The sequence below is a fragment of the Cryobacterium sp. TMT2-17-1 genome, from assembly GCF_004402765.1.
In the GTDB taxonomy this organism is placed as follows: domain Bacteria; phylum Actinomycetota; class Actinomycetes; order Actinomycetales; family Microbacteriaceae; genus Cryobacterium; species Cryobacterium sandaracinum.
Map to the genome: position 1 here is coordinate 1 of NZ_SOGC01000043.1, position 45,396 is coordinate 45,396.

The 45,396-nt window shown below is 67.4% G+C and carries 52 protein-coding genes and 1 tRNA gene; 19 read left to right on the plus strand and 34 right to left on the minus strand.

The window, feature by feature from the left end; genetic code table 11:
- The 13 genes from E3O47_RS12600 to ubiE all read right to left on the minus strand — a co-directional run.
- On the minus strand, positions 1-385 hold a 385-nt coding region (locus tag E3O47_RS12600; protein WP_241986202.1), incomplete at its 3' end, for a transposase family protein.
- Between the two features lie 84 nt (positions 386-469).
- Entirely contained in the window at positions 470-1,339 is an 870-nt protein-coding gene (locus tag E3O47_RS12605) for a type II secretion system F family protein (RefSeq protein WP_241986201.1), read from the minus strand.
- A gap of 9 nt (positions 1,340-1,348) precedes the next feature.
- Complete coding sequence (locus E3O47_RS12610; RefSeq protein WP_241972955.1) at positions 1,349-2,305, minus strand: type II secretion system F family protein; 957 nt, start codon at positions 2,303-2,305, stop codon at positions 1,349-1,351.
- The gene (locus tag E3O47_RS12615; RefSeq protein WP_134420766.1) at positions 2,302-3,786 is read right to left on the minus strand and encodes a CpaF family protein; all 1,485 of its coding nucleotides are present in this window, start codon (positions 3,784-3,786) and stop codon (positions 2,302-2,304) included. Before E3O47_RS12615 ends, E3O47_RS12610 begins: the two co-directional genes overlap by 4 nt.
- Positions 3,783-4,790 (minus strand): AAA family ATPase, encoded by a 1,008-nt coding sequence (locus tag E3O47_RS12620; RefSeq protein ID WP_104100710.1) that lies wholly within the window; start codon positions 4,788-4,790, stop codon positions 3,783-3,785. The genes E3O47_RS12615 and E3O47_RS12620 overlap by 4 nt, the downstream gene beginning before the upstream one ends.
- Entirely contained in the window at positions 4,787-5,524 is a 738-nt protein-coding gene (cpaB, locus tag E3O47_RS12625; protein WP_166784696.1) for a Flp pilus assembly protein CpaB, read from the minus strand. The genes E3O47_RS12620 and cpaB overlap by 4 nt, the downstream gene beginning before the upstream one ends.
- 8 nt (positions 5,525-5,532) lie before the next feature.
- On the minus strand, positions 5,533-6,582 hold the full coding sequence (locus E3O47_RS12630) for a TadE/TadG family type IV pilus assembly protein (RefSeq protein WP_134415040.1): 1,050 nt from the start codon (positions 6,580-6,582) through the stop codon (positions 5,533-5,535).
- On the minus strand, positions 6,570-6,914 hold the full coding sequence (locus E3O47_RS12635) for a TadE/TadG family type IV pilus assembly protein (protein WP_241972954.1): 345 nt from the start codon (positions 6,912-6,914) through the stop codon (positions 6,570-6,572). Before E3O47_RS12635 ends, E3O47_RS12630 begins: the two co-directional genes overlap by 13 nt.
- A gap of 180 nt (positions 6,915-7,094) precedes the next feature.
- Positions 7,095-7,289: a Flp family type IVb pilin gene (locus tag E3O47_RS12640; RefSeq protein WP_104100708.1), complete on the minus strand. Its 195-nt coding sequence runs from the start codon at positions 7,287-7,289 to the stop codon at positions 7,095-7,097.
- A gap of 384 nt (positions 7,290-7,673) precedes the next feature.
- Positions 7,674-8,306 (minus strand): A24 family peptidase, encoded by a 633-nt coding sequence (locus E3O47_RS12645; protein WP_241972953.1) that lies wholly within the window; start codon positions 8,304-8,306, stop codon positions 7,674-7,676.
- Between the two features lie 6 nt (positions 8,307-8,312).
- Positions 8,313-9,698 (minus strand): FAD-dependent oxidoreductase, encoded by a 1,386-nt coding sequence (locus E3O47_RS12650; protein WP_134401005.1) that lies wholly within the window; start codon positions 9,696-9,698, stop codon positions 8,313-8,315.
- 23 nt (positions 9,699-9,721) lie between these two features.
- Positions 9,722-10,780, minus strand: a complete 1,059-nt coding sequence (locus E3O47_RS12655) for a polyprenyl synthetase family protein (protein ID WP_134401040.1) — start codon at positions 10,778-10,780, stop codon at positions 9,722-9,724.
- 44 nt (positions 10,781-10,824) lie between these two features.
- Positions 10,825-11,550: a bifunctional demethylmenaquinone methyltransferase/2-methoxy-6-polyprenyl-1,4-benzoquinol methylase UbiE gene (ubiE, locus tag E3O47_RS12660; RefSeq protein WP_104100704.1), complete on the minus strand. Its 726-nt coding sequence runs from the start codon at positions 11,548-11,550 to the stop codon at positions 10,825-10,827.
- A 65-nt stretch (positions 11,551-11,615) separates the two neighbouring features.
- Between ubiE and E3O47_RS12665 the strand changes: the two genes are divergently transcribed.
- Positions 11,616-12,848: an isochorismate synthase gene (locus tag E3O47_RS12665; protein WP_233191371.1), complete on the plus strand. Its 1,233-nt coding sequence runs from the start codon at positions 11,616-11,618 to the stop codon at positions 12,846-12,848.
- An 88-nt stretch (positions 12,849-12,936) separates the two neighbouring features.
- Here the strand turns inward: E3O47_RS12665 and E3O47_RS12670 are convergent, their stop codons facing one another.
- The 3 genes from E3O47_RS12670 to E3O47_RS12680 are packed head-to-tail and all read right to left on the minus strand — an operon-like array spanning position 12,937 to position 16,067.
- The gene (locus E3O47_RS12670) at positions 12,937-13,803 is read right to left on the minus strand and encodes a PPK2 family polyphosphate kinase (protein WP_104100702.1); all 867 of its coding nucleotides are present in this window, start codon (positions 13,801-13,803) and stop codon (positions 12,937-12,939) included.
- Between the two features lie 49 nt (positions 13,804-13,852).
- Complete coding sequence (gene menD / locus E3O47_RS12675; protein ID WP_104100701.1) at positions 13,853-15,589, minus strand: 2-succinyl-5-enolpyruvyl-6-hydroxy-3-cyclohexene-1-carboxylic-acid synthase; 1,737 nt, start codon at positions 15,587-15,589, stop codon at positions 13,853-13,855.
- A complete protein-coding gene (locus E3O47_RS12680; RefSeq protein WP_134420768.1) occupies positions 15,582-16,067 on the minus strand; it encodes a PLD nuclease N-terminal domain-containing protein in 486 nt (161 codons plus the stop codon). The genes menD and E3O47_RS12680 overlap by 8 nt, the downstream gene beginning before the upstream one ends.
- Positions 16,068-16,138: 71 nt before the next feature.
- On the opposite strand from E3O47_RS12680, the gene E3O47_RS12685 reads away from it, so the two are divergent.
- Positions 16,139-16,450, plus strand: coding sequence for a DUF4229 domain-containing protein (locus tag E3O47_RS12685; RefSeq protein ID WP_134420770.1), 312 nt, complete (start codon positions 16,139-16,141; stop codon positions 16,448-16,450).
- Here the strand turns inward: E3O47_RS12685 and E3O47_RS12690 are convergent.
- From E3O47_RS12690 to E3O47_RS12700, 3 genes are all read right to left on the minus strand, one after another.
- Entirely contained in the window at positions 16,424-17,308 is an 885-nt protein-coding gene (locus E3O47_RS12690) for a 1,4-dihydroxy-2-naphthoate polyprenyltransferase (protein WP_104100782.1), read from the minus strand. The genes E3O47_RS12685 and E3O47_RS12690 overlap by 27 nt on opposite strands.
- Before the next feature lie 186 nt (positions 17,309-17,494).
- Complete coding sequence (locus tag E3O47_RS12695; protein WP_206750123.1) at positions 17,495-18,673, minus strand: AMP-binding protein; 1,179 nt, start codon at positions 18,671-18,673, stop codon at positions 17,495-17,497.
- 6 nt (positions 18,674-18,679) lie between these two features.
- Positions 18,680-19,591, minus strand: a complete 912-nt coding sequence (locus E3O47_RS12700) for a 1,4-dihydroxy-2-naphthoyl-CoA synthase (RefSeq protein WP_134420772.1) — start codon at positions 19,589-19,591, stop codon at positions 18,680-18,682.
- A gap of 157 nt (positions 19,592-19,748) precedes the next feature.
- On the opposite strand from E3O47_RS12700, the gene E3O47_RS12705 reads away from it, so the two are divergent.
- From E3O47_RS12705 to E3O47_RS12725, 5 genes are all read left to right on the plus strand, one after another.
- Positions 19,749-20,021 carry a hypothetical protein gene (locus E3O47_RS12705; RefSeq protein WP_104100697.1) on the plus strand — a complete coding sequence of 91 codons (273 nt, stop codon included), beginning with the start codon at positions 19,749-19,751 and terminating at the stop codon, positions 20,019-20,021.
- 214 nt (positions 20,022-20,235) lie between these two features.
- Entirely contained in the window at positions 20,236-20,805 is a 570-nt protein-coding gene (locus E3O47_RS12710) for a sigma factor-like helix-turn-helix DNA-binding protein (RefSeq protein WP_134570025.1), read from the plus strand.
- An 85-nt stretch (positions 20,806-20,890) separates the two neighbouring features.
- Positions 20,891-21,187 (plus strand): ATP-dependent DNA ligase, encoded by a 297-nt coding sequence (locus E3O47_RS12715; RefSeq protein ID WP_104100695.1) that lies wholly within the window; start codon positions 20,891-20,893, stop codon positions 21,185-21,187.
- A 29-nt stretch (positions 21,188-21,216) separates the two neighbouring features.
- On the plus strand, positions 21,217-21,480 hold the full coding sequence (locus tag E3O47_RS12720; protein ID WP_104100694.1) for a hypothetical protein: 264 nt from the start codon (positions 21,217-21,219) through the stop codon (positions 21,478-21,480).
- A gap of 47 nt (positions 21,481-21,527) precedes the next feature.
- A complete protein-coding gene (locus tag E3O47_RS12725; RefSeq protein ID WP_104100693.1) occupies positions 21,528-22,508 on the plus strand; it encodes an o-succinylbenzoate synthase in 981 nt (326 codons plus the stop codon).
- 103 nt (positions 22,509-22,611) lie between these two features.
- On the opposite strand, the gene ccsB is transcribed toward E3O47_RS12725, so the two are convergent.
- From ccsB to E3O47_RS12750, 5 genes are read right to left on the minus strand one after another with little or no spacing between them, the layout of a single operon-like run.
- Positions 22,612-23,574: a c-type cytochrome biogenesis protein CcsB gene (gene ccsB / locus E3O47_RS12730; RefSeq protein WP_134420788.1), complete on the minus strand. Its 963-nt coding sequence runs from the start codon at positions 23,572-23,574 to the stop codon at positions 22,612-22,614.
- A gap of 51 nt (positions 23,575-23,625) precedes the next feature.
- On the minus strand, positions 23,626-25,290 hold the full coding sequence (locus tag E3O47_RS12735) for a cytochrome c biogenesis protein ResB (RefSeq protein ID WP_134415031.1): 1,665 nt from the start codon (positions 25,288-25,290) through the stop codon (positions 23,626-23,628).
- The gene (locus E3O47_RS12740; protein ID WP_134415030.1) at positions 25,274-26,035 is read right to left on the minus strand and encodes a cytochrome c biogenesis protein CcdA; all 762 of its coding nucleotides are present in this window, start codon (positions 26,033-26,035) and stop codon (positions 25,274-25,276) included. The genes E3O47_RS12735 and E3O47_RS12740 overlap by 17 nt, the downstream gene beginning before the upstream one ends.
- A 2-nt stretch (positions 26,036-26,037) precedes the next feature.
- Positions 26,038-26,634, minus strand: coding sequence for a TlpA disulfide reductase family protein (locus tag E3O47_RS12745; protein ID WP_104100690.1), 597 nt, complete (start codon positions 26,632-26,634; stop codon positions 26,038-26,040).
- A complete protein-coding gene (locus E3O47_RS12750; protein ID WP_104100689.1) occupies positions 26,631-27,275 on the minus strand; it encodes a histidine phosphatase family protein in 645 nt (214 codons plus the stop codon). Before E3O47_RS12750 ends, E3O47_RS12745 begins: the two co-directional genes overlap by 4 nt.
- Positions 27,276-27,338: 63 nt before the next feature.
- Between E3O47_RS12750 and aspS the strand changes: the two genes are divergently transcribed.
- Positions 27,339-28,667 (plus strand): aspartate--tRNA(Asn) ligase, encoded by a 1,329-nt coding sequence (aspS, locus tag E3O47_RS12755; RefSeq protein ID WP_166784693.1) that lies wholly within the window; start codon positions 27,339-27,341, stop codon positions 28,665-28,667.
- 23 nt (positions 28,668-28,690) lie between these two features.
- On the opposite strand, the gene E3O47_RS12760 is transcribed toward aspS, so the two are convergent.
- Both E3O47_RS12760 and E3O47_RS12765 read right to left on the minus strand, forming a co-directional pair.
- Positions 28,691-28,987 (minus strand): Dabb family protein, encoded by a 297-nt coding sequence (locus E3O47_RS12760; RefSeq protein ID WP_104100687.1) that lies wholly within the window; start codon positions 28,985-28,987, stop codon positions 28,691-28,693.
- Entirely contained in the window at positions 28,984-29,253 is a 270-nt protein-coding gene (locus tag E3O47_RS12765; RefSeq protein WP_104100686.1) for a glutaredoxin family protein, read from the minus strand. The genes E3O47_RS12760 and E3O47_RS12765 overlap by 4 nt, the downstream gene beginning before the upstream one ends.
- Before the next feature lie 56 nt (positions 29,254-29,309).
- On the opposite strand from E3O47_RS12765, the gene E3O47_RS12770 reads away from it, so the two are divergent.
- Positions 29,310-30,032: an HAD-IB family hydrolase gene (locus E3O47_RS12770; protein ID WP_166784692.1), complete on the plus strand. Its 723-nt coding sequence runs from the start codon at positions 29,310-29,312 to the stop codon at positions 30,030-30,032.
- A gap of 54 nt (positions 30,033-30,086) precedes the next feature.
- On the opposite strand, the gene E3O47_RS12775 is transcribed toward E3O47_RS12770, so the two are convergent.
- Entirely contained in the window at positions 30,087-30,185 is a 99-nt protein-coding gene (locus E3O47_RS12775) for an AURKAIP1/COX24 domain-containing protein (protein WP_003792170.1), read from the minus strand.
- Positions 30,186-30,308: 123 nt separating this feature from the next.
- Positions 30,309-30,755, minus strand: coding sequence for a metalloregulator ArsR/SmtB family transcription factor (locus tag E3O47_RS12780; RefSeq protein WP_104100684.1), 447 nt, complete (start codon positions 30,753-30,755; stop codon positions 30,309-30,311).
- A gap of 86 nt (positions 30,756-30,841) precedes the next feature.
- Between E3O47_RS12780 and E3O47_RS12785 the strand changes: the two genes are divergently transcribed.
- A complete protein-coding gene (locus E3O47_RS12785) occupies positions 30,842-32,272 on the plus strand; it encodes a potassium transporter TrkG (protein WP_134420778.1) in 1,431 nt (476 codons plus the stop codon).
- Positions 32,265-32,936 carry a TrkA family potassium uptake protein gene (locus E3O47_RS12790; protein WP_134375427.1) on the plus strand — a complete coding sequence of 224 codons (672 nt, stop codon included), beginning with the start codon at positions 32,265-32,267 and terminating at the stop codon, positions 32,934-32,936. Before E3O47_RS12785 ends, E3O47_RS12790 begins: the two co-directional genes overlap by 8 nt.
- Positions 32,937-32,964: 28 nt before the next feature.
- Here the strand turns inward: E3O47_RS12790 and proC are convergent, their stop codons facing one another.
- On the minus strand, positions 32,965-33,813 hold the full coding sequence (proC, locus tag E3O47_RS12795) for a pyrroline-5-carboxylate reductase (protein WP_104100681.1): 849 nt from the start codon (positions 33,811-33,813) through the stop codon (positions 32,965-32,967).
- Positions 33,814-33,875: 62 nt separating this feature from the next.
- On the opposite strand from proC, the gene E3O47_RS12800 reads away from it, so the two are divergent.
- Together E3O47_RS12800 and E3O47_RS12805 are read left to right on the plus strand one after the other, a co-directional pair.
- Complete coding sequence (locus E3O47_RS12800) at positions 33,876-34,838, plus strand: cation diffusion facilitator family transporter (RefSeq protein ID WP_134420780.1); 963 nt, start codon at positions 33,876-33,878, stop codon at positions 34,836-34,838.
- Positions 34,835-35,548, plus strand: coding sequence for a glutamine amidotransferase (locus E3O47_RS12805; RefSeq protein WP_104100679.1), 714 nt, complete (start codon positions 34,835-34,837; stop codon positions 35,546-35,548). The genes E3O47_RS12800 and E3O47_RS12805 overlap by 4 nt, the downstream gene beginning before the upstream one ends.
- Here the strand turns inward: E3O47_RS12805 and tadA are convergent.
- Complete coding sequence (tadA, locus tag E3O47_RS12810; RefSeq protein WP_104100678.1) at positions 35,505-35,984, minus strand: tRNA adenosine(34) deaminase TadA; 480 nt, start codon at positions 35,982-35,984, stop codon at positions 35,505-35,507. The two genes, E3O47_RS12805 and tadA, sit on opposite strands and share 44 nt — an antisense overlap.
- 34 nt (positions 35,985-36,018) lie before the next feature.
- Here tadA and upp point away from each other — a divergent pair, with 34 nt between their 5' ends.
- The 4 genes from upp (at position 36,019) to E3O47_RS12830 (ending at position 39,123) form a co-directional block, all read left to right on the plus strand.
- Entirely contained in the window at positions 36,019-36,651 is a 633-nt protein-coding gene (gene upp, locus E3O47_RS12815; RefSeq protein WP_104100677.1) for a uracil phosphoribosyltransferase, read from the plus strand.
- Between the two features lie 518 nt (positions 36,652-37,169).
- Positions 37,170-37,874 (plus strand): winged helix-turn-helix domain-containing protein, encoded by a 705-nt coding sequence (locus tag E3O47_RS12820; RefSeq protein ID WP_104100676.1) that lies wholly within the window; start codon positions 37,170-37,172, stop codon positions 37,872-37,874.
- 512 nt (positions 37,875-38,386) lie between these two features.
- The gene (locus E3O47_RS12825; RefSeq protein ID WP_241977358.1) at positions 38,387-38,821 is read left to right on the plus strand and encodes a MarR family transcriptional regulator; all 435 of its coding nucleotides are present in this window, start codon (positions 38,387-38,389) and stop codon (positions 38,819-38,821) included.
- Between the two features lie 110 nt (positions 38,822-38,931).
- Positions 38,932-39,123, plus strand: coding sequence for a DUF1918 domain-containing protein (locus tag E3O47_RS12830; RefSeq protein ID WP_134342553.1), 192 nt, complete (start codon positions 38,932-38,934; stop codon positions 39,121-39,123).
- A 321-nt stretch (positions 39,124-39,444) separates the two neighbouring features.
- Here the strand turns inward: E3O47_RS12830 and E3O47_RS12835 are convergent, their stop codons facing one another.
- From E3O47_RS12835 to E3O47_RS12850, 4 genes are all read right to left on the minus strand, one after another.
- Complete coding sequence (locus E3O47_RS12835; RefSeq protein ID WP_134400995.1) at positions 39,445-40,905, minus strand: NAD(P)/FAD-dependent oxidoreductase; 1,461 nt, start codon at positions 40,903-40,905, stop codon at positions 39,445-39,447.
- A complete protein-coding gene (locus tag E3O47_RS12840; RefSeq protein WP_134420782.1) occupies positions 40,902-41,744 on the minus strand; it encodes a UbiA family prenyltransferase in 843 nt (280 codons plus the stop codon). The genes E3O47_RS12835 and E3O47_RS12840 overlap by 4 nt, the downstream gene beginning before the upstream one ends.
- Positions 41,745-41,852: 108 nt before the next feature.
- Positions 41,853-41,925 (minus strand) — tRNA-Arg (locus E3O47_RS12845).
- A gap of 48 nt (positions 41,926-41,973) precedes the next feature.
- Positions 41,974-43,344: an MFS transporter gene (locus E3O47_RS12850; RefSeq protein ID WP_134400994.1), complete on the minus strand. Its 1,371-nt coding sequence runs from the start codon at positions 43,342-43,344 to the stop codon at positions 41,974-41,976.
- A gap of 105 nt (positions 43,345-43,449) precedes the next feature.
- On the opposite strand from E3O47_RS12850, the gene E3O47_RS12855 reads away from it, so the two are divergent.
- Together E3O47_RS12855 and E3O47_RS12870 are read left to right on the plus strand one after the other, a co-directional pair.
- Entirely contained in the window at positions 43,450-44,184 is a 735-nt protein-coding gene (locus tag E3O47_RS12855) for a flavodoxin family protein (protein WP_104099160.1), read from the plus strand.
- A 326-nt stretch (positions 44,185-44,510) separates the two neighbouring features.
- Entirely contained in the window at positions 44,511-45,230 is a 720-nt protein-coding gene (locus E3O47_RS12870) for a carboxylesterase family protein (protein ID WP_166785395.1), read from the plus strand.
- The last annotated feature ends 166 nt before the right edge of the window (positions 45,231-45,396 follow it).

Consider the following 45,396-nt stretch of genomic DNA (forward strand, 5'->3'; position numbering starts at 1 on the left):
GCCACGCGATGCGCATCAACACGGTGACCGCGGCCTTAGACGTCTGCGTGGCCAGCCACGCGACCTGAGAGTCAAAGTGATGCGTGTGGCCGGCCTGGTGCCTGGCCCATGGCACCGCAGCCACGATCACACCGTGCTCCCGGCACGACACCCGCGGGGCATCCGCCTCCAGAAAGACCCGGGTCGAGCCGAAATCCAATCCCCGCCACCGGCGGCGCCCCGCCCCCTCGTCGTAGCGCGGGCAGCGTTTCTGGCAGCTCCCGCACCGGTTCCGCATCGACCTGGTCAGTCGCACCGACGCAACAAAAACGCCCGCTACGAGGTCGAGATCAACGTCCTCGACCACTGTCTTGTCGACACCGAGCAAAGTCCGCCATATTGNGATTTCGCCGCGGAAGTGCCTCAAAGCGTGTTTTTACAGCAGAATCTCCGTCGAATTCGTTAGGGGCGCGTTCGGCTCCGGCGAGGTTCAGGAGAACGCTTCGATCATGCTCAGCACGGCTGGGGTGAGTAGCACGATGAACAGCACCGGCAGAATGCAGAAGATGAGTGGGAAGAGCACCTTGACCGGGATCTTCATCGCCTTCTCTTCGGCGCGCTGACGGCGGCGCAGGCGCATTTCCCCGGCCTGCACCCGGAGCACGTCCGCGATCGCGATGCCGTAGGTGTCGGCCTGGATGACCGACCGGGTGAACCGGCGCAGGTCCGATGACGAGGTGCGGTCGCCGAGCGCCTGATAGGCGTGCGTTCGGGTGCGGCCGATGCTCATGTCCTGCAGGGTGCGGATGAATTCCTCCGCGAGCGGCCCCTTGCCGTTCGTCGCCGCCTTGGCCATGGCGGCCTCGAAGCCGAGGCCGGCCTCCACGGCGATCGTCATCTGGTCAAGGGTGTCGGCCAGGGCGTTCTGGATCTTCTCTTGTCGCTCCTGCCCGCGGCTGATCAGGAGAAGGTCGGGCACGAAGAAGCACAGAACCACAAGGAGCGCACCGAGCACGAATCGCGTCGGGACCGGGTCCCCGCTGATCCACAGGAGCGCCAGGAGCGCACCGGCGGTGCCCGCGAGCGGCTTGGCGATGAGGATCTTGTCGATGGTCCAGGCCGGGGGCCGACCGGCGAGCGCCAGCCTGCGGTCGAGCATCGCGAGGTACCCTCGGGGAGCTAGTTCGCGCATCGTTCGACCCCGTCTGACGCGCGTTGCGGTCGTCCCGACGAGGTTTAGACCTGCATCCCCGAGGTCGGTGATCGGCTTGCCAGCGCGACCGCCGACGAGGATGCCGACCAGGACCGCGAATCCGCCGGCAACGGCCAGCGAGGCAAGCATTGCGATGAGTGAAGGCACTGGATTCTCCTAGAACTTGACCTTGACGACGGCCATCATCCACAATGAGCCGGCGACGAGCAGGATGGCGGCGACGACCAGGGCGGCGATGCCCCAGATGCTGCCGAAGAAGCCGGCGAAGTAGTTCGGCTGCGTCAGCAGCAGAAACGTGAACACCCCGATCGGCAAGAGGATTAGCACCCAGGCTGACATCTTTCCCTCGGCGGCGAGCGACTTCACCTGGCGACGGATCTCGTTGCGTTCCCGGATGGTGTGGCCCACCCGGTCGAGCACCTCGGACAGGTTGCCGCCGACCTCACGGTTGACGGCGATCGCCTGCGCCACCCACTGGAAGTCCTCGCTCCGCATCCGGGTGGCGGTGTTGTCGAGAGCATCACCGAGGTCCCGGCCGATGCGAGTCTCATTCACGACCCGAGCCAACTCGTCCGCCGACGGCGACGGCGTCTCCTGGGAGGCCGCGTCCACCGCCCGCAGCAGGCTGTGACCGGCCCGCAGGCCGCCGGCCAGAAGCGCAAGGGTTTCGTCGAGCTGTTCCGCGAACTTTGCGCGACGCTGCCCCGCACGCACGTGAAGAAACGCCTTCGCGCCGATCGGGCCGAGCGCCGCGAAGGTCGCCAGGAGCGGTATCGCCCAGAAGGTGCCGTTTCCCAAGAGCAGGCCGGTCAGGGCCAGCACGGTCGACGTCGAGAGCACCATGAGCACGAAGCCGGACGGCTGCATCCGGATGCTGGCCTGTTCCAGTTCCTCCGCGGTGAACGGCGCGCGGCCGCGACGAAGGATCGCCCCCTCGATGGCCTCGACCGTGCGGTCGGTCACCCGGGTGAGGGTCGACGTGTCCACCGCGCCCGGCGCTCGACGGCGTTCCAGCGGCACCCGGGGCCGTGGTGGTGCGATCACCAGGAAGACGATCACGAACAGGGCGATCAGCGCGGCGGCGATTCCTCCGTAGAGGGCCAGCTCATTCATCTCTGGCTCCGGGTGACGAGGTTGGCCTGGAACACGCTCGGGGACAACGGAATTCCGAGGTCCCGGAATTTGTCGGCGAACCGGGGCCGCACGCCGGTCGCCACCGCGTGGCCGAGCAGGCGTCCGGCCTCGTCGACGCCGGCACTGTAGTCGAAGACGAAGGCGTCCTGCAGGGTGACGATGTCACCCTCCATGCCCTGGACCTCCGTCACGTGCGTGACCCGACGGGTGCCGTCCTTGAGTCTGGTGATCTGGATGATCACATCGATCGCCGACGAGATCTGCTCTCGGATGGCGCGCAGCGGCAGGTCCATTCCGGCCATCAGCACGAGGGTTTCGAGCCGGGCGATCGCGTCGCGCGGCGAGTTCGAGTGAACGGTCGAGATCGATCCCTCGTGCCCGGTGTTCATCGCCTGCAGCATGTCCAGGCTCTCGCCACCGCGGCACTCGCCGATCACGATTCGGTCCGGCCGCATCCGGAGGGAGTTGCGCACGAGGTCACGGATGGTGATCTCGCCTTTACCCTCGATGTTGGCCGGCCGGGATTCCAGCCGGATCACATGGTCCTGCTGCAGCTGAAGCTCCACCGCGTCCTCGATGGTGATGATGCGCTCATTGGAGGGGATATAGGCGGAGAGCACGTTGAGCAGCGTCGTCTTCCCGGTTCCGGTGCCGCCGGAGACGATGATGTTGAGTTTGGCCTTCACGCAGGCATCCAGCACCTGGGCCATTTCGGCGCTCAGCGTGCCGAAGCCGACCAGGTCGTTCACGGTGAAAGGTTCGCGCGCGAACTTGCGGATCGTGAGCGAGGAGCCGTCGACTGCGAGCGGCGGGATGATCGCGTTCACCCGCGAGCCGTCGGCGAGGCGCGCGTCCACCAGCGGCGACGACTCGTCGATGCGGCGCCCGACCTTCGACACGATGCGCTCGATCACCCGGCGCAGCTGGGCCTCGCTGGTGAAGCGGGCAGCGCTGCGGCTGAGGCGACCGTCACGCTCGACGAAGATCTGCTCGTGGCCGTTGACCATGATCTCGGTCACGCCGACGTCGGCGAGCAGTGCCTCCAGCGGGCCGTAACCGAGCACGTCGGCACCGATCTCGGCGATCAGCCGGGTGCGCTCCTCCGGACTGAGCGGAACCTGTTCGGCCGCGACGATGCTGCCGAGTTCGGCCCTGGCATACGAGTGCAGCTGTTCCTCACTCAAATTAGGATCGTTCAGGCGCGTGCCGATTCGACCGAAGAGTTCCTGTGCCGCCCGTTCCTTGAGTTCTGCCAGTGGGTCAAGCGGCGGCGCCGGGATGGGTGCGGGTTCCGGAGCGGGAGCCTCTGCCTCCGGTGCAGCTGTGGCCTCGGTGGAGGGTTGAAGGGCAACGTCCGTCACCGCCCTCGATGCAGAGAGGTTGCCGTTGCCGGTCTTCTTGTCGAGCTTGTGCAGTGGACCATCGCGGCGTGCCGCCTCCACTCGGTCGGTCAGTTTCATGCGACAACCACCCTTCGATGCAAGCGACCGCGTTTGAGTGACGCGCTGGGGTCGAATCGGCGCACCAAGTCCGTGAGGGCAGCCGACGCTGGATTTTTCTTTCCGTTCTGGAGCAGCGGAATGCCACGATTCGTGGACAGCGTCACCAGGCTCGATCGGGGAACGGCGACGTCCACCGGCACACCGATCGTTGCCTCGACGTCCTTCACGCTCAGCCCGCTCACCCGGTCGGCGAAGTTCAACACGACATGACGGGCCGGCGGCATGATGCCGATGGTGGCGAGAACGGCGAGCTCCTTGCGCAGGCCGCGTGCACCCGGCACGGACATATCGCAGAGGAATACGGCGTCTGTGGCAGCCTCGAGGGCGGCCAACGCGTGTTCACCCAGGCCGGGCGCCGTGTCGATGATCACGAACCGAAAGATCCCGGCGAGTTGGCGAATCAGGTGACCGAGCTGCTCGCCGGTGACCCGGTCCCCGTCGGCCGGCGACTCCGCGCCGCACACGACGTAGTAGCCGTCCGGATGCGGGGTGAGGTAGGCCTTGAGCACCATGGCGTCGTTGGCCGCGACGGCGGTGACGGCATCCGGCAGGAAGCGTCCGGGTGTCAGCGACAGGGCCATGGCCACGTCCCCGAACTGCACATCGGCATCGACGAGCACCACCGACAGCGGGGCCAGCTTGGCGAGGCCGACGGCCAGGTTGGTCGCGATCGTCGTCTTGCCGACACCGCCCTTGGCGGCCACCACCGCGATGGTCTGGCGCGGGATGACCTCCGGCTCCGGAGTCTCCTCGGTCGTGGGCGGATCGAGGGTGGGGGGTTCGAGGGTGGACGGTTCCTGCTCATCGGCTGCCGACCGGTCGTCGAGTGCGGTGACATCCGCTAGCCCGATCTCGCCCGAGCTGCCATCCCGGGCTTCGTCGCCGGGTCCGACGGCCGAGGCCGTCTGCGCTACCGACCCCAGCACCCCGTCACGCCAGGGGCTCAGTCGTGGGCGGCTCATTGGAACACGACGCTTCCGTCGACGACCGCTGAACCGGTCTCATCAGCCGTCTTCGGCTCGATGGTGAGCCACACGCTGCCGAATTCCTTGCCCCAAACCAACTTCTGGATATCTGCGGTCGGCCGAGCGAGAGTGACCATGACGGTCTCGGCTGCCTCGGCTGCCGCGTCCGCTCCGTCGGCAGGGGGCGTACTGGTTCCCTCGCGTACCGCGGTGACGAGCACCTTGTGGAAGACCTGCCTGCTGATTGGCGTGTCTTCGGCGCCGTCAGCGCCCTTGATGGTGGCGGAAATCACGACGCCGACGGTGTCGCCCGGCTTGATCGTGCCGCCGACCACCCGCTCGACGGGAAGGGCGATGCTGACCGCCTGCATTCCCTCCGGCAGTGCGACGTCTCCGCTGGCCGCCCGCGTGGCGGGCGTCACCCAGCGAGACTCGAGCAGCTGCTCGCCGGGCATCAGTGCGGTGTCCGCCACCAGGCCCTCCAGGTCGCTCAGCTTCGTCACCCGGCCCGGCACCGCGGCGAGGGCCGGGATCTGCTTCGCGGTGATGAGGTCGGTGATCGCGCTCGCCTCGGTGCCGGCTGGGATCTCATCGGCGACCAGGTAGACCGATACGAACTCGGCGCCGTCGGCTGCTCGCGCGTCGGCGCTGTTCACGTAACCGGTGAGCACGACGGTGCCAACGATGGCCAGAACGATCGCGAGGATCGCGCCAATGAGTCGGGTTTTCATTGCAGCTCCTACTTGATTAGGTTGACGCTGGTTGCGTTGAGTTGAGGCCCGCCCAGTCCGAACGCCCCGTCGATGGAGACCCATTTATTGAAGTAGCCCTGGATGCCGTTCCAGTTATTGCTCTTGTCGCTTTCATCGCAGGGTTTAGGGGCCTTGGGGTCCTTGGGAGCCTTGGGAGCTGTTGGGGCTGCGGCGGGGCAGAGCGGGGCCAGTGGATCGAGGACCTTGGTGGACGGGAAGTTCCAGCCGGTGATGGTGAACCCGGCAAAGGCGAAGATGCGATACTCGGCGTTGGTTCCCGTGCCACGAACGCGGTCATAGATCGGCACCAGCACCGTCGTGCCCTTGAGGCTTTCCAGCTTCGACTTGCAGTCGGTGTTCACACTCCCGCCGGCGTCGCTGCCCACCCAGAGCTGCCCGGCCGCGTCAAGGTTGAGACTCAAGTTGACGATCGCCACGCAGGCGTTGGCGTTGTCAAGCCAACCAAATCCCCCGGGGATGACTTCCTCTGAGGGAGCGTGCTTGCAGATCTTGTTGGTGTCGGTGCGGATGGTCACATGTTTGCCCGACGCCGCCAACGACTCCTGAAACTCGCACCAGGACAGCGCGAGCGCGAGCACGGGGCCGGACCCCGGGCCGCCCCACTGCGCCGTGGCGGTCGCGCCCACGGTCGTAGGGTCGACGCCGATGAACCGGGCGAAGGGGTGACTGATGGCCCCTGCATTGGTGCCGGCGACGCGGGTGCTGTCGGAGACCGTCACGGTCTTGCTAGCCATGCTGATGCTCGGTGCCAGCACGTTGGCGGCGCCGTCATTCGCGTTGTCGTTGGTGAAGCGCGCGGCGGCGCCGGCCGGATCGGTGCAGACACCGTCCTGGCAGTCGCGGGCGACGGCGAGGGCGGCGGCATCCGCGCCGTTCTGAAGCTGTGCGCGCTCCGCGTAGAGGGCCCCGACATCGACTGCAATCGCCACGAACCCCAGCAGAGGCACGAGCAGGATACCGACCATCACAGCGCTCGCACCGTGCTCGGAACGGAGCCCACGATTCAACCACCGCATAGCATGACTCCTTTGCCGGTCAGGGGAAGCGTGGTGCCGAAATAACCGGTCAGAAGTGACACGCTGTAGGTGATGGTGACCGTGACGGCCTGGTTGGCGGCACACGCCGCGGGCGTGATCGAGATCTGGCCGCCCGACATGCTCGGGCTGATTGACGGGGCGGCGGCGATGGCCGCGGTTTTGGCCGTCGACTGACTGTTGTGAATCGCCATGTTCCTGGCGCCCTCGCGGGCCGCATTGGACAGCGAAATCTGAATGTTGTAGAGCCGGCTGAACTCGATGAGGCCGAGCACCAGCAGCAGGAGAATGGGCAGCACGAGCGCGAACTCCACGGCGGCAGCGCCGCGTTCGCCTCGTCGATGGAGGAAACGCATCATTTGGTGGCCCCTTCGGGTAGGCCTGGCGTTGCGGGTGAAAGTCGGGGGTGAGTGCGGGCGGCGGCGGCTCGTTTTGGCAAGCCACCGCCGGCGCACGGGGTTCTGGCGGATCATGTTCCGCCGGGCACGCGTCGGTTAGCCGGGGGTGCCGCCGAGGTCGACCGCAACGCCATTGAACATCCCCGTCAGGGCGAGGCCGATTGCGCCGACAGCGCCGATGATGACGACGGCGATGAGCGAGACCATGAGGCCGTACTCCACTGCGGTGGCGCCCTCTTCGTCGGTGCGCAGGCTGTTCATGAGGGCCTGAATTTTGGTGTAGAACTTCATCTCGGGTTTTCCGTTCTGTGTGGGCCGGCCAGGTCGGCCGAGCGAATGACCACAAGCTACGTTCGTCGAGAAAACCTCACTACGCCCCAAAAGGGGGGGTCCCTGTCTTAGGGGTAGCTGAATGAGCGCTAGATGAAATCCGAAAGCGGCGTGACAATGACCCGCGACGTGGGCTTGTCGCGAGCGAGGCCGTCATTCGGGTTCGGGCCGGTCAGTTCGAGTGGCTCAGGGAACCGCGCGGGAGGTGTCTCCGGGCGCGCCGCGGGCAGGAAGATTCGGGTACACAGGTACTCCTCGGGTGAAGCGAACTCGCCGTAGGGTCGGTGACAGCGTCACCGTAGCCCCGTTTCAGCGAACGTCCTGGCCCCCGCCGGGGGGGAAAATTCAGGCAAACAGCACGCCCAGGAAGGCCCCGGCGAGCATGGACGGCCCGAACGGGATGGAGCCCCGCAGGGTCACCCGGCGAAGCGTCAGGGCAACCAACGAGACCAGGCCGCCGATCAGGAAGGCGCCGAAAGCACCGACGAGAAACGGGGTCCAGCCCAGGTAGCCGAGCGCAAGGCCGATCACGGCGGCCAGCTTCACGTCGCCCATGCCAATGCCGCCGGGCGAGATCAGGGCGAGCACGAGATAGAACGCGAACAGCGCGGCACCGCCAAGGAAGGCCCCGAGCAGGGCCTGCCAGGCCCCGGATGCCGCCGCCGCGAGCGTCAACAGTATCGGTAGCACGATCAGCGAGGGGTAGACCAACGCGTTCGGCAGACGCTTCTCGTTGATGTCGACGACGCTGAGCACCACGGCAATCAGTGCCAGGTACAGATACGCCGGCAGCTCCCACCCGACCCCGAACTCCCACACGACCAGGGCGACCAGCAGGCCGGTCGACACGGTCACCGCGGCACGCACCGGCCAGGCGAAGCGGCGGCGGATGCGCAACATCCGTTCGACAATCCCGGTCAGGAAAACCCCGAGTGCGGCGCCGATCAGACCGGCGACAATCGACAGCCAGGGCGCCACGCGCGTCTACCTCACGCCGCGGGAAATCGTGACCATCTCGTCGCGGGGAACCACCTTGACCCGCACGCGACCCTCGTCGGAGCCGAGCGCGAGCTCGTGCTGATCGAGCCGGTGCCAGCCGTCGAGGTTCGTGTATTGCACCCCTCGCTCGTCGAGCAGGTCCACGATGCTCTGCTCCGAGGGCGACTCCGGGCGCCACCAGTTGCCGAGGTCGTTGATCAGGTGCCGCACGGTCTCCATGGCGTCGGACTTCGTGTGCCCGATCAGCCCGACCGGTCCGCGTTTGATCCACCCGGTCGCGTAGACGCCGTACAGCTGCGTGTTGGCGCTCTTCGATCCGAACGATGGGTCGCCCTTCCAGAGAACCTGCCCCTCCCGGTTGGGGATCACGCCGTGCTTCCTGTCGAAGGGAACGCCCGGCAGCGGCGACCCGAAGTAACCCACGGCGCGGTAGACGGCCTGGATCGGGAGCTGGCGGATCTCGCCGGTGCCGACGACGCCGCCCTGCCCATCGGGGGTGGTGCGTTCGTAACGGATGGCGCCGACCCGGCCCTCGCCGTCGTTGACGATCTCTACGGGCTTGGCGAAGAAGTGCAGGTGCAGGCGGCGGCTGGCCGTGCCGACCGGGCGCTCCCGCCACTTGTTCAAAACCTTGTCGATCACGAAGACCTGCTTGTTGCTGGCCACGGCGTCCCGCGCGGCATCGTCGTAGTTGAAGTCCTCGTCGTAGAGGACGATGTCCACATCGGGCAGGTCGCCGAGTTCCCGCAGCTCCAGCGGGGTGAACTTCACGGAGGTCGGTCCACGGCGGCCGAACACGTGCACATCCGTCACCGGCGATGCCTTGAGTCCCTCGTAGACGTTCGTCGGAATCTCGGTGCTCAGCAGGTCGTCGGCGTGCTTGGCGAGCATACGTGCGACGTCGAGCGCCACGTTGCCGTTGCCGATGACGGCAACCTCCTGGTCCTCCAGCGGCCAGGAGCGCGGCACGTCGGGGTGCCCGTCGAACCAGCTCACGAACCGGGCGGCCCCGTAGGACCCGTCCAGGTCGATGCCCGGGATGTCCAGGTCGGCGTCGCGCACGGCCCCGGTCGCGAAGATGACGGCGTTGTAGTGCTTCTTCAGATCGTCGAGGGTGATGTCGATACCGAACCGCACGTTGCCGAAGACGCGGATGTCGCCGCGGTCGAGCACATCGCGCAGGGCCGTGATGATGCCCTTGATCCGGGGGTGGTCCGGGGCGACGCCGTAGCGCACAAGTCCATAGGGTGCCGGCAGGTGGTCGAACAGGTCGATCGAAACCTCGAAGTTCCGTTCCGCCTTGAGCAAGATGTCGGCGGCGTAGATACCCGCAGGTCCCGCGCCGACAATGGCCAATCGCAACTTGGTCATGGAAGCCTTTCTAGCTTGATCGTCTAACTGGATCGTTCAACGATCGTGTCGGCGAAACGGGTGAGGGCCTTCTTGACCGAGCCGTCCGGCAGCGGGGCGAGGGCTTCGACCGCGTCATGCGCCCAGCCGTGCGCCTCGGCGAGGGTCTGCCCGGTCACGTCGTGCTCGCGCAGCGCGGTGATCGCGGAGTCCGCCGCAGCGGTCGCGACGCCGTTGCTGGCCATCACGTCGCGTTCGAGGCGTTCGAGCAGGGCGGCGGCGTCGTCGTCGTGCGGGGCGCGCTCGCGCAGGCGCAGCAGCGGGAGGGTGGCCACCCCGGCGCGCAGGTCGGTGCCGGGCACCTTGCCGGTCTCCTCCGGCTGCGGGGAGAGGTCAAGCACATCGTCGATGAGTTGGAAGGCGACGCCGATCTTCTCGCCGAACGCGATCACCGGCTTTTCGAACTCGGAGGGGGCGTCGGAGAAGATGATGCCCGCCTGGGCGGCCGCCGCGATCAGCGACCCGGTCTTGTCGGCGAGCACCTGGATGTAGTGCTCCACGGGGTCCTGGCCGGGCTGTGCACCGACGGTCTCGTGCAGTTGGCCGAGCACGAGGCGCTCGAAGGTGTCGGCCTGCAAACGGATGGCCCGTTCGCCCAGCCGTGCCATCAGCTGGTTGGCGCGGGCGAAGAGCAGATCCCCGGTCAGGATCGCCACCGAGTTGCCCCACACGGTCTGCGCGCTCGGCACCCCGCGGCGTTTGTCCGAGTCGTCCATCACATCGTCGTGGTAGAGCGAGGCCAGGTGGGTGATCTCGATCGCGGTGGCCGCGGTGATGACGTCCGCGTGGTTGCCGCTGCCGAGGTGGGCGGTGAGTAGCGCCAGCATGGGGCGCACGCGCTTGCCGCCCGCGTTGAGCAGGTAGCGGCTGGTGACGTTCGCGATCTCGTCGGCAAAGGTCACCTCGGCGAGCAGACTGGCCTCGACCTGGTCGATTCCCCCGTCGATGCCCGCGGCGAGGCCACGGTCCTGGGCGGTCGAGAAAATGCGATCGCTGAGGCCGAGCTGGCTCGTCACGGATGAGCCGCGACGGAACAGGGGCATGCTCGGTTTCACTCTGTCAGCCTAACGATCGGATCTGGGAGGATTCAAGACGGTGCGTTTGACGCATCCGTCGGCTTGATGCCGCGATGCAGTGCCACGATACCCAAGGTCAGGTTGCGGTAGGCGACGGCGTCGAAGCCCGCCTCCCGCAGCCAGGCACTGAGGGTCTGCTGATTCGGCCAGGCCGCGATCGACTCGCCCAGATAGTCGTACGCCTCCGCGTTGGAGGACGCGAGCTTTACGATCATCGGCATCACGCGAGTGAGGTAGGCGAAGTAGCCCAGCCGGATCGGTGCGAACGGCGGCGTGGAGAACTCGCAGATCACGACGCGCCCCCCAGGCTTGGTCACCCGGTAGAACTCGGCCAGGGCCTTCTTGGGCTCGACCACGTTGCGCAGGCCGAACGAGATGGTCACGGCGTCGAACTCGTTGTCGGCGAACGGCAGCGCGGTGGCATCGGCCTGAACGAACTCGACCTGCGGATTGTCCGCGTGGCGTGAACGGCCGACCGCGATCATGCCCTCCGAGAAGTCGGCGGCCACAACGTGCGCGCCCGTCTTCGTCAGCGCGACGCTGGACGTGCCCGTTCCGGCGGCGATGTCGAGGATGCGTTCGCCGCGCCGGGGGTTCACGGCGCGGGTCGCGGCCATCCGCCACAGGGCCGCGTTCCCTACCGAGAGAACGGCATTCGTGCGGTCATAATGGGTGGAGACCTGATCGAACATGGCAGCGACCTGCTCGGGCTGCTTATTGAGGTCTGCTCTACTCACTCCCACAGTCTAGATTGCCCGCGGACACGCCGGGCTCTTCACAGCCTCTGGCATAGGCTATGCAGGTGAATGCTCAGGCTCTAACGGTTGAAACCACCCCCATCGCCGACATCCGCCAACTGATTCTTCTGCTCGACACCCGAGCACCGCTGCTCTGGATGCGGCGCAACCAGGGTCTGGCCGGCATCGGCACGGCCCTGCGGCTCGAGTTCTCCGGAGCGACCCGGCTGACGGATGCCGCCACCGCCTGGCGCGACGTCGCGGCCGCCGCCACCGTGTCCGACCCGATCGAAAGCACCGGCACGGGCCTGCTCGCTTTCGGAGCCTTCGCCTTCGACGCCTCCTCGGCCCAGACCAGCGTGCTGATCGTGCCGCAGGTCGTCATCGGGCGCGACAACGGCCGATGCTGGGTGACGCGCATCTGGCCGACCGGCACCACGCCGCCGGAGATTCCCCTGGCTCGCCGTCCTCTCGGCACCGAATACCGCATCTCCCTGCTGCCGGGCGCGCTGCCGCCCGCCGGGTACCGCGACGCGGTCGGCGAAGCCGTGTCCCGCATCGCCTCCGGAGACCTCAACAAGGTCGTGCTGGCCCGCGACCTGGTCGGGCGGCTGCCGGCGGAATCCGACCTGCGCCGCGCCGTCAGCGAGCTGGCGCTGGGCTACCCCGACTGCTGGACCTACGCGGTCGACGGCCTCGTCGGCTCCAGCCCGGAGACCCTCATCCGCGCCGACCACGGGGAGGTCAACGCCCGCGTGCTCGCCGGCACGATGTCGCGGGGCGCGGATGCCGCCTCCGACCTGGAGGCAGCCCTCCAGCTGGCCACCTCCGCCAAGGACGGCGACGAACACGCCTTCGCGGTGCAGAGCGTGCTGGCCTCGCTCCGCCCGCACACCTCTCACCTCATCACCAGCGAGATCCCGTTCACCGTGAAGCTGCCGAACCTCTGGCACCTGGCAACGGATGTCGAGGGCACCCTGAGCGACGGATCGAACTCGCTCGACCTGATCGCCGCCATGCACCCGACGGCCGCGGTCGCCGGCACGCCCACCGGGACGGCGCTCGCCCTGATCCGCGAACTCGAGCCGTTTGACCGGGGCCGTTACGCGGGCCCGGTCGGCTGGGTCGGCGCCGACGGCGACGGCGAGTGGGCAATCGCCCTGCGCTGCGCCCAGGTCAGCCCCGCCGGCAGCGTCACGGCCTACGCTGGCTGCGGCATCGTGCTGGACTCCGAGCCGGAGCGCGAGCTCGCCGAAACCCGCATGAAGTTCCGCCCCGTCGTGGAGGCCTTCGGCTGAGAAGCCTCCGCAGACTCCGCGCAGCGAGGATCCCCGCTCCGGGCGAGAGTGCCCGCTCCGCGGGCCACTCTCGACCGAACGAACACACTCAGGTCGCGGCGAGGCGGGCCTTCTCGACCTCGACGTCGAAGGTCGCGGACGGCCAGGTCAGGTCGAGACGCTGCAGGGCGTCGATCAACAGGTGCTGCACGGCCAGGCGGGCGTACCACTTCTTCTCGGCCGGCACTACGAACCAGGGCGCGGCAACGGTCGACGTGCGTTCGAGGGCGAGCTGGTACGCCTCCTGGTAGGCGGCCCATTGCATGCGTTCCTCGATGTCGCCCGGGTTGTACTTCCAGTGCTTGTCCGCGCGTTCCAGCCGCTCGGCCAGGCGCTCCTTCTGGTCGTCGGAGCCGATGTGCAACATGACCTTGACGATCGTCGTGCCGGCGTCGACGAGTTCCTGCTCGAACCGGGTGATCAGGCCGTAGCGCTCCTCGATCTCCGCCGCCGGGGCCAGCGCGCGTACGCGGCCGACCAGCACATCCTCATAGTGTGAACGGTCGAAGACCCCGATCAAGCCGGCGTCGGGCAGCCGTTTGCGCACCCGCCAGAGGAAGTCGTGGGACCGTTCCACCTCCGTGGGCGCCTTGAACGCGTACAGACGGATGCCCTGGGGGTCGACAGCGCCGACGACGTGGCGCACGATGCCGCCTTTGCCGGCCGTGTCCATGGCCTGCAGCACGAGGAGCACGCGGCGCGGGTCGCCGGACCGACTGTTCGCGAAGAGCATCTCCTGCAGGTCCGACAGCACGCCGGCCCCGGAGGCCAGCGCTTCATCCGCGCTGTCCTTCTCCACCCCGTCGAAGCCGGGCGTCGAGGCGGGGTCCACGCCCGCGAGCCGGAACCCCGGCGTCACCCGCAGCAACGCCCCCGGTTCCCCGGCCCAGAATTCCTGCTCGCTACGTCCAGCCACGGTGCACCCTTCGTTACAGGATCAGTGTCCCGCAGACGCCCCGGCAAACCTAGCGAACCAGCGGAACCTCGAGGATGCTCGGCCCCGCGTGCGGCGCGGTCAGCGCGCGCTCGAGGTCGCTCCGGGTGGCCGCCAGACCGTATGACCAGCCGTAGGCGGCGGCGAGGTTGGCGACGTCGGCCTGCTGCGGGGTGAAGAGAACCCGGTTGATCGCGTCGGCGCGGGCGGATGCCGCCACCTCCAGACCGTCGAAAATGGTGCCGCCGCCGTCGTTGCCGACGATGATCTGGAGCCGCGGCAGCGCCTCCCCCGGGGTGAGCAAGAGCGACCCGACATCGTGCAGCAGGGTGAGGTCGCCGACCACCAGGCGGGTGACCCCGGTGGACTGCGGCGTCGGACCGGTCTGGCTGGCCAGGGCGATGCCGACGGCCGTGGCGACCGTGCCGTCGATGCCGGCCAGGCCGCGGTTGGAGTGCACGGAGATCTTCTTGCCGGGAACGCGGCGGTCGGCCACCCGCACCAACCGGGAGGCACCGAAAACGAGACGGTCGTGCGGCCAGGAGGCGCGCCAGACGGCGTCCACGAGCATGGGCCGGGTGACCGGCGCGCGCATGGCGGCCAGCTCTTCGCGGGTGATTCCGCGATCACCGATCGGGATCGATTCGCGGGCGGCTCCCGCGGCCAACAGGTGCCGGCTGGACATCACCCAGCGGCCCAGCCATTCCCGCCCCTCGGGGCTGCCGGCCGCTGCGATGGCCACGGCGTCTGGGGTGGCGGCGCGGGCGAATACGCGCACCCGGTGTCCGGGGTTGAACCATTCGGTGCCGGTGGGAGCCACCACAATGGTCTCCACACCCTCGCGGACGATCATGGCCGGCACCTCACGGCTGAGCGTCGGGTGACCGAACACGACAGCGCGCTCGACCCGCCCGCCGAGGTCGGAGGCCAGCAGCAACTCGCGGTAGGCGGAGACGAGGTTCGGGCCGAACCGGGCGCCGCTGCACACCTCGGCCAGCAGCGGCCAGCCGCCGGTACGCGCGAATTCCTCGGCCTCGGGGCCGGCGCCCGTGCCGGCGATGACCACGGTACGCGGTCCGCCCGTGACCGGGAAGACCGGTTCGGTCGGGGAAGCGTCCACGACGGGCGCGGCGAGCACCGCGGCCGACTCGGCGAGTCCGACCGGGCCGGAGATCGCTTCGGGAGTCAGCGCCACCGGCGCCGACAGCGGCTCCCGGAACGCCAGGTTGAGCTGCACCGGGCCCGGATCGAGCGAGGTGGCGCCGGTGGCGGCATCCGTCGCGCGTCGGGCCAGGGCAATGGCGTCGGCGTGCTCGCCGGCCGCACCCTCCGGTGCGGGCGCATCCACGCACAGGCGCGTCGCCACACCGAACAGGCCGGGCTGCACGGTGGTCTGGTTCGAACGGATGCCGCGCAACTCGCTTGGCCGGTCGGCCGTCAGCAGGATCATGGGCACCCCCGAGTGGTGCGCCTCGAGCACCGCGGGGTGGAGGTTCGCCACGGCCGTGCCCGAGGTGCAGACGACCAGCGCCGGCCGGCCGGCCTCGACGGCTAGGCCGAGAGCGAGGAAGCCCGCGCCGCGCTCGTCGAGGCGCACGTGCAGCCGGATCAGCCCGATCCGCTCCAGTTCGGCGGCGGCCAGGGCGAGGGCCTGCGACCGGGCGCCCGGGCTGAGAACCAGGTCGCGCACGCCCAGACGCACGAATTCACCCAGGAGAGAGAAGCTGAAGTCTGTGGCCGGGCTACCGCTCGACGCGATGTCAGGCATCCCGCCGGCCAGGCAGATCGCCTTCGCCCGGCTCGGATTTTTTCGGCTCGAACCCGGCTTGGCCTTTCTGGCCGGCCTGACTGCCCTTACCGCCCTGACCGGTCGTGCCGGAGGTTCCTGTCGTGTCGGTGGTTCCTGCCGCACCGAGGTCCCGGGGATCCGGAGCGTCGAGGTCGGCAAGCTCCTGCTCGAGGGCACGGAGTCGTTCCTGGTCGGACGTGGCCCGGTCCAGACCCTTGAGGAAGTCGATGTCGTCGTCGGGGGCGAACGATCGCACGATCTTGCCCGTGCTGGCACGGCCGCGGCCGATCAGCAGCCACAGCACCGGCCCGATCACGGGAATGAGCACGATCACGAACATCCACACCCAGCGTGGTAGCCCGCGAACCCGGGATCGCTGCAGAAGCGCGCAATCCACCAGCGCGTAGACGGTGAGGACGACGACGACGACTCCAAGAGCGAACCACAGGCGAACCATTCCCACAGTGTATGGCTCCCACCCGTGAGATCGGTGAGTGAGCGCACAGCCCGGCGATCTAAACTGTGGCCATGAATGTTGTTCCCGCTTGGGTGTCCTATTCGGTCTTCCGCGTGCTCCTGTTCGCCGTTCCGCTCGCCGTGATGCTCTTCCTCCGGATCGAGTGGTGGCTTGCCGCGATCGCCGCCGCTATGATCGGAGCCTCGCTCTCCTTCATCTTCTTGCGGAAGCCTCGCGAGAAGGTCGCGCTGGGCCTCTACCAGGCGCGGCACCCCGATACGGAGTCGGCGCACCCCGACGCCGTGTCCGAGGATGCTGCCCTCGACCGGGCCGATGCGCGGGCGGCCGATGCCGACCTACAGCGCGAACGCGAGAGCCAGTAGCAGCCCGTAGGCCAACGCCGAGACGCTGGTCAGCTTGAGGGCCAGCACCAGTTCGGTCGAGGTCGTCGCCGTCACCGTGATCAACCCGGCCGGCACCGCCAGCAGCAGCACGAAAAACGTCAGCCAGGCCAGCGGGTAGAAGACCGCGAAGAAGGCGACGATCGCGAACGCCAGCAGCAGGAACAGGCAGAACACGACGCGCGACGCCATGCTCCCGATCAGCACCGCGAGGGTGCGTTTGCCGGATGCCCGGTCCGGCTCCAGGTCGCGCAGGTTGTTGACCATCAGCACGGCCATGGCGATCAGGCCGATCCCGACACCGCTCAGCCAGCTTTCGGTGTTCACGGTGCCGACCTGCACATACGTGGTACCGACGGTGGCCACAAGGCCGAAGAACACGAAGACGAAGACCTCGCCGAGACCGAAGTAGCCATATGGTTTGCGTCCGCCGGTGTAGAACCAGGCCGCAATGATGGCGAGGACACCCACCAGCAGCAGCCACCACTGACCGGTCAGCACCACCAGGGTGAGGCCGGCGAGCGCGGCGAGCGCGAAGAATGCGAGGGCCACCGTGAGTACGGCACGGGGCTGGGCGGCTCCGCCGCCGGTCAGCCGGGCCGGGCCGATCCGGTTGGCGTCAGTGCCGCGGATACCGTCGGAATAGTCGTTGGCGTAGTTCACGCCGATCTGCAGGCACAGGGCCACGATCAGGGCGAGCACCGCTCGTACCGGATGGAAGACGCCGGGGCCGCTCACGACGATCGCCGCACCGGTGCCGAGGGCCACCGGTGCGATAGCCAGCGGGAGGGTGCGCAGGCGTGCTCCGGAGACCCAGTCTCCTGCCGTGGCCGGTCCGATTCGCGCCGGGCCGCGGCCGGCGGGGGCGTTCCGCCGGGCCGGGTTGCCCGACCTCCCGTTCCGGGCCGCCGAAGAGGTCGCTGCCGAGGGATTCAATCGCTGTTGTGAGGGCCTGACCGGCCGCGCTCCGTGTGCCACGCCTTCATAGTACGTGCCGGTGGCTCGGTGGCTCGGTAGCTCGGCAGCTCAGAGATCGGCGATCATCCGGCCCAGGGCAAGACGGTCGGGTTTGCCGGTGGAAAGCTGCGGGATCGACGCGACCCACACGAGGCACGCGGGCCTGGCCGCCTTGCCCAGCACGGATGCCACGGCTTCCCCGATTCTCTCGAGGGAGTCCTCGGGGAGGCCGGCCGCACCGGGTTCCGCACCGGGTTCCGCCGGCACGACCAGCACCGGGACCTGGCCCCACGTGACGTCGGGCCGCCCCACCGCCACGGCCTCGCCGAAGCCCGGCAGCGACCGGACGACCCGCTCGACCGCGTCGAGCGACACCTTCTCGCCGCCGGAGATGATCACGTTGTCGGCTCGCCCGAGCACGCGCACGATGCCCGTCGCGGCATCCACCTCGCCCAGGTCACCCGTGCGGTACCAGCGTCCCCCGTGCACCTCGAGGAAGCGGTCACTGGTGCGCGGGGGGTCACCGAGGTACCCCTCGGCGAGCACGGAGCCCGCGATCTCCAGCTGCCCATCGACCACGCGCACCTCGGAGTTGCCGATCGGGGTGCCGTTGTAGACACAACCGCCGGAAGTTTCCGACGAGCCGTAGGTGGCGAACACGTGCAGGTCGAGGTCGACGGCCCGCTCGGCGAGCAGCGACGGCAGCGCCTGGCCGCCGACCAGAATGCCGTCGAAGCGGCGTAGCGCGGCCAGCAGATGAGGGTCGTCTGCGGCCGCGGCGACCAGCCGGGCCAGCTGCACCGGAACCAGGGCGGTGAACCGCAGCGGCTCGGTGAGGCGCCCGGCTGAGGCGGCGAACACGGCCGGGTCGAAGTGGCCGCTCGGCAGCACGACGGGGACGGTGTCGGCCACGATCGAGCGCACGAGCACCTGCACCCCGGCGATGTAGTGCACGGGCAGGGCCAGCAGCCACTGACCGGAGCCGCCGAGGCGCACGCTGGAGGCGGCGGCGCTGCTCAGCAGGGCGTCGGTGCTGAGCATCACGCGCTTGGGCACACCCGTCGATCCGGACGTCTCGATCACCACGGCCACCTGACGGGGCACGCGCACCAGGCTCAGCCGCCCGGCGGCCTCCTGCCGGCCGGGTACCGGCAGCACGGCGTCGCCGGTGTCGGCCAGCGCGAGGCGCAACGGGGTCATCAGGTCGAGCGGGTCACCGACCGGCACCACCCTCAGCCGACGGAACATGGTCGCCTAGAACTGCCAGTCGTAGGGACCCCAGTCGGGGTCGCGCTTCTCCAGGAACGCGTCACGCCCCTCGACCGCCTCGTCGGTGCCGTAGGCCAGGCGGGTGGCCTCCCCGGCGAACACCTGCTGGCCGACCAGGCCGTCGTCCACGGCGTTGAAAGCGAATTTCAGCATCCGGATGGCGGTGGGCGACTTGGTCAGGATCGTGCGGGCCCAATCCAGCGCCTCCGCCTCGAGTTCGCCGTGCGGCACCACGGCGTTCACGGCCCCCATCTCGAAGGCGCGCTGCGCGGAGTACTCGCGGGCCAGGAAGAACACTTCCCTCGCGGTCTTCTGCCCCACCTGGCGGGCGAAGTAGGCGCTGCCGTAGCCGGCGTCGAAGGAGCCGACGTCGGCGTCCGTCTGCTTGAACTTGCCGTGCTCGGCGCTGGCGATGCTGAGGTCGCAGACCACATGCAGGGAGTGCCCGCCGCCGGCCGCCCAGCCGGGGATGACCGCGATGACAACCTTGGGCATGAACCGGATCAGCCGCTGCACCTCGAGGATGTGCAGCCGGCCGCCGCGTGCCGTGTCGATCCCGGACGCGGTCTCTCCCTCGGCGTACTTGTAGCCATCCCGGCCTCGGATGCGTTGGTCCCCGCCCGAGCAGAACGCCCAACCGCCGTCCTTCGGGCTGGGTCCGTTGCCGGTCAGGAGCACCACCCCGATGCGCGGGTTGACGCGAGCGTCCTCGAGGGCGGCGTGCAGTTCGTCGACGGTGTGCGGGCGGAACGCGTTCCGCACCTCGGGCCGGTTGAACGCCACCCGGGCGATCCTCCCAGTCACGTCGTGGTGGTACGTGACGTCGGTGAGGCGGTCGAAGCCCGCGACTTCCTGCCACTGGGTCGGGTCGAAGATTTCGGAAACCTGTTCGATCATGCACCCAGCCTACGCGGGCCTGCGGCGCCGGAATGCGGCTGGCCATGGGCCTCTCGGAAGCTGGTTGGCATCCCCGTTTGAGCGGCAAAGTCAAGCCCCTTGAGGCCGTCGTTTCCACCCTGTGTACTGAGCTATTAAAAAATACTCGGAGGCAGTGATGGCCGACAATGGCACACGAAAAACGATCCCCACCCCACCCGCGAGAAATATCGGGATCAACGAACTCTCCCCCACGGAATGGCGCATCAGCGACCGGATGATCGCGGACGGCGATCCGGCCGCCTTGGTCGGCTTCATCCAGCGCGTGGACGACGCCTTCGAAGTGACGGATTTCGGCCGCCCCCGGGAGCGAGCGTACTTCTCATCCTTTGACCGCGCCACGGCCAGTCTCGCCCTCCGTCCGGCACCCAGCGGAACGGCACTGCGATGAGCACGGCCACGCAAGAGACCCAGCCCCCGGAGCACTCAAGCTCCCGACCGCCACCGGCCGCGAATCAGCCCCCGCCCCCGGCGTCAGCGTCAGCGTCAGCGAATTTCACCTCCGCTCCGTCGACCGCTCCCTCCCGCTACAGCACATCGACGGATGCCTTCGGCGACTACCTGCGCCGCATCGGCAGGGGCCCCTGCTCACCGCCATCGACGAGGTGACCCTCGCGCAGCGCATCGAGGTCGGGCTGTTCGCCGTCGAAAAATTGTTCCACGGAGTCGACGACCCGTCCTTGGCCCGCGAGCTGGCCTGGATTGCCCATGACGGCCGCCGCGCGAAGAACCACTTCATCGAAGCGAATCTGCGCCTGGTGGACAGCATCGCCAAGCACTACTCCGGACGCGGAATGCCCATCATGGGCCTCTTGCGGGACGGCAACATCGGCCTCGTCCGCGCCGTCGAAAAATATGACTTCATGACCGGCTACAAATGCTCCACTCACGCCACCCGCTGGATCCGCCAAGCCGTCCACCGCGGCATGGCCCAGCCCGAGGAGCACGCCGTGCTCACCATGCGGGCTTCGGACATCGTTTTCTACATGAATGCCCTGCCGCCGCGGGAGCGGTCGATCCTGATGTCCCGGTTCGGTCTCGACGGGGGCGCGCCCCAAACGCTGGACCAGATCGCCGTCGTTCAGGGCGTGACCCGGGAACGGGTGCGCCAGATCGAGAAGCGCGCACTGGCCCTGCTGAAGGTCCTCCGACTCGAGCGGTACCTGCGGGACTGAACCTCGGCCGTCCCCCCTGAACGGAGCGTAGCGGTGCTGGCGACTTCACGCTATTCTCACTTAGAACTTTGTTATCGGGGGATATATGGGCAAGCTCACGTACAACTCGTCTCTGACAGCAGATTTCGACGACCGGGTCCTCGCCCATATCCAGGTCGTCATCGGGGCGAAGTTGCGACGCGGCGAGTGTTTCTATTTCACGTGGCGAGACGACCCCCAGGGCGGCGACGGCCGCAGCACGATCTGGCTGCATCCCGCGATACCCCTGGCCTATAAGTATTTCGGCGGGCGCTCCCCCAGCCTCAACCGCGAATGGATCGAAGCCCTCATGCTTTCGGCCAATTCCTCCGGGGGCCTCCAGCTCGTGCCGGAACCACATTGACCCGCGACAGTACTGGTGAAGGACGAAGCGTGATCCGAGTCGATATTGTCTACGGCGGCGCGGAGTACTCGTTAGGCGGCCGGTCATTGGAGTCCATCCAGACCGAGGTTGAGACCGCGTTCCTGGCCGGGAAGCCCTACTGGCTGCGGGTGAACAGTGGCGGCGGGCGCTTCGAAGACGCCTACCTGCTGATCGCGCCGGGCATCCCCTTCGCAATTCTCAACGTCAAGCCGCACAACGGCCCGGACATCGATCTCGAGGTGGACGCGGCGTTCAACCAGGACGTGCTCTGACCTGACCGGCGTTCCCCGGGAGAGTCCCCGGCTGGCACACTGGGAACATGCTGCCACCACTTGCTGAGTTGCTCAGAACTGCCCGCGTCGTCGCCCTGCCCCTGGCGACGCGGTTTCGCGGACTCGACACCCGCGAGGCCCTGCTCGTGGAGGGACCGGAAGGCTGGGCGGAATTCTCCCCGTTCGCCGAATACGACGACGCGGAGGCTGCCACCTGGCTGCGGGCCGCCCTCGATTTCGGTTGGCAGGCCACGCCGCCCCTGCTTCGGGGACGCATCCCCGTGAACGCGACGGTGCCGGCGGTCACCGCCGACGAGGTCGCCGGCGTGCTCGCCCGGTTCCCCGGCTGCCGCACCGCCAAGGTGAAGGTCGCCGACCCCGGTCAGACCCTCGCCGACGACGTGGCACGCGTGCGCATGGTTCGCCGTGTGCTCGGGCCGGAGGGGCGCATCCGTGTCGACGCGAACGGTCTGTGGAACGTCGATGAGGCGGAGCACGCCATCCACGCCCTCAACGAGTTCGACCTCGAATACGTGGAGCAGCCCTGCGCCACCATCAAGGAACTCGCCGAGATCCGCCGCCGCACCGGCTACCTCGACGTCGGCGTCGCCGCCGACGAAAGCGTACGCCGCGCCAAGGACCCGCTGCTGGTGGCCCGCACGGGTTCGGCCGACATCCTCGTGATCAAGGCCGCGCCGCTCGGCGGAATCCGCGCCGCCCTGGCGCTGATCAACCAGACCGGGCTGCCCGCCGTGGTCTCAAGCGCCCTCGACACCTCGGTCGGCATCTCGATGGGCGCCCACCTGGCCGCCGCGATTCCGGAACTCAACTTCGACTGCGGACTCGGCACGGCGTCGCTCCTTGCTGCGGATGTCACCACCGACCCGCTGCTGCCGGTCGACGGCGGCATCCCGGTGCGTCGGGTGACCCCCGACCCGCAGCTGCTGGAGCGTTACGCAGCCGCGGACGATCGGCGTGACTGGTGGCTGGCCCGCCTGACCCGCTGCTACGCGCTACTCGCCGACTGAACCAATTCGACGGAGATTCTGCGCAAGAAGAGGGTTTTCGGCCTGTTTGGCGGCGATCCGGCCGAAATCTCCGTCGAATTCGTTAGGAGCGAGGACCCCTGGTCTAGAGGCCGGAGTAGGAGTGCAGGCCCTTGAAGAAGACGTTGACGATGCCGAAGTTGAACATGACGGCGGCGAAGCCGATGATCGACAACCAGGCGGACCGTGATCCGCGCCAGCCACGGGTCGCGCGGGCGTGGATGTAGCCCGCGTATAGGGTCCAGATGATGAATGTCCAGACCTCCTTGGTATCCCAGCCCCAGTAGCGGCCCCAGGCCTGTTCGGCCCAGATCGAGCCGGCCATAAGGGTGAAGGTCCACAGGATGAAGCCGATGATGGTGACCCGATAGGCCAGGTTCTCCAGCGTGGCCGCCGACGGCAGGGTGGCCAGGAACCGCAGCCGACCGCTCTTCGCGGACGCGAGGAGCGACTCGCGCCGGAACTGGAGGAGTTGCACGGTCGAGAGGGCGAAACCGAGTGCGAAGAAGCCCGTGCCCAGCGAGGCGACGAAGACGTGAATGACCAACCAAGCCGACTGCAGGGCCGGCGGCAGGGGCGCGACCTCGACGTAGAAGCGCAGCGCCGCGATGCCGAGAAGCACCAGCACCATGCCGGTGACGAAGGTGCCGAGGAAGCGCAGGTCGGCGCGGGTCAGCACAATCAGGAACACCGAGACGATCAGCAGGGTGCCCGTCATCGCGAACTCGTACATGTTCGCCCAGGGGACGCGCTCGGCGGCCACGCCGCGGAGCACCGCCGACACCAGGTGGATCAGCCACGCCAGCACGGTGAGCGAGACGCCCACCCGCAGGCTGGCTGAGCGGCCGTAGGGGGTGACCGCGTCGTTCGCGATGCGAGCGCTGATGCGGGTGAGGGTGGTGGTTCCGCCCGCCGCGCCGGCCGCTTCCGCGCGCGCAGATTCGGCCCGGCGCACCTGTGCGTCTGCCGCCGTGGCGGAGGTGACCGCCGCGGAGCGCTTGGCCAGGTCGAAGGAAAAGGCGATGAACGCGAGGGCGTAGACCGCCATGGCCGAGTAGAGGCTCAGAATGGAGAGCTCGTTGAGATTCACGATGACAGCCTATTTCTGTTCGGATGCCGGGGTGGCCGATTGGGAGGATAACAGCAGGTCCGTGTGCCGATCGGCGAGGTCGCTGACGGCGGATTCCAGGGTCGGGTCCTCGCCCCGGGCTAGACCCGCGTATTCGAGGCGCAGCGAGCCGTCCTGCTCCGGCACGGCCTTCACCCAGACCCGCCGACGTGGCACGAACAGTGACGTCAGCAGGCCGAGCAGGGCCAGAACGGCGAAGGACAGCACCCAGAGCTGGGTGGGGTCGTGGTGGATGTCGAACGAGGCAAACCGCAGCACCGAACCAGAGAAGTCCCCGTTCTGCGCCCCCGGGTTGGCGTCGTCGAAAGTGACGGACCCGAGGCCGTTCGGCAGTTCCCGGGTTTCCCCCGGCTTCAACTCGATCGACTCCACGCCGGTCTTGCCCCCGGTGAGCTGGGTCATCTTGTCGATGTCGAGCGAGTAGACCGACGTCGGCACGCCCGCGTCGAGCCCCAGGTCTCCCGAGTAGACGTTGAGGGTCAGCAGCGGGTATTCGAGGTCAGGGAAGGAGGAGAAGAAGGCCCCCGAATCCGCGGTGGCCTGGGTCGGGTAGAAGAAGCCGATCATGCCGAGTTGCTCGGCGAGCCCGTCGGGAACCTTGATCACGCCGAGGGAGGTGAGGTTGGCATCCTGCGGCAGGAACGGCACAGAGTCGGTGAAGACGACCACCCCGTTCGGGTCCTTTACGGTGAGGGTGGGGGCGTAGCCGTTGCCGAGCAGGTAGACGTCGGTGCCGCCGGTGCGGGCCGGCCCGTTCACCTTCACCTGGCTGGCCTCTGCGGCCTCACCCCGCGGGGTGATGGTGACCTCTGCTGTGAAGTCGATCGGCTGGCCGTAGGCCTTGAGGTTCTCCTCCTCGTAGGTGACGTCGAAGTTGTCGAGGGTGAGTTTATAGGGCGTGAGGCTGGTGTCGTTGAAGAACCGGCCGGGGTTGAACGAGTCGTAGGCCAGCAGGGTGTTCACGAAGGTCTGCCCTTCGACCAGCACACGTTGGCCGCTAAACCCGAAGCCGCCACCGAAACCGACGGTGATCAGGATGCCGACCAGGGCGAAGTGGAAGACCAGGTTGCCGGTTTCACGCAGGTAGCCGCGCTCGGCCGAGACCGAGGTCTCCCCGCGATTCTCGAAGACGGCCGCCCGGTAGCCGCTGGTCTTCAGAAGCCTGCGGGCGGACTCGACGGCGGCCTGGGCATCCGTGCCGGCCGGAGCGATGCGCGCCGTGAAGCCGGCCAGCCGGGACAGGCGGGCGGGGGTGCGCGGCGGCTTGGCCCGCAGCGCGAGGTAGTGGTGCCTGGTGCGCGGGATGACGCACCCGATCAGCGAGATGAACAGCAGCAGGTAGATGGCCGAGAACCACGCCGACGAGTAGACGTCGAACGCCTGAACCGTGTCGAGCAGCGGTGCGAGGTCGGGGTTGTCGGCGAAGTACTGGGTAACCCCGTTCGGGTCGGAGCTGCGCTGGGGTACCAGGGATCCCGGCACGGCGGCGATCGCGAGAAGCAGCAGAAGGAACAGCGCGGTGCGCATGTTCGTCAGCTGGCGCCAGAACCAGCGCAGCCAGCCTGCGAAGCCGAGGTGCGGTTGCACGATTCCCGCGGAGGCCGGGGCGTCGTAATGGTCAGATGGCCGGGACATAACTTCCGATCGTTCCTTGCAGGTCGAGGAGCCAGGCGTTCCACACGCCACTGACCATGAGCACGCCGATGAGAACGAGGAGGAGACCGCCAAAAAGGTTGATAGCCCTGACGTGCCGTTTCAGGAAGGAAACGGCTCCGGTCGCCCAGCTGAGGCCGAGCGCGATGAGAAGGAACGGGATGCCCAGCCCGAGCGCGTAGAACAGGGCCAGCAGTCCCCCCTGCCAGGGAGAGCCCGTGGTCAGGCTGAGAGAGTTGATGGCCGTGAGCGTAGGGCCGGTGCAGGGGGTCCAGCCCACGGCGAAGACCGCGCCGAGCAGAGGGGCGCCGGCCAGGCCCATCCCCGGTCTCCAGGTTGCCTTCACGCTGCGCTGCGCGAAACCGAACTGGCCGACGAACACCAGGCCGAGCAGGATTACCACGACGCCGGCGATGCGGGTGATCGCATCTCGATACTGGTTCAGCCAGAATCCGGCAACCCCGAAAATGACACCGGTGAGCACGAAGACGAGGGTGAAGCCGAGGATGAACAACAGGACCCCGAGCAGCAGACGGTTGCGGCCCCGGCGGTCGCCGCGCGCGGCGGTCGAGCTGCCGTCGGTGAAGCCGCCGATGTAGGCCAGGTAGCCGGGCACGAGCGGGAGGATGCAGGGAGAGGCGAACGAGACGAGCCCGGCCAGCACGGCGATGGGAATGGCCAGGTAGAGCTGGCCGCTGAAGACGATCTCGCCGAAGGGGTTGTCCACGCCTACGAATCCTCGGCGATCGCGTCGCGCACGAGAGTTTCGAGGATGGAGGGCTCCGAGATCGCACCGAGGATGCGGGCCGCGACCCGGCCTGACCGGTCGAGCACCAGCGTGGTGGGAACGGCGTTGGGCGGGATGCTGCCGCTGAACGCGAGCTGCATGCTCCCGTTGTCGACGTCCATCACCGACGGGTAGGTGATGCCGAAGCTCTCGTTGAACGCGGTCGCGTTCGCGGCCTGGTCCCGCACGTTGACGCCGACCCAGTGGGCGTCCGTGCCGGCGAATTCCTCGTTGAGTTTTTGCAGGGCCGGGGCTTCCGCCCGGCAGGGCGCGCAGCTGGCGTACCAGAAGTTGACCACGACGACCTCGCCGGCGTAGTCCTCGCTGGAGAGCGGGTCGCCGTTTTCGTCGGCGCCGCTCCAGGAGATGGGATCGCCGCGCTCGGCGGCCGGGATCTCGGTCCAGCTGCCGTCACCGGCGATGAAGCCCTTACTGCTGCCCTCGCGGTACTGTTCGGCGAGCGGGTCGGCGGAGCAGCCGGTCAGCAGTAGCGCCACGGCAACCAGAGCGGTGACGGCGGCGCGGGGACGAAGGTTCATACGGCTCCTACGTCCGAGGCGCCGACCTGCAGCGACAGGGCAGGGTTGGAGTAGCCGGTCTCGTCGGGGAAGCCGCCGGGCCAGGACAGGGTTGTGATGCTCGACAGGTCGCAGCGGCGTTTGCGCGGGTCGTGCGGCAAACGCTGCCGGGCCAGGGCGCGGTGCACCATCCAGATCGGAAGCTGGTGGCTGACGAGCACGACGTCGCCCTCGTCGACCGAGTTGCGGGCATCCTCGATCGCGGCGAGCATGCGCTTCGCGATCGAGTCGAACGGTTCGCCCCAGCTGGGACGCAGCGGGTTGATCAGCGCGTGCCAGCTGCGGGGATCGCGCAAGGCCCCGCCCGTGCCCCGCATCCGTTTGCCCTCGAAGAAATTGGTCGGCTCGATGATGCGCGGGTCGATGTCGACCGGAAGGGTGAAGGCAGCCGCGATCGGAGCGGCCGACTCCTGCGCACGCTGCAGCGGTGAGGAGATGATGCGGGCGACGGGGCGCCCGCGCTCCACCAGATCGGCGGCAGCCGCCTCGGCCATCTGAGCCCCCAGATCGGAGAGGCGGAATCCGGGCAGGCGTCCGTACAGAACGCGCTCGGGATTGAAAACCTCACCGTGCCGCACAAGATGTACCTGTCTGGCTACCACGTTCCCAGTCTACGGAGGGGGCACCCGCGAATACGCCGAGAGCCGTGCGGCTAAACTTGACCGGTGACTGAGCGCATAGTGATCAAGAACCTGGCCGCCCTCGACAACGGACCCGTGACGGTGTCCGGGTGGGTCGACACCGTCCGAGACCAGAAGAAGGTGCAGTTCGTCGTGCTGCGCGACGAATCCGGCGCGGTGCAGCTCGTGAACCCGCGCACCACGGATGCCGACGGCATTGTCGTCGCCGACGAACCGGCCACCACCATCTCCACCCTGTCGCAGGGCAGCTTCGTCACCGTCACCGGTGAGCTCAAGCACGACGAGCGCGTCAAGCTCGGCGGCATCGAAATCAAGCTCGCGACCCTCGAGGTCGTCACGGTCGCCATCCCCGAGACCCCGATCGCGGCCGACTCCAATCTTGACAAGCGCCTCGACTGGCGCTTCCTCGATCTGCGCCAGCCCAAGCAGAACCTGATCTTCCGCCTCCAGACCACGTTCGAGCACGCACTGCGCACGTACTGGATCGACAATGACTTCATTGAGCTGCACACCCCGAAGCTGATGGCCAGCGCGAGCGAGTCCCGCGCCGAGCTGTTCGAGGTGGAGTACTTCGACACCAAGGCCTACCTCGCGCAGAGCCCGCAGTTCTTCAAGCAGATGGCCCAGGCCGCCGGCTTCGGCAAAATCTTCGAGGTCGGACCGGCGTTCCGCGCCGACCCGTCGTTCACCAGCCGTCACTCCACCGAGTTCACCAGCGTCGACTCCGAGATCAGCTGGATCGACAGCCACGAAGACGTCATGCAGCTGCACGAAGAGCTGCTTGTCGCCGGATTCACGGCCGTCAAGGAGAAGCACGGCGACGAGGTCCTGGCCCTCTTCGGGGTCGAGGTCACCGTGCCCAGTACACCGTTCCCGCGCATCCCGCTGGCCGAGGCCAAGGAGATCGTCAAGACCCGCGGCTACGAGGTCCCGCGCGATGACGACGACATGGACCCCGAAGGCGAACGCCGGATCGCCGCCTACGTGCTCGAGACCTTCGGCCACGAGTTCGTCTTCCTCACCGACTACGCCTCAAGCATCCGGCCGTTCTACCACATGCGCCACGAGGGCGACGCGAGCATCACCAAGAGCTATGACCTGATCTTCAACGGCACCGAGATCTCCACTGGAGCGCAGCGCGAGCACCGCATCGACATTTTGGTCGAGCAGGCCAAGGAGAAGGGCGTCGACCCCGAGGAGATCGAGGGCTACCTCGACTTCTTCCGCTACGGCGTTCCGTCGCACGGCGGGTTCGGCATGGGCCTCGCCCGGGTACTCATGCTGATGCTGCACCAGGCCAGCATCCGCGAGGTCACCTACCTGTTCCGCGGCCCGACGCGCCTCGAGCCGTAGCCGAACGGGCCGTAGCCGAACGGTCAGACGGCGACGTCGACGGCCATCCTCGACGATACGACGGAACGGATGAAGGTTCCCGCCGCCTGGTGGGCGGGGTGCACCTGGTAGCGGTTGACGGCGTCCAGGTCGTCAAAGTCGGCGATCAGCACGACGTCCCAGTTGGAGCCGCCGGCGACGTCGAAACCCACCTGCAGCGAGCGGATCTCGTCGACGACGCCCACGAGCCCTTCCAGGCGGACCGCGATTCCGGCCGCGGCGGCGGCCTTCTGGACCGGGTCGGCCGGGGCTAGTTGCCAGGAGACGATGTGCCGGATCATTGCACGGCCAGAAGCGCCGTGCGCAGCCGCAGTGGATCGATGCGCCAGTAATTGTGCACCTTGCCGTTGAGCAGGAGCACCGGGATGTCCTCGACGTACAGGGCGTGCAGCTCGGCGTCGTCGAGAATCGAGCGCTCTTCGAGCACGATGTCGGGGGCGGACGGGTCGTCGGCGAGTTTGGTCACGACGCTGCCGACCAGATCCCGGGCGTCATCGCAGAGGTGACAGCCGGGCTTGCCGACCAGGGTGAGGAGTGCAGTAGCCATTGCTCCAGCCTATGCTGGCTCGCCGACGCAACACGCAACTAGACTTGACCGCACACATGTCCGAAGACACCATCGCCCCCGCAATCGCGTTCTTCGACGTGGACAACACCCTCCTGCGCGGCGCCAGCCTGTACCACCTCGGTGTGGGTGCCTGGCGGCGACGACTGGTCACCGGCCGGGACCTGCTCTCCTTCGCCTGGAAACAGGCCCGATTCCTCTACGTCGGCGAAAACAGGATGCACCTCGCGAGCATCCGGGAGCGCGCGCTGGAAGTGGTCGTGGGCTACAGCCGGGACGAACTCGTCGCGCTCAGCACGGAGATCTTCGACGCCCGCCTCTTGCAGCGGCTCTGGCCGGAAACGGTCGCCGTCGCCCGTGCGCACCTTCAGGCCGGGCGCGAGGTCTGGCTCGTCTCCGCGACCGCCCAGGAGGTGGCCGACGTCATCGCCGAACGGCTGGGCCTCACTGGCGCGCTCGGTACCAGGCTCGAGGCCGTCGACGGAATTTTCACCGGCCGCCTCACCGAGGGTGTCTGCCACGGTGTCAGCAAGGCCGTCGCCGCCAACGCCCAGGCAGAGCGCAGCGGTGTCGACCTGGCCGTCTGCTGGGCCTACTCCGACTCCCACAACGACATTCCGTTGCTGGACCTGGTCGGCAATCCGGTGGTCGTGAATCCGGATGCCACGCTCCGCCGCTATGCCGCAGCCCGCCACTGGCCGGTGATGATCCTCAAACGCGGCAGCATCACGGCCGCCACCCGGGCAAGCAAAAAGCGCTAGACCCCAGGGGCCTAGCGCTTACGCCGGTAGCTATTTCAAACGGTCCAGAACCGTCTACTTCTTATTGCGACGCTGGTGGCGAGTCTTACGAAGCAGCTTGCGGTGCTTCTTCTTCGCCATACGCTTGCGTCGCTTCTTGATTACAGAACCCACACGGACCTCACAAAAGAATTGGTTTCGCCGCGGGATTCGCGACAGACACGGTAGATATCAGTCTACCGGAAAAACAACACTCTCCGACGCGGTGTGCGCATTCGGGCGCTCAAGCGCCGCCGACTAGTCGATTCTTCGCCATTTTCGGGGCTTCGCATCTTTGACCGCATGCGCCATTTGGTATGATGTCTCCGCAAAGGCCTTTCCGATGGCCGCGGCGAATGCCCGCTGTTCCACCTTCAAGCCCTCGGTCTCCTCGGTCGGCTCCTCGGCGGTGGCATCGAAGTCGACGCTGAGGAAGGGAATCAGCCAGTCTTCGATTTCCTCGAGCGGCGCGTAGTCAAGATGGTAATACCGGTGCTGACCGGCTTCTCTCACGCCCACCAGGCCCGCTTCGCGCAGCACCTTCAGGTGCTTCGAGATGGTTGGCTGGCTCAGGCCGAGCTTGTCGACGATGTCAGACACGCTCAGCTCTCCGCCGGCCGTGTTCGATTGGTTGTATCGCTCGAGGAGAATGCGTAGAATTTCGCGTCGGGTCGAATCCGCCACCACGCCGAAGATGTCTGCCATGCCTCAAGGCTACTCATTCCCGGTGGGGGATACCATGTCGACGGCCGTTCGTCGCGAGCAAGTCGGAGGTTTCAGTGCAGACACGGATGGCGGATTCCGCCTTCGCACCGCGTCCCACCAGTTGGTACGCCTGGTTGCGAGACTCAGTGGACGGTCTGGTCCGCAGCTCGCCGTCCCGATTCGCCATCCTCGTTTTCACCGCGCTGGTCCTGGTGTTCACCCTCCTATTCTCTTTGCCCATCGCCACGGCAGACCGCATCGTCACCCCGCTGCACGACGCCCTCTTCACCGCGGTGTCCGTGATCTGCGTGACCGGCCTAGCGACGGTGGACATGGCCACGCACTGGTCGGCCTTCGGCAATGTCCTGGTGGTGGTCGGCGTCAATATCGGCGGGGTCGGCGTGCTGACCCTCGCCTCCCTGATGGGAATGGTCATTTCCCGGCGCCTGGGCCTGCGCGCCCGGCTGATGGCCGCCAGTGACACAAACCCCTCCCGCATCCATGCCGGACCGGTCAATGAAGGACAGGCCGTTCGCCTGGGCGAGGTCGGCAACCTGCTCGTGACGGTCGCGATCAGCGCCTTCGTAATCGAGCTGGTCGTGGCTATCCTGCTCTTTCCGCGTATCCTCGCGGTCGGGACACCTGTCGGCGAGGCGCTCTGGCAGAGCGTGTACTACGCGGCCATGGCGTTCACCAACAGCGGCTTCTCCCCCAACGTCGGAGCTTTGGCCCCGTTCGCCAGCGACTACTGGTTCCTCAGCGCCTTGATGGTGGGCGCCTTCCTCGGCAGCCTGGGTTTCCCGGTGATCTACGCCCTCGCCCGGGGCTGGCATAGCCCCAGACGCTGGTCGCTGCACGTGAAACTGACCCTCTTCACGACCGTGGTGCTGCTCGTGGCCGGCGTTGCCGTGTACATCGCGCTCGAGTTCGACAACCCGAAGACGTTCGGGTCGCTGAACGTGGGCGACACGATCTTCCAGTCGCTCTTCCTGTCGATGATGACCCGGTCCGGGGGCTTCGCGACCATCGACATCAGCGACCTGCAGGGGGCGAGCCTGCTCGCCACAGACATGCTGATGTTCATCGGCGGCGGCTCCGCGTCGACCGCCGGCGGCATCAAGGTGACGACCCTGGCCATCCTCTTCCTCGCCGCCTTCGCCGAGGCCAGCGGACGAAGCCAGATGGAAGCGTTCGGCCGCCGGATCCCCAGCGACATCCTGAGGCTCGCGGTCAGCGTGGTGCTGTGGGGCGCCACGACGGTTGCCGTGTCCAGCATCCTGATCCTGCAGATCTCCAAGGCGCCGTTCGACCAGGTGCTCTTCGATGTGATCTCCGCGTTCGCCACCTGCGGCCTGTCGACGGGCCTGACCGGCGAACTGCCTCCGGCCGGAGTGTATGTGCTGGCGGCAACCATGTTCATGGGCAGGATTGGTACAGTGACCCTCGCGGCTGCCCTCGCCGCGAGCCAGAGCAGGCAGTTGTTCTCCCGTCCGGAAGAGAGACCCATCGTTGGCTGACCGCTTCAAACACGACGCACCGGTGCTCGTGATCGGCCTCGGCCGGTTCGGCGCGGCCACCGCGGGGCAACTCGACCGGCTCGGACGGGATGTGCTCGCCGTCGACGACAGCGCGGTCCTCGTGCAGAAGTGGTCCGAACGCGTCACGCACGCGGTGCAGGCCGACGCCACCTCCCTGGAAGCGCTCCGCCAGATCGGCGCGCAGCAATTCTCGATCGCCGTCTGCGCCGTCGGCTCGTCCGTCGAGGCCAGTGTGCTGATTGCGGCGAATCTGGTCGACCTCGGGATCCCGCAGATCTGGGCGAAAGCGATCTCCAAGTCGCACGGCACGATCCTCGAGCGCATCGGGGTGAACCACGTCGTCTTCCCGGAGGCACAGGCAGGCGAACGCCTGGCGCACCTCGTCTCCGGACGCCTGCTCGACTTCATCGAATTCGACGACGACTTCGCCCTGGTCAAGATGATCCCGCCCAAGCCGATCCGGGGCCTGAACCTGACCGAATCCGGGCTGCGCCGCAAGTACAACGTCACCGTGGTCGGCGTGAAGAGCCCCGACCGCCCCTTCACCTACGCCACCGAGAAGACGGTCATCACCGACCAGGACCTGATCATCGTCTCCGGCACCGAGTCCGACATCGAGCGGTTCGCGTCGCTGGAGTTCTAGGGGCCTGGAGTTCTCGTGGCCTGGAGTTCTAGTGGCCGGCGAGTTCGCGGGCCCGGGCGAGTGCGGCATCCGTCGCCCGGTCGAACAGGTCCTTGATCCCGCCCTTTTCCAGCTCCCACACGGCACGCTCGGTGGTGCCGCTCGGGCTTGTGACCTGGCGGCGCAGTTCCGTCGGGGACAGGTCGGATGCCACCAGCAGGCTCGTCGCACCGAGGAAGGTGCCGTTCACCATGACCGCGGCCTCCTCCGGGGTGAAACCCTTGGCGATCGCCGTGGCGGTGAGCTGCTCGATCAGGTAGAAAACGTAGGCCGGACCTGACCCGGAGATGGTGCTGAGGGCATCGAGCTTCTCCTCCGGCACGACCAGGACGTCGCCGACGGTGCCGAAGAGGGACCTCGCGAGCTCGAGATCGGTGTCGCTGGACCGCGTGCCGGCGCTCAGCCCGGTGACGGCCTTGCCGACGAGGGCCGGCGTGTTCGGCATCGAGCGGATGACCGACACGGATTCGGGCAGCGACGCCTCGAACGTGGCAATGGTGACGCCGGCGGCGACACTGATGACGAGCGTGCCCGGTTCGAGACTGTCGGCGATCTCGGCCAGCAGGTCGAGGACCATGACGGGCTTCACGGCGACGATCACGATGCGCGCGCCGGCGACGGCCTTGCGGTTGGCCGTGGGCTCGTCGGCGGTGGCCCAGGCGGTGACGCCGGGGATTCCTGCGAGTTCGTCGGCCTTCGCCGTGGAGCGGTTGGTTGCCCGGATGCCGCCCAGAACGGTCACATTCGGGTTCAGCAGCCCGGTCAGAACGGCCCTCGCCATCGATCCGGCGCCGAGGAACGCGATGGCGGGCAGTGTGGTGGTTGCAGTCGAAGTCATCCGACGAGTCTACTTTCGCCCCCTGTGCCGGGTCCGTCTGGTGTGCATTCTAGGATTGCCCCATGAGCACTTCTGGCGGGAACAAAGCAATCGTGGCGGCACTCCTCGCCAATCTGGGGATCGCGATCACGAAATTCGTGGCCTGGGCATTCTCCGGTTCCTCCTCGATGCTCGCCGAGGGCGTGCACTCCCTGGCCGACTCCGGAAATCAGGTGCTTCTGCTCGTCGGCGGTCGCAAGGCCAAGCAGGAAGCCGACAAGGAGCATCCATTCGGCTACGGCCGGGAACGCTACGTCTACGCGTTCGTGGTGTCGATCATCCTGTTCTCCGTCGGCGGCGTCTTCTCCCTTTACGAGGGTGTGCGGAAGCTGCAGGACCCGCACCCGCTCGACGTGCCGTGGCTGCCCATCGTGGTGCTGCTGGTCGCCATGGGCCTCAAGTCCTTCTCACTTCGCACCGCCATCCAGGAATCGAACCTCGTGCGCGGCAACCAAAGCTGGGTGCAGTTCGTGCGGCACGCGAAGGCGCCCGACTTGCCCGTCGTGCTGCTCGAAGACATCGCCGCTCTCGCCGGCCTGGTCTTCGCCTTCCTCGCCGTCGGCCTCACCATCATCACCGGCGAGCCCGTCTGGGACGCCATCGGCACCCTGTTCATCGGCGTACTGCTCGTCCTGGTCGCCGTGGTCCTCGGCGTAGAGACCAAGAGCCTCCTCGTCGGCGAAGGCGCCGGTAAAACGGATGCCGCGGCCATCGAGCGTGCCATCCTGGCCGGTCCGGAGACGCGCAAGATCATCCACCTCAAGACCCTTTACCTCGGCCCGGACGAACTGCTCGTCGCCGCCAGGATCGCCTTCGAGGCCGACAGCCATTTCTCCGATGTGGCAGCGGGCATCAACACCGTCGAAACCCGCATCCGCGAGGCCGTGCCGGCGGCCCGCGTCATCTACCTCGAGCCGGACCTGTTCTTCGACCCCAACCGCCGCACGCCGCCCACCGACACCATCGTCATCAAAGGCAGCGAGTGACCCGCACCGCGGTCGTCCTGCGCCACGATGACACGATCCACCTCGGCAACCTCGAACCGGTGCTGCGGGAGCACGGTTACTCCATTCGCTACGTCGACACGCTCAAGGAGGATGTGCGCGCCCTCGACCCGCGGGAAGCCGACCTGCTGGTCGTTCTCGGCGGCGAGATGGGGGTCTACGAGGCCGACGAGTTCCCCGCGCTGCACGCCGAGATCGACCTGCTCACGCAGCGGCTCGGCGCCTCTCTGCCCGTCTTCGGCGTGTGCCTGGGTGCGCAGCTGATGGCGAACGCCCTGGGCTCCCGCGTCTACCGCGGGCCGACGAACGAGATCGGCTACCGTTCCGTGGAGCCCACGAAGGCCGGGGCGACCTCCCCGCTGCGGCACGTCAGCGGCGTACCCGTCTTCCAGTGGCACAGCGACACGTTCGACCTGCCCGACGGGGTGACACGGCTCGCCGGGTCCCCCCAGTACGGCAATGAGGCCTTCGGGATCGGAGACTGGGCGCTGGCCGTGCAGTTCCACCCGGAGGTCACCGAGGAGATGCACGAGGTGTGGCTGGCGGCCTCGGAGGCGGAGGTGGCCGCCGAGGGCTTCGACGTGGGCGACCTGCGCCGCGAACGCGAACGTTACTCCAGCGGTATGCAGAACGCTTCCCGGTCCATGTTCAGCGAATGGCTCGACGGTCTGGGTCCGCGAAGAACGCCCTGAGCAGTTCCCCGCATTCGTCAGCGTCGACCTCGGCGTAGACCTCAGCGCGGTGATTGAGCCGGCGGTCACGCAGCACGTCGTAGACCGATCCGGAGGCGCCGGCCTTCTCGTCCCACGCGCCGAAAACCACGACCGGCACCCGTGCGGCCAGGATCGCGCCCGCGCACATCACGCAGGGCTCCAACGTCACCACCAGGGTGCAGCCGGTCAGGTGCCAGTCCCCCAGGGACGCGGCAGCGTGACGGATGGCGACGATCTCGGCGTGGCCGGTGGGATCCTGCAGCGCTTCGCGCTCGTTGCGTCCGCGGCCGATCACACGGCCGGACGGGTCCAGCACCACCGCACCGACGGGCACATCCCCCGTTTCGAGGGCAGCGCGGGCCTCGCAGAGCGCGAGCCGCATCCATTCGCTGTGCCGGCGATCGACCTCGCCCATCTACGTTCCCCTCCCCGACTAGTAGATTGAGCCTATGCGAGTCCACGTAGCCGACCACCCCCTGATCACCCACAAACTCACGGTACTCCGAGACAAGAACACGCCGTCGCCGATCTTCCGGTCACTTGTCGAAGAGCTGATGACCCTCCTCGCCTATGAGGGGACCCGCGGCGTGCGAGTCGAAGACGTGACCGTGCAGACCCCGGTCTCCGAGGCCCGCGGCGTGCAGATCAGCGACCCCAAGCCGCTCGTCGTGCCGATCCTCCGCGCCGGTCTGGGCATGCTCGAGGGCATGGTCAAACTGCTACCGACGGCAGAGGTCGGCTTCCTCGGCATGGCCCGCAACGAGGAGACCCTTCAGCCCGCCACCTACGCGGAGCGCCTGCCCGACGACCTCTCCGACCGCCAGTGCTTCGTGCTCGACCCGATGCTGGCCACGGGCGGTTCGCTGATCGCAGCCATCCAGTTCCTCTTCGACCGCGGCGCCGTCGATGTCACGGCCATCTGCATCCTCGCCGCGCCTGAGGGGCTAGCCGCGGTCGAGAAGGCCCTCGAGGGCCGCGAAGTGACCATCGTTCTCGGTGCCGTCGACGACAAGCTTGACGAGCACGGATACATCGTTCCCGGCCTCGGTGACGCCGGCGACCGCCTCTACGGTTTGGTCTAGCTCTAGCGAGCACCAATTCCGTCGGGCGGCGGACACCGCAGGTCCTGCGACATGCCGGGCGCCAGTACCCGGCATATTCAAGAATCTTTGATGAAATTAAATTTAATCATGGAAACTTTCATGCTTTCGCGATCCGCGGTGGATTCTCCGATCCGCCGCGGAGCCACCGAACGTGATGCGTGTCACACGGCGTCATCCTTGGTTGCAGAATTGACACACGCCGTAACAGTGGGCTTTACTCGCAACTATGACAACGAGCGCACGCCCCCAGACCTCCTTCGAGGCCCCCGGGACTGCCGGCATGGTGATGCCCGGCAGCTGCTGTGCGTGTTGCCGAATGTCCCGCTAAGCAGCGAACACCTCGCCGAGTTCCCGCCCCGCTGACTTCACGCGGCCGGCTGGTTGAACTCCGGAGCCCCTCTCGCTCCCTCCAGGCCTCACCGGCCGCACTTTTTCGAACCCGGAACAGCTCCTCAGCGTCGGGTTCACCTGCAGTACCCCAGCCAAGGATTACTCTCATGTCGCTTGCCCACATTGACACCGCCCGCTCGGCCCAGGCCGCACGCCTCGAACGCCAGGCCGTTCCGACGCCCGCCGCACCCCGCATCCGCGCCGTGCCCGAGGGCACTCAGGCCCGCGGCTTCGTTTTCTACGTCGGCATCGACGAGGCCACGGCCGCCGCGGCCGGGACCAGCCTCAGCCGCATCGTCGAGGCGCTCAAAGCCCTCACCGGAACCATCGCGCCGACCGCGGAGACTCATGCCGCCGTCGCACTGGCGCCCGCCGGAGCCGGTGGACGCGACGTCGACGTCGTGCGCCTCGCCCTGCAGGACCCGACTGCGCTGGCCCGGCACCGCACTGTGACAGACGACCCCGACCGCGCACTCGGCGGCGTCGTGGTGGACATCTCCCGTAAGCGAGTCATCCTCGACGGCGAGACCGCGGCGCTCACCTACAAGGAATTCGAGCTGCTGCAGTACCTGGTGCTCCGCGAAGGCCGCACCATCGAGCGTGCCGAACTGATCGCCAAGCTGTGGAACGCCTCCGACGAGGAAGACGCGCCGAATGAGCGCACCATCGACGTGCACGTGCGTCGCCTGCGCGCCAAGCTCGGTCGCTACGAAGACATCGTGCGCACCGTGCGCGGGGTCGGCTACCGCTTCGACCGGCACGCCGACGTGTCGATCCGCCAATCGAGCACGCCGAGCCCGGACGTCTTCTAGCTTCCCGCTGTGTGAGTCCCGCCGCCGTGGGCGATGAGGGTTCGCCGATTGGGGTTTTTGGGGCCTTACAGCGACTCTCCTCGAACGAATTCGACGGAGATTCTGCCCAAATCGTCCCCGCAATACTCCGAAAAGCAGTTTCAGACCAGAATCTCCGTCGAATTGGTCCAACACCGGGCACGGCGCTCCGCCCGGGATGAACAACATCCACAAATTGCGGTCGGTTCTCGCCTTCCGGGAGCGACGCTGCAAAACAATTCGACGGCGATGGCGTGACAGAGGGCCGGTCGTAGTAGCTACGACCGGCCCTCTTCCCTTGCACCAAGAGTGTCCTGCAATCACATTTCGCGTCTTCCGCCACAGCAAACGGTTGACGCACTTCGAATATATAACGAACGCGTAACGAAGCGCCACTTGTTCGTCATTCTTTTTTTGTTCAAATCCCCACGAGTGGGGGAGGCGTCCCGATGCCGAGTCCCTATTCTTGGAGATCAAGGATATGTGGAGGCAGCGTGACCGATCGAGCCGTGGCCGTGGCCGCCTGGGAATCACTGTTTCGTGCCCAGGTTGCCATTATGCGCAGCCTGGCCGCCGATTTTCCGGCTCATGACATCTCGTTCAACGAGTACGACGTAATGTTCAACCTGTCCCGGGCCGCCGGGCGGCGCCTGCGGCTCCGCGATTTGAATCGGCAGGTGCTGTTGACCCAGCCGAGCGTGAGCCGTCTGGTCGACCGACTGGCCGCACGGGGCTATGTGCGGAAGCACACCGACCCTACTGACGGCCGCGGCGCCCTGATCGAACTGACGGATGCCGGCTTCGACCTGTTCCGCCGGGTCGCTGTCCAGCACATGGGCACCATCACCGACCGCATCGGCGACACGCTCGGCACCGACGAGCTCCTGCAACTCACCGCCCTCTGCGATCGCCTGCATGGCGCGGACTGACCTGCACCGCCCAGGTTGCGCCGCCTTGACGGAACCCGGCGCGCCGCCTCTCGCTGCCCTGTGCAGGGGGCGCGAGCGGGCGTACGGTGATCCGCGAGGAGGTAATTCCCATGCATGCAGCACAGGGAGACCGGGTCGTCCTCCGAGGAAAGACGGTAGAAGCACCGGACCGGCACGATGAGATCGTGGAGGTTCGCGGGCTTGACGGCGAACCTCCCTACCTCGTGCGGTTCAGCGAAGGGCATGAGAGCATCCTGTTCCCCGGCACGGACTTCATGATCGAGCACATCGAACCTCGCTAGCACAGGATGCCGGAGGGTACGGCACACGCATCCGGCCAGGTCAAGGGGGTACTGCGCCCACATCACCCGAGTCAACTTCGAAACACGCGTTGCAGATCGTGGCGGGTACAAGATCAGAAGCTTCAGCCATGACAATCACGTGTCCTTTTTGCCACTCGACAGCTCGCCTGACGCCGGACCCGGTGCACGCCGCACACCGCGCCCTCCCCGTCTACGTGCTGACCTGCTTCGGCTGTGATCGCGCCAATGTGCGCCCCGAGTCGGCGCATCTGCCTCGGCCGGACCTGGCCGTTCGCTGATCCGGCGGCCGTCACTCCTCGGTCAGCGGGCGTCGAGGCGGCCGATCAGCTTGTGGGTCGCTGTCATGGCGCCGCCGAGCACGGCCGGTATACCGCCGCCGGGGTGCACCGATGCCCCCACCCGCCACAGCCACGGGCGTGCCCGGCTGGTGTACCCGGGGCGGTGGAACGGCCCGCTCTGCCAGAGCGGGTTGGTGGCGCCGTAGAGCGCACCACCGGTGGAGCCCCAGCCAGCGAAGTACCGCGGATCAAGCACGACGTGATCACGGAACAGCTCGCTGATCGGCCGGTCCAGGCCCACGGCGGCGCTGACCCGCGCGACCTCACGCGCCACCCACGGGCTGTCGAGGTCATAGCGGCGGCCGTCAGCGGGCGCGGTGAGAAGCACCGCCACGGTGGCCCGGTCGTTGGCATAGACCTCGTGCGGCCGGTAATAGTTCAGGAAGGCCATCGTCTGCTCGGGCACAGCCCCGGCATCGAGACTGCGGTGCAGGGCGGCCGGGTCGTCGGGCAACACCACGGAATGCGTGGCGGTGCCCTCCGGCAACGAGGTCTCAAGCACGGCATAGATGGCCACGCCGGAGCAGGACAGCTTCCGTGGCCGGACCGGCGGCACGCCGAGCAGCCCGTCGAGCACCCCACGGTCGAGCCCGCTCACGATCACGTCGGCCGGATGCGTCGTCGTCGCCGTGGTCACGAGCCCTTTCGACACGGCTGTGACGGGCTCGCTAATGCGCACGACCGCGCCGGCGTTCAACGCGAGCCGGTGCAATGCGAGCGGCAGCTCGTTCACACCGCCCTCGGGAACCCACACGCCGTCCCTGGCCATGATCGCCGGCATGCTCGCATACAGTGCGAGGGTCCGCCGGGGAGAGACACCGGCATTGAGGGTGTGGATGGCGATGACCTCACGCAGGCCTTCGGGCATCCAGCTCAGGCCGTCGAGAAAGCTGCGCGTGGTCAGGCGGGTGCCGTAGAGCCGAAACACGTTGCGTACGGCCGGCAGCGATGCCGGATCGGCCGGGTCGGCGGTCAGCATGCTCGTGAGTTGAGGCCCCAGGCCACCGTGTTCTTTTTCGAACCGGGTCCAGGCCGCGTGCCACGGGTGACCGGCGGGCACCGGCAGGACGGCGTCCGCTCCCCGGTAGAAGTACCGGCCCACCTCAGGCAGTCTCCGCAACGTCACCGCGGCCACCGCGGCGGCTTCGGCGGGAACAGAGCGGCGGGCGCCGAGCGCGTCGTAGCGGGCCAGCAGCTCCTCCCAGACCAGAGGGAAGGTGACCAGCGCCGGTCCGGTGTCCACGTGCTGCCCGTCGATTTCGAGTCGTCGGCTCTTTCCGCCGATCCAGTCGGAGCCCTCCAGCACCGTCACCGAATGGCCGGCGCGGGCCAGCAGCGCGGCGGCCGTGAGCCCGCCGACTCCCGCGCCGAGCACGACGATGCGCTGCGGGGTCAGGTTCGTCTTCCTGCGGGATCGTGTCATAGGAGCTCCTTGAGCAAAAAAACTGCCACGAGCTGGGCCCCGGCGACGGAACCTGCGACGTAGGGGAACGCGATCGAGTAGCGGTACATTCGGCGGGCCGTCATCGGCGTGGGGCTGCGCCCCAGCGACCCCACCAACCAGCCGGCGATGAGCGCATTCACCACGGCGACCGGCCAGTTGATCAGCGCGAAACCCGCGGTGGACAGGGCCCACCACGCGCCGCTCCACACCACGGAGCCGCGCGCGCCGAGATGAACGGCAGTGGTTTGAATTCCGGCTGCACGATCCTCGTCGATGTCCTGCACCGCGTCGTAGGTGTGCTTGGCCACACTCCACGCCATGAGTCCGATCGCCGCCGCCCAGACCGGTGACTCGCCGAGGGCGAGAGGCACGAAGACCAGCGGGAAAGCGTAGGCGGCATTACTGAGCGAGTCGAGGTAGCGCCGGGCTTTGAAACGCAGCGGGGGTGCCGAGTAGAAGATGAAGATCACCATGTACGCGGCGATCCAGGCGAGCGCCGCCGCCGGCAACGTAGCGAGGAAATACGCCACGAAAGGCGCGTTGGTCAGCACGACTCCGAGCACGATGGCGCGGGTTTCCGAGCTGAGGATGCGGGCCCCCTCGAGGCCACCCTTGCGGGCGTTCCGGGCATCCGTTTCCTGGTCGAAAATGTCGTTCACACCGTAGATCAGCAGGTTGAACGGCAGCGTCACCCAGAGGAGCAGCGGAACAATCTCCCACCGCCACAAATCCCCGACCAGCCACATGGCGATGACGGTGGTTCCGATGGTGTTGACCCAGAGCACCGGTCGGGAGATCTGAACCAGGCGGGTGAGCACTTTCTCACTCTATCGCTGCGAGAGACCGCGTTTTTTCGGGTGCCGACGCCCGTGCATTTCGGACAAACAGGAAACCCCCGCAATCTGCTGATTGCGGGGGTCCAGATGTGCGCCCGAAGGGATTCGAACCCCCAACCTTCTGATCCGTAGTCAGATGCTCTATCCGTTGAGCTACGAGCGCAGGCTGCCCAGAGCTAAGTACTCTCTGACAACTTGAAAACTATAGCAGTTATTCGGGGTGCTCCGGCGCGAGAACCGGACCCGAGGTGCGGATTCCGAGCCAGGAGGCGAGCCCGCCGGCGAACATCAAGCCCGCGACGACGACCATCACGCGCTGGAATCCCGGAACGTCGAGCGTAGTCCCGATGATCGTGCCGGCCAGAGCCACCGCGACTAGACCGGCCACCCGGGCGACGGCGTTGTTGATGGCCGAGCCGATGCCTGCCTGCTCGGGCCGGATGGAGCCGAGGACCGCGGAAGTGAGCGGCGCCACGGTGATGGCCAGGCCGAGGCCGATCACGACGACGGCCGGCACGACCTGCGACCAGAGCGCGATCGGCGGCACCGCCCCGAGTAGCAGCAGGAATCCGGCTCCTGCCACCATCGGGCCCACGGTCATAAACGCGCGCGGTCCGTAGCGGCCGGCCAGGGTGCCGAACAGGGTCGCGAAGAGCAGGAGCATGGCGGTCGCCGGGATGCCGGCGAAACCGGTTACGGTCGCCGAGAAGCCGCCGACCTGCTGCAGATAGAGCGTGAACACGAAGAAACCGAGGCCGAGGGCGGCGTAGAAACCGACCGTAGCGATGTTACCGACGCCGAAATTGCGGATCTTGAACAGGCTCAGGGGCATCATCGGATGCGGCGCGCGCGCCTCCCACCAGAGGAACCCCGCGAAGGCCAGCAGCCCGACGACAAGCGGCACGAACACGACCGGGCTGGCCCAGCCCAGCCGCCCCTGCTCGATCAGGGCGAAGACCGGACCGCCCAGCCCGAGCGCGGCCAGGCCGGCGCCCCACGCGTCGATGGGGGCCGCCGGACGGGTGCGCACCGGCTCGTCCAGGCCGGCCAGCAGCACCAGGGTAACCATGATGGGGATCACGTTGAGCCCGAAGATCAGGCGCCAGCTGAGCGTGTCCACCAGGATGCCGCCGAGCACCGGACCCATGATGCCCGCGATGCCCGTCCAGCCGGTCCAGGCCCCGATCGCTCGAGCCTGCGCCGCCCCCGAGAACGTCGAGGTGATGAGCGCCAGGGAGCTCGGCACGAGCAGAGCCGCCGCCACGCCCTGCAGCACTCGGGCCAGCACGAGCGCACTCCCCCAGGGTGCGACCGCGCACGCCAGCGAGGTGATCCCGAACCAGACCAGTCCGATTCGGAGCACCCGCACCCGGCCGAACGTGTCCGAGAGTGACCCGGCCACGAGGATCAGGGCGCCCAATGACAGCAGGTAGCCGTCGACCGCCCATTGTTGCAGCACCAGACCGCCGCCGAATTCCCGAGAAATCGCCGGCAGCGCGACCGTGACGATGGAGCCGTCCAGGAACGCCACGAACGACGCCAGAATGGCCACGATCAACACCCGATGCTCTTTGGAAATCACTCTCCCAGTTAACCCGACTCGCGGCCCGATCGAAGGCCCGATCCGGAGGGCGCGGGCCCCGGTGTGGCCCTAGACGAGGTCTGGGGCAGGTGCAAAACTGACGCCATGACCGCGATCCGCAACACCCAGGCATCCTTCGAATACGCCGGCCTTCGGGCCCTATTCATCAATTGCACCCTCAAACGAAGCCCCGAAATCAGCCACACACAGGGCCTGATGAACCTCAGCATCAACCTGATGCACGAGCAGGGCGTCCACGTCGAGAATATCCGGGCCATCGACCACGACATCGCCTCGGGCGTCTACCCCGACATGACCGAACACGGCTGGGCGACGGATGCCTGGCCCGCCCTGTTCGACAAGGTGCGCGCCTCCGACATCGTCGTGATCGGCGGACCGATCTGGCTCGGCGACAACGGCTCGGTCACCAAGCGCGTGATCGAACGGCTCTATGCCATGTCGGGGGAGCTGAACGACAAGGGTCAGTACGTCTACTACGGCAAGGTGGGCGGGGCCGTCATCACCGGCAACGAGGACGGCGTGAAGCACTGCGCGTCGAACGTGCTCTATAGCTTGCAGCACATCGGCTTCACGATTCCGCCGGCGGCCGACGTCGGCTGGATCGGCGCGATCGGTCCGGGCCCGAGCTACCTGGACCCGGGTTCCGGGGGGCCGGACAGTGACTTCACGAACCGCAACGTGACCTTTATGACCTGGAACCTGATGCACCTGGCCGCAATGCTGAAGGCAAACGGCGGCATCCCCGCCTACGGGAACCTCCGCGCGGAGTGGGACGAGGGCGAGCGGTTCGGATTCCAGCCGAACCCGGAGTACCGATAGCGGCGTCGACGCGCCCGAAGTGAGGACACCATGACCGCGACCCCGCGCGAGGTGGCGTCGGCCTGCCCGCGGAGCCGCTTGCAGGTGCGGGTCACCGGCGGGATCGTGCGCGGCGTGGACGACAATGGCATTCGGCCTGGCGCGGCATCCCCTACGCTGCGCCACCCGTGGGCGAGCTGCGGTTCCGGGCCCCGCGGCCAGTGAGGAGTGCCTGAGTGTCAACGTGCTTCGGCCGGCGTCGGCGTCGCGTAGACGGCTGGGCCGCCCGGTGATGGTCTTTATCCACGCTGACCACCGCCGCGGTAGCCGACCTGACCCAGGCGGCCGTGGCGCTGCAGGCGCGCACGCCGGATGCCAGCCCGGGCACCTTCTGCCTGATCCCGGTGATCGACGTGGATTTCCTGCCCGAGCGGCCGCTCGACGCCTTCCGTCACGGGACCGCGCACCGGGTGCCGCTGATCATCGGCACCAAAGAGCGGGAGGGGTCGCTGTTCCGGGGCCGGGTGGACATCCTGCCGAAGTCGCCGACGCGTATCGCGGCCATCTTCGACCACGCCCCGGTGAGCCCGCACGACGCGATGCGCTCCGTCTACGCGAGCCTGCCGGCGAAACAGTCGTCGTCGGACTGCGGCGGGGATTTCGTGTTCTGGTATCCGGGCCTGCAGATCGGTGACTTCCACTCCCGGGTCGCGCCGGTCTATACGTACCGGTTCGACCTGGTCCCGCGGCTTAAGCACACGCTGGGCATCAGCGCCACACACGGAATCGAGCTGTTCGCCCTGTTCGACCACGTCGACGGCCCCACGGCCCGGGCCATGACCCTGCTCGGCGGGCGGGAACTCTTCATCAACGCGGGCGATCGGATGCGCCTGCACTGGCTTCGCTTCGCCTGCACAAGGCGGCCCGACGACACCTGGCCGACCTACTCGGAAACCGACCGGCTGACTCTGAGACGAGGTCGGTCGCATCGAACCGGATCCGCGAGGAGAGCGGCGGGCGGTCTGGCAGGAGTTCCTGCCGAACTTCTAGCGGGTAGCGGCGGTTGAGCCCGTCGGCGTGAGCTCCCCAGTTGAGCTCCCCGGTTGAGCTCCCCGGCATTCCTGCGCCGGCCCCCGGCCGAACGAATTCGACGGAGATTTTGCTCAGAACCGGCCCAGAACATCCGTTTGGGCTCGAAATCGGTAAAATCTCCGTCGAATTCGTTAGGGAGCC

Bases quoted from the DNA above. Each gene is read 5' to 3' on its own strand.
- E3O47_RS12610 (WP_241972955.1), bottom strand. From the start codon at position 2,305: ATGAATGAGCTGGCCCTCTACGGAGGAATCGCCGCCGCGCTGATCGCC.
- E3O47_RS12615 (WP_134420766.1), bottom strand. From the start codon at position 3,786: ATGAAACTGACCGACCGAGTGGAGGCGGCACGCCGCGATGGTCCACTG.
- E3O47_RS12620 (WP_104100710.1), bottom strand. From the start codon at position 4,790: ATGAGCCGCCCACGACTGAGCCCCTGGCGTGACGGGGTGCTGGGGTCG.
- cpaB (WP_166784696.1), bottom strand. From the start codon at position 5,524: ATGAAAACCCGACTCATTGGCGCGATCCTCGCGATCGTTCTGGCCATC.
- E3O47_RS12630 (WP_134415040.1), bottom strand. From the start codon at position 6,582: ATGCGGTGGTTGAATCGTGGGCTCCGTTCCGAGCACGGTGCGAGCGCT.
- E3O47_RS12640 (WP_104100708.1), bottom strand. From the start codon at position 7,289: ATGAAGTTCTACACCAAAATTCAGGCCCTCATGAACAGCCTGCGCACC.
- E3O47_RS12650 (WP_134401005.1), bottom strand. From the start codon at position 9,698: ATGACCAAGTTGCGATTGGCCATTGTCGGCGCGGGACCTGCGGGTATC.
- E3O47_RS12655 (WP_134401040.1), bottom strand. From the start codon at position 10,780: ATGCCCCTGTTCCGTCGCGGCTCATCCGTGACGAGCCAGCTCGGCCTC.
- menD (WP_104100701.1), bottom strand. From the start codon at position 15,589: ATGCCTGACATCGCGTCGAGCGGTAGCCCGGCCACAGACTTCAGCTTC.
- E3O47_RS12680 (WP_134420768.1), bottom strand. From the start codon at position 16,067: ATGGTTCGCCTGTGGTTCGCTCTTGGAGTCGTCGTCGTCGTCCTCACC.
- E3O47_RS12685 (WP_134420770.1), top strand. From the start codon at position 16,139: ATGAATGTTGTTCCCGCTTGGGTGTCCTATTCGGTCTTCCGCGTGCTC.
- E3O47_RS12695 (WP_206750123.1), bottom strand. From the start codon at position 18,673: ATGTTCCGTCGGCTGAGGGTGGTGCCGGTCGGTGACCCGCTCGACCTG.
- E3O47_RS12700 (WP_134420772.1), bottom strand. From the start codon at position 19,591: ATGATCGAACAGGTTTCCGAAATCTTCGACCCGACCCAGTGGCAGGAA.
- E3O47_RS12705 (WP_104100697.1), top strand. From the start codon at position 19,749: ATGGCCGACAATGGCACACGAAAAACGATCCCCACCCCACCCGCGAGA.
- E3O47_RS12715 (WP_104100695.1), top strand. From the start codon at position 20,891: ATGGGCAAGCTCACGTACAACTCGTCTCTGACAGCAGATTTCGACGAC.
- E3O47_RS12725 (WP_104100693.1), top strand. From the start codon at position 21,528: ATGCTGCCACCACTTGCTGAGTTGCTCAGAACTGCCCGCGTCGTCGCC.
- ccsB (WP_134420788.1), bottom strand. From the start codon at position 23,574: ATGGCGGTCTACGCCCTCGCGTTCATCGCCTTTTCCTTCGACCTGGCC.
- E3O47_RS12735 (WP_134415031.1), bottom strand. From the start codon at position 25,290: ATGTCCCGGCCATCTGACCATTACGACGCCCCGGCCTCCGCGGGAATC.
- E3O47_RS12745 (WP_104100690.1), bottom strand. From the start codon at position 26,634: ATGAACCTTCGTCCCCGCGCCGCCGTCACCGCTCTGGTTGCCGTGGCG.
- E3O47_RS12760 (WP_104100687.1), bottom strand. From the start codon at position 28,987: ATGATCCGGCACATCGTCTCCTGGCAACTAGCCCCGGCCGACCCGGTC.
- E3O47_RS12765 (WP_104100686.1), bottom strand. From the start codon at position 29,253: ATGGCTACTGCACTCCTCACCCTGGTCGGCAAGCCCGGCTGTCACCTC.
- E3O47_RS12770 (WP_166784692.1), top strand. From the start codon at position 29,310: ATGTCCGAAGACACCATCGCCCCCGCAATCGCGTTCTTCGACGTGGAC.
- E3O47_RS12780 (WP_104100684.1), bottom strand. From the start codon at position 30,755: ATGGCAGACATCTTCGGCGTGGTGGCGGATTCGACCCGACGCGAAATT.
- E3O47_RS12785 (WP_134420778.1), top strand. From the start codon at position 30,842: ATGGCGGATTCCGCCTTCGCACCGCGTCCCACCAGTTGGTACGCCTGG.
- proC (WP_104100681.1), bottom strand. From the start codon at position 33,813: ATGACTTCGACTGCAACCACCACACTGCCCGCCATCGCGTTCCTCGGC.
- E3O47_RS12800 (WP_134420780.1), top strand. From the start codon at position 33,876: ATGAGCACTTCTGGCGGGAACAAAGCAATCGTGGCGGCACTCCTCGCC.
- tadA (WP_104100678.1), bottom strand. From the start codon at position 35,984: ATGGGCGAGGTCGATCGCCGGCACAGCGAATGGATGCGGCTCGCGCTC.
- upp (WP_104100677.1), top strand. From the start codon at position 36,019: ATGCGAGTCCACGTAGCCGACCACCCCCTGATCACCCACAAACTCACG.
- E3O47_RS12820 (WP_104100676.1), top strand. From the start codon at position 37,170: ATGTCGCTTGCCCACATTGACACCGCCCGCTCGGCCCAGGCCGCACGC.
- E3O47_RS12830 (WP_134342553.1), top strand. From the start codon at position 38,932: ATGCATGCAGCACAGGGAGACCGGGTCGTCCTCCGAGGAAAGACGGTA.
- E3O47_RS12835 (WP_134400995.1), bottom strand. From the start codon at position 40,905: ATGACACGATCCCGCAGGAAGACGAACCTGACCCCGCAGCGCATCGTC.
- E3O47_RS12855 (WP_104099160.1), top strand. From the start codon at position 43,450: ATGACCGCGATCCGCAACACCCAGGCATCCTTCGAATACGCCGGCCTT.